Annotated in this window: 58 protein-coding genes (1 of these 58 cut by a window edge); 21 read left to right on the top strand and 37 right to left on the bottom strand. The window is 67.3% G+C overall.

Going from position 1 to position 54620, the window contains the following annotated elements; translation table 11 throughout:
• The 18 genes from ACLIJ1_RS12735 to flgB form a co-directional block, all read right to left on the bottom strand.
• Positions 1-614 carry the 5' portion of a LysE family translocator gene (locus tag ACLIJ1_RS12735; RefSeq protein WP_411365905.1) on the bottom strand. It extends 28 nt beyond the left edge of the window, so 614 of the gene's 642 nt are visible here — the first part of the coding sequence; its start codon is at positions 612-614; the stop codon falls past the left edge of the window.
• A complete protein-coding gene (locus tag ACLIJ1_RS12740; RefSeq protein WP_411365906.1) occupies positions 614-1099 on the bottom strand; it encodes a hypothetical protein in 486 nt (161 codons plus the stop codon). Before ACLIJ1_RS12740 ends, ACLIJ1_RS12735 begins: the two co-directional genes overlap by 1 nt.
• 164 nt (positions 1100-1263) lie before the next feature.
• Complete coding sequence (locus ACLIJ1_RS12745; protein ID WP_411365907.1) at positions 1264-1662, bottom strand: hypothetical protein; 399 nt, start codon at positions 1660-1662, stop codon at positions 1264-1266.
• Positions 1663-1664: 2 nt separating this feature from the next.
• Complete coding sequence (locus ACLIJ1_RS12750) at positions 1665-2219, bottom strand: isochorismatase family protein (protein WP_411365908.1); 555 nt, start codon at positions 2217-2219, stop codon at positions 1665-1667.
• A 28-nt stretch (positions 2220-2247) separates the two neighbouring features.
• Complete coding sequence (locus ACLIJ1_RS12755; RefSeq protein WP_411365909.1) at positions 2248-2541, bottom strand: hypothetical protein; 294 nt, start codon at positions 2539-2541, stop codon at positions 2248-2250.
• Between the two features lie 447 nt (positions 2542-2988).
• On the bottom strand, positions 2989-3732 hold the full coding sequence (queC, locus tag ACLIJ1_RS12760) for a 7-cyano-7-deazaguanine synthase QueC (RefSeq protein ID WP_411365910.1): 744 nt from the start codon (positions 3730-3732) through the stop codon (positions 2989-2991).
• 31 nt (positions 3733-3763) lie between these two features.
• The gene (locus ACLIJ1_RS12765; RefSeq protein WP_411365911.1) at positions 3764-5020 is read right to left on the bottom strand and encodes an HDOD domain-containing protein; all 1257 of its coding nucleotides are present in this window, start codon (positions 5018-5020) and stop codon (positions 3764-3766) included.
• A 19-nt stretch (positions 5021-5039) separates the two neighbouring features.
• A complete protein-coding gene (flgL, locus tag ACLIJ1_RS12770) occupies positions 5040-6272 on the bottom strand; it encodes a flagellar hook-associated protein FlgL (protein ID WP_411365912.1) in 1233 nt (410 codons plus the stop codon).
• 17 nt (positions 6273-6289) lie between these two features.
• Positions 6290-8203 carry a flagellar hook-associated protein FlgK gene (gene flgK / locus ACLIJ1_RS12775; RefSeq protein WP_411365913.1) on the bottom strand — a complete coding sequence of 638 codons (1914 nt, stop codon included), beginning with the start codon at positions 8201-8203 and terminating at the stop codon, positions 6290-6292.
• A gap of 16 nt (positions 8204-8219) precedes the next feature.
• Positions 8220-9206, bottom strand: a complete 987-nt coding sequence (flgJ, locus tag ACLIJ1_RS12780; protein WP_411365914.1) for a flagellar assembly peptidoglycan hydrolase FlgJ — start codon at positions 9204-9206, stop codon at positions 8220-8222.
• Positions 9207-9213: 7 nt separating this feature from the next.
• The gene (locus ACLIJ1_RS12785; RefSeq protein ID WP_411365915.1) at positions 9214-10413 is read right to left on the bottom strand and encodes a flagellar basal body P-ring protein FlgI; all 1200 of its coding nucleotides are present in this window, start codon (positions 10411-10413) and stop codon (positions 9214-9216) included.
• A 20-nt stretch (positions 10414-10433) separates the two neighbouring features.
• Positions 10434-11096, bottom strand: coding sequence for a flagellar basal body L-ring protein FlgH (locus ACLIJ1_RS12790; protein ID WP_411365916.1), 663 nt, complete (start codon positions 11094-11096; stop codon positions 10434-10436).
• 8 nt (positions 11097-11104) lie between these two features.
• Positions 11105-11887, bottom strand: a complete 783-nt coding sequence (gene flgG / locus ACLIJ1_RS12795; RefSeq protein ID WP_411365917.1) for a flagellar basal-body rod protein FlgG — start codon at positions 11885-11887, stop codon at positions 11105-11107.
• Between the two features lie 12 nt (positions 11888-11899).
• Complete coding sequence (flgF, locus tag ACLIJ1_RS12800) at positions 11900-12640, bottom strand: flagellar basal-body rod protein FlgF (protein ID WP_411365918.1); 741 nt, start codon at positions 12638-12640, stop codon at positions 11900-11902.
• 122 nt (positions 12641-12762) lie between these two features.
• Positions 12763-13977, bottom strand: coding sequence for a flagellar hook protein FlgE (flgE, locus tag ACLIJ1_RS12805; RefSeq protein ID WP_411365919.1), 1215 nt, complete (start codon positions 13975-13977; stop codon positions 12763-12765).
• A 52-nt stretch (positions 13978-14029) separates the two neighbouring features.
• On the bottom strand, positions 14030-14695 hold the full coding sequence (locus tag ACLIJ1_RS12810; protein ID WP_411365920.1) for a flagellar hook assembly protein FlgD: 666 nt from the start codon (positions 14693-14695) through the stop codon (positions 14030-14032).
• Between the two features lie 14 nt (positions 14696-14709).
• The gene (flgC, locus tag ACLIJ1_RS12815; protein ID WP_411365921.1) at positions 14710-15114 is read right to left on the bottom strand and encodes a flagellar basal body rod protein FlgC; all 405 of its coding nucleotides are present in this window, start codon (positions 15112-15114) and stop codon (positions 14710-14712) included.
• 10 nt (positions 15115-15124) lie between these two features.
• A complete protein-coding gene (gene flgB / locus ACLIJ1_RS12820) occupies positions 15125-15526 on the bottom strand; it encodes a flagellar basal body rod protein FlgB (protein ID WP_411365922.1) in 402 nt (133 codons plus the stop codon).
• Between the two features lie 162 nt (positions 15527-15688).
• On the opposite strand from flgB, the gene flgA reads away from it, so the two are divergent.
• The 4 genes from flgA (at position 15689) to ACLIJ1_RS12840 (ending at position 18576) form a co-directional block, all read left to right on the top strand.
• Positions 15689-16423 (top strand): flagellar basal body P-ring formation chaperone FlgA, encoded by a 735-nt coding sequence (gene flgA, locus ACLIJ1_RS12825; protein ID WP_411365923.1) that lies wholly within the window; start codon positions 15689-15691, stop codon positions 16421-16423.
• 124 nt (positions 16424-16547) lie between these two features.
• Positions 16548-16898: a flagellar biosynthesis anti-sigma factor FlgM gene (flgM, locus tag ACLIJ1_RS12830; RefSeq protein ID WP_411365924.1), complete on the top strand. Its 351-nt coding sequence runs from the start codon at positions 16548-16550 to the stop codon at positions 16896-16898.
• A gap of 17 nt (positions 16899-16915) precedes the next feature.
• A complete protein-coding gene (locus ACLIJ1_RS12835; protein ID WP_411365925.1) occupies positions 16916-17281 on the top strand; it encodes a hypothetical protein in 366 nt (121 codons plus the stop codon).
• 155 nt (positions 17282-17436) lie between these two features.
• Positions 17437-18576 carry an acyltransferase family protein gene (locus ACLIJ1_RS12840; RefSeq protein WP_411365926.1) on the top strand — a complete coding sequence of 380 codons (1140 nt, stop codon included), beginning with the start codon at positions 17437-17439 and terminating at the stop codon, positions 18574-18576.
• On the opposite strand, the gene ACLIJ1_RS12845 is transcribed toward ACLIJ1_RS12840, so the two are convergent.
• From ACLIJ1_RS12845 to flhD, 13 genes are all read right to left on the bottom strand, one after another.
• Positions 18537-22745 carry an FkbM family methyltransferase gene (locus ACLIJ1_RS12845; RefSeq protein WP_411365927.1) on the bottom strand — a complete coding sequence of 1403 codons (4209 nt, stop codon included), beginning with the start codon at positions 22743-22745 and terminating at the stop codon, positions 18537-18539. The genes ACLIJ1_RS12840 and ACLIJ1_RS12845 overlap by 40 nt on opposite strands.
• 36 nt (positions 22746-22781) lie before the next feature.
• Positions 22782-25217, bottom strand: coding sequence for an HAD family hydrolase (locus tag ACLIJ1_RS12850; RefSeq protein ID WP_411365928.1), 2436 nt, complete (start codon positions 25215-25217; stop codon positions 22782-22784).
• Positions 25218-25444: 227 nt separating this feature from the next.
• Positions 25445-26161: an RNA polymerase sigma factor FliA gene (locus ACLIJ1_RS12855; RefSeq protein WP_411365929.1), complete on the bottom strand. Its 717-nt coding sequence runs from the start codon at positions 26159-26161 to the stop codon at positions 25445-25447.
• Positions 26162-26166: 5 nt separating this feature from the next.
• Positions 26167-26967 (bottom strand): hypothetical protein, encoded by an 801-nt coding sequence (locus tag ACLIJ1_RS12860; RefSeq protein ID WP_411365930.1) that lies wholly within the window; start codon positions 26965-26967, stop codon positions 26167-26169.
• Positions 26960-28480 (bottom strand): flagellar biosynthesis protein FlhF, encoded by a 1521-nt coding sequence (gene flhF, locus ACLIJ1_RS12865; protein ID WP_411365931.1) that lies wholly within the window; start codon positions 28478-28480, stop codon positions 26960-26962. The genes ACLIJ1_RS12860 and flhF overlap by 8 nt, the downstream gene beginning before the upstream one ends.
• Positions 28477-30561, bottom strand: coding sequence for a flagellar biosynthesis protein FlhA (gene flhA / locus ACLIJ1_RS12870; protein ID WP_411365932.1), 2085 nt, complete (start codon positions 30559-30561; stop codon positions 28477-28479). Before flhA ends, flhF begins: the two co-directional genes overlap by 4 nt.
• Positions 30558-31718: a flagellar biosynthesis protein FlhB gene (gene flhB, locus ACLIJ1_RS12875; protein ID WP_411365933.1), complete on the bottom strand. Its 1161-nt coding sequence runs from the start codon at positions 31716-31718 to the stop codon at positions 30558-30560. The genes flhA and flhB overlap by 4 nt, the downstream gene beginning before the upstream one ends.
• A gap of 117 nt (positions 31719-31835) precedes the next feature.
• Positions 31836-32453 carry a protein phosphatase CheZ gene (locus ACLIJ1_RS12880; RefSeq protein ID WP_411365934.1) on the bottom strand — a complete coding sequence of 206 codons (618 nt, stop codon included), beginning with the start codon at positions 32451-32453 and terminating at the stop codon, positions 31836-31838.
• Between the two features lie 17 nt (positions 32454-32470).
• Complete coding sequence (gene cheY / locus ACLIJ1_RS12885; RefSeq protein ID WP_411365935.1) at positions 32471-32857, bottom strand: chemotaxis response regulator CheY; 387 nt, start codon at positions 32855-32857, stop codon at positions 32471-32473.
• 32 nt (positions 32858-32889) lie between these two features.
• On the bottom strand, positions 32890-34038 hold the full coding sequence (motB, locus tag ACLIJ1_RS12890) for a flagellar motor protein MotB (protein WP_411365936.1): 1149 nt from the start codon (positions 34036-34038) through the stop codon (positions 32890-32892).
• Between the two features lie 24 nt (positions 34039-34062).
• Entirely contained in the window at positions 34063-34923 is an 861-nt protein-coding gene (motA, locus tag ACLIJ1_RS12895; protein ID WP_411365937.1) for a flagellar motor stator protein MotA, read from the bottom strand.
• A gap of 158 nt (positions 34924-35081) precedes the next feature.
• Positions 35082-35621: a flagellar transcriptional regulator FlhC gene (flhC, locus tag ACLIJ1_RS12900; RefSeq protein ID WP_411365938.1), complete on the bottom strand. Its 540-nt coding sequence runs from the start codon at positions 35619-35621 to the stop codon at positions 35082-35084.
• Positions 35622-35741: 120 nt separating this feature from the next.
• On the bottom strand, positions 35742-36083 hold the full coding sequence (gene flhD, locus ACLIJ1_RS12905) for a flagellar transcriptional regulator FlhD (RefSeq protein ID WP_411365939.1): 342 nt from the start codon (positions 36081-36083) through the stop codon (positions 35742-35744).
• Between the two features lie 487 nt (positions 36084-36570).
• Here flhD and ACLIJ1_RS12910 point away from each other — a divergent pair, with 487 nt between their 5' ends.
• From ACLIJ1_RS12910 to ACLIJ1_RS12925, 4 genes are all read left to right on the top strand, one after another.
• On the top strand, positions 36571-37398 hold the full coding sequence (locus ACLIJ1_RS12910) for a flagellin (protein WP_411365940.1): 828 nt from the start codon (positions 36571-36573) through the stop codon (positions 37396-37398).
• A gap of 146 nt (positions 37399-37544) precedes the next feature.
• On the top strand, positions 37545-38960 hold the full coding sequence (gene fliD / locus ACLIJ1_RS12915; protein ID WP_411365941.1) for a flagellar filament capping protein FliD: 1416 nt from the start codon (positions 37545-37547) through the stop codon (positions 38958-38960).
• Between the two features lie 123 nt (positions 38961-39083).
• Positions 39084-39518 carry a flagellar export chaperone FliS gene (gene fliS, locus ACLIJ1_RS12920; RefSeq protein ID WP_411365942.1) on the top strand — a complete coding sequence of 145 codons (435 nt, stop codon included), beginning with the start codon at positions 39084-39086 and terminating at the stop codon, positions 39516-39518.
• A gap of 2 nt (positions 39519-39520) precedes the next feature.
• The gene (locus ACLIJ1_RS12925; protein ID WP_411365943.1) at positions 39521-39814 is read left to right on the top strand and encodes a flagellar protein FliT; all 294 of its coding nucleotides are present in this window, start codon (positions 39521-39523) and stop codon (positions 39812-39814) included.
• 112 nt (positions 39815-39926) lie between these two features.
• Here the strand turns inward: ACLIJ1_RS12925 and fliE are convergent, their stop codons facing one another.
• On the bottom strand, positions 39927-40253 hold the full coding sequence (gene fliE / locus ACLIJ1_RS12930) for a flagellar hook-basal body complex protein FliE (protein ID WP_411365944.1): 327 nt from the start codon (positions 40251-40253) through the stop codon (positions 39927-39929).
• Between the two features lie 184 nt (positions 40254-40437).
• Between fliE and fliF the strand changes: the two genes are divergently transcribed.
• The 13 genes from fliF to fliR all read left to right on the top strand — a co-directional run bounded on the left by fliF (position 40438) and on the right by fliR (position 51610).
• The gene (gene fliF, locus ACLIJ1_RS12935; RefSeq protein WP_411365945.1) at positions 40438-42120 is read left to right on the top strand and encodes a flagellar basal-body MS-ring/collar protein FliF; all 1683 of its coding nucleotides are present in this window, start codon (positions 40438-40440) and stop codon (positions 42118-42120) included.
• Positions 42121-42153: 33 nt separating this feature from the next.
• Positions 42154-43149 (top strand): flagellar motor switch protein FliG, encoded by a 996-nt coding sequence (gene fliG / locus ACLIJ1_RS12940; RefSeq protein ID WP_411365946.1) that lies wholly within the window; start codon positions 42154-42156, stop codon positions 43147-43149.
• Positions 43133-43855, top strand: a complete 723-nt coding sequence (locus tag ACLIJ1_RS12945; protein WP_411365947.1) for a FliH/SctL family protein — start codon at positions 43133-43135, stop codon at positions 43853-43855. Before fliG ends, ACLIJ1_RS12945 begins: the two co-directional genes overlap by 17 nt.
• A gap of 25 nt (positions 43856-43880) precedes the next feature.
• Positions 43881-45320: a flagellar protein export ATPase FliI gene (fliI, locus tag ACLIJ1_RS12950; RefSeq protein ID WP_411366401.1), complete on the top strand. Its 1440-nt coding sequence runs from the start codon at positions 43881-43883 to the stop codon at positions 45318-45320.
• Entirely contained in the window at positions 45317-45787 is a 471-nt protein-coding gene (gene fliJ / locus ACLIJ1_RS12955) for a flagellar export protein FliJ (RefSeq protein WP_411365948.1), read from the top strand. The genes fliI and fliJ overlap by 4 nt, the downstream gene beginning before the upstream one ends.
• On the top strand, positions 45784-47229 hold the full coding sequence (locus ACLIJ1_RS12960; RefSeq protein ID WP_411365949.1) for a flagellar hook-length control protein FliK: 1446 nt from the start codon (positions 45784-45786) through the stop codon (positions 47227-47229). Before fliJ ends, ACLIJ1_RS12960 begins: the two co-directional genes overlap by 4 nt.
• Positions 47230-47387: 158 nt before the next feature.
• Positions 47388-47990 carry a flagellar basal body-associated protein FliL gene (gene fliL, locus ACLIJ1_RS12965; RefSeq protein ID WP_411365950.1) on the top strand — a complete coding sequence of 201 codons (603 nt, stop codon included), beginning with the start codon at positions 47388-47390 and terminating at the stop codon, positions 47988-47990.
• Positions 47991-48011: 21 nt separating this feature from the next.
• Positions 48012-49016 carry a flagellar motor switch protein FliM gene (gene fliM, locus ACLIJ1_RS12970; RefSeq protein ID WP_411365951.1) on the top strand — a complete coding sequence of 335 codons (1005 nt, stop codon included), beginning with the start codon at positions 48012-48014 and terminating at the stop codon, positions 49014-49016.
• Positions 49006-49440 carry a flagellar motor switch protein FliN gene (gene fliN / locus ACLIJ1_RS12975; RefSeq protein ID WP_411365952.1) on the top strand — a complete coding sequence of 145 codons (435 nt, stop codon included), beginning with the start codon at positions 49006-49008 and terminating at the stop codon, positions 49438-49440. The genes fliM and fliN overlap by 11 nt, the downstream gene beginning before the upstream one ends.
• Before the next feature lie 10 nt (positions 49441-49450).
• Positions 49451-49804 carry a FliO/MopB family protein gene (locus tag ACLIJ1_RS12980; RefSeq protein ID WP_411365953.1) on the top strand — a complete coding sequence of 118 codons (354 nt, stop codon included), beginning with the start codon at positions 49451-49453 and terminating at the stop codon, positions 49802-49804.
• Positions 49791-50564, top strand: a complete 774-nt coding sequence (gene fliP, locus ACLIJ1_RS12985; protein ID WP_411365954.1) for a flagellar type III secretion system pore protein FliP — start codon at positions 49791-49793, stop codon at positions 50562-50564. Before ACLIJ1_RS12980 ends, fliP begins: the two co-directional genes overlap by 14 nt.
• A gap of 8 nt (positions 50565-50572) precedes the next feature.
• Complete coding sequence (fliQ, locus tag ACLIJ1_RS12990; protein WP_411365955.1) at positions 50573-50842, top strand: flagellar biosynthesis protein FliQ; 270 nt, start codon at positions 50573-50575, stop codon at positions 50840-50842.
• Positions 50843-51610: a flagellar biosynthetic protein FliR gene (gene fliR, locus ACLIJ1_RS12995; RefSeq protein ID WP_411365956.1), complete on the top strand. Its 768-nt coding sequence runs from the start codon at positions 50843-50845 to the stop codon at positions 51608-51610.
• A gap of 9 nt (positions 51611-51619) precedes the next feature.
• On the opposite strand, the gene ACLIJ1_RS13000 is transcribed toward fliR, so the two are convergent.
• The 5 genes from ACLIJ1_RS13000 to ACLIJ1_RS13020 all read right to left on the bottom strand — a co-directional run bounded on the left by ACLIJ1_RS13000 (position 51620) and on the right by ACLIJ1_RS13020 (position 54511).
• A complete protein-coding gene (locus ACLIJ1_RS13000; protein WP_411365957.1) occupies positions 51620-51826 on the bottom strand; it encodes a DUF4287 domain-containing protein in 207 nt (68 codons plus the stop codon).
• Between the two features lie 14 nt (positions 51827-51840).
• Positions 51841-52275, bottom strand: a complete 435-nt coding sequence (locus tag ACLIJ1_RS13005; protein WP_411365958.1) for a hypothetical protein — start codon at positions 52273-52275, stop codon at positions 51841-51843.
• A 61-nt stretch (positions 52276-52336) separates the two neighbouring features.
• A complete protein-coding gene (locus ACLIJ1_RS13010; RefSeq protein WP_411365959.1) occupies positions 52337-52714 on the bottom strand; it encodes a hypothetical protein in 378 nt (125 codons plus the stop codon).
• A 31-nt stretch (positions 52715-52745) separates the two neighbouring features.
• A complete protein-coding gene (locus tag ACLIJ1_RS13015) occupies positions 52746-53375 on the bottom strand; it encodes a response regulator (RefSeq protein ID WP_411365960.1) in 630 nt (209 codons plus the stop codon).
• Positions 53372-54511 (bottom strand): response regulator, encoded by a 1140-nt coding sequence (locus tag ACLIJ1_RS13020; protein ID WP_411365961.1) that lies wholly within the window; start codon positions 54509-54511, stop codon positions 53372-53374. The genes ACLIJ1_RS13015 and ACLIJ1_RS13020 overlap by 4 nt, the downstream gene beginning before the upstream one ends.
• Between the last annotated feature and the right edge of the window lie 109 nt (positions 54512-54620).

Raw genomic sequence — 54620 nt, forward strand, 5'->3', positions numbered from 1 at the left:
TCCTGCAACGTCGTGGCCAGCAGGCGCAGGCCGAAAGCGCCAACCAGCGCGCCTGCCCCACGGTTGAAGGCCCCGCGCCATCGCTGGTAGCCGGACTGGATGCGGCCATGCGAAAACGCCAGCGCGAGAAACACATGCCAGACCACCGCGTTGCACCAGACCAGCAGCACCGCGCCGGCCAGCACGCCCACACCCGGCGAGGGCGGCAGCGCGGTCGCGAACACACTGCCGAAGAACAGCGCGGTCTTGGGGTTGAACACATTCGTGATGAAGCCCATGCGGAACGCGGCGGCGCGGCTGGTCGTCACCGCCGTGACCTCCTGCGCCACCGCGGCCGGCGAGCGCCAGAGCTTCCAGGCCACGTAGCAGAGATAGATACCACCCGCGATCTGGAACGCCTGGCGCAAGGCCGGGTGGGCAGAGAACACCGCCCCCATGCCCAGGATCGCCAGCGAGGCCCAGAGAAAGGTGACGGTCGTGATGCCCGCGACGGCGGCGAGCGACACACTGCGCGCGCTGCCCGCGGCCAGCTGCGCGATCAGCACGAAATTGACACCGGGGGTGGCGAGCACGACCCAGTGCAGGACGGCGATGGTGAGGAAAGTGGAAAGCATCATTGGTCTCCCAGTCGCTTGGGCAGCTTTTCCTTCAATTGCGCCGCCAGCGACTTTGCCTCTGCCTCATCTAGCCCAGTTCCCAGGCGAATCGTGCGGGCACCATAGTCAAACGCCAGCCATCCGTCCTTGGAGGAAAACAAAGGAAACAGTGGCGTTGTCCAGGCCGGGGGGTTGGAAAACGCCGAGCCCTGCCTTGGGACCACGCGCAAATCCCTGACATCGGCCAACCGGTACGAACGCGTCCAGCCCATACCGGCGGCCTCGATGCGATATACAAGCGACGTCGGACCGATGTCCACGATCTCCTTGCCCGCCAGTTGCCAGAGAATCGTACTGGCCACAGATAGGCCACCAAGCGTCCACCCGATCAGCCACGCCACGATGAACAGCTGTACACCACCGGGTGAGCCGCTGAGCATCCTGATGGCAGCGGCTTCCCCAAGCGCCCACCCCACCGACCATGCCATGTAGAACAACAGCATGAGCCAGAGGCGCCGAGCTGGAATCACGGCCCGCAAACCATCGGGCCGCATTTCAATGTCGTAACGGGGTAGTTGCAGGGGTACGTGCATAGCGATGGGGAGTGACAGCGAAAGAACTGCCAGTATTCACGAAATTGGCAACGCCGAAGCGATGAGGAGAAGAATCATGAATCCCTCCTCCCGCCGATCCGTTCCGCTTCGGCCTGGGCCTCCTGCCGAAGCGCACCCCATGGACATGCCTTTGCAAACTCGCTCAGGACATGGCCCGCTTCCTCCACTTGCCCCGCAAGCATCCGATCGTCCGCCTGCACCGCAGCTGCCATCCATGCCCGCTCCCAGTCGCGCTCATTGGCTCGCAGGTCGAGCACCACCTCGGCGAACTGCTCCGGCGTCAGCCGGGGTGGCACGTCCTGGCCGCTAAGACACAGCGCCACGTGCGCGCGCAGCAGGGCCTCGGTGTCCGGCGAACACCGACGCGCGATCTCGTTGCGGTCGTGGATTGCCAGATCGTGGAACCACGCGATCGACGCCTGGCGCCGCGCCTTGTCGTCCACGCCGTCCATGCTCAAAACGCCAACTCTTCTGCCGTCACCACCCGGTTCTTTCTGCCCGGGTAGGCCACCCACTGCATCACCACGTTGAACTCCCGCACGATGTCCTTGGCCTCGACCGCCTCGCCATTGCCCATCGGCATGGTCTTGGCGATGTGGGCGTCGCCAATCAGGCTCAGGTCGTAGCCGCGCTCCAGCGCCCCGTAGGCGGTCGCGCGGATGCACCAGCTGGTCACCGCGCCACACAGCACGATGTGCGACACCCCGCGAACGGCCAACTCGGATTCCAGCGTTGTCTTCTCGAACGAAGAGTTGAAGTTCTTGTAGACACGCACGTCTTCGGGCTGCGGCACCAGCGCCGGCACCCATTGCCATTCGGCGCTGCCCTTGGGCAACTCCTCCTCGTCGTGCTGCACCCAGATCACCGGCACACCCGCGTCGCGCGCCTTGCGCACGGCGAGCGCGATGTGATCGATCTGCTGCGAAACGTCGCCGGCTTCGGCGACGACGCCCACCTGCACATCGACGACGAGCAGTGCTGATTGGGTACCTGGGCGGATGGTGGCCATGAGAGAACTCCAATTCAAAAAGTCAAGGTCATGGAGCGATGCGGCGGTAGCGCCCCGCCCCGGGTTCGCCCGCCTCGCGAAGGATCAGTCGCTTGCCATCGGCGGCCATCACCGTGAACGTGTAGCTCAGCGCTGGCTCCGAGGGAACCCGGACTTCCAGCCTGCACCCCTTCAAACTCCACTGACCGTCGGTGATCTCGGGTCGCTCATGCAGCCACGAATGGAACACCCGCCGGCCATCTTCCACCGCCAGCTCCATCTGCTCGAATGCACCGGCTCGGGAGACCCGCTCCCAGGAACCCGCCAGGGACTTCTCGGTCACGGCGCAACCGGCCCAGGACAGGGCGGGAGCCAGAGCACATACCGCTGCAGTGGCGAACTTAACTTGAGACATGTGGTGGTTCAAGGCGGCCTCAGGACTTGCTGACGCAACGAAACTCCAGCTTCGCGCTTCCCGCCCGCACGAACGGAATGGGATCGACGGACTCACTATGTATGGTTTCAACGCCCCGACTGGTGGTCGCGCAGTGCGCGTTGGCCTCAACATAAAGTTCAGCCAACACCCTCGCGCCCGAGGCACCCGGCGCCGCACGGTCTTTCGCAACCATGAACGTGTCTCTGTCCATCGGTATGACGCCAGTGCTGGAACAAGCGCCGCCCACCGAGGAAAAAGCCAGCAGCAACGTGCCCCCAAAAGCCCTCTTTGTAGCCATCGCACTCACTCGTTCGACTCCCCGAAAAAACAAGGCAGATTCGGTCGAATGTCCGATCACTCCGCCCGATACCGCTCCCACCCGCGCGCCCGCAACTCACACGCCGGGCAAGCCCCACACCCATAACCCCACTCTTGCCGGTGCTCCCTGTCGCCGAGGTAGCAGGTGTGGGTGTGCTCGACGATCAGGTCCACCAGGGCGTTGCCTCCGCCGACCAGGCGCGCGGACTCACCCAGCGCTTCTGCCATGCGCCAGGTCTCTGCCTTGTCGATCCACATCAGCGGGGTGTCGATCAGGAAGCGGTGGTCCATGCCGAGGCTGAGGGCGACCTGCAGCGCTTTCATGGTGTCGTCGCGGCAGTCGGGGTAGCCGCTGAAGTCGGTCTCGCAGACGCCAGTGACGATGACCTGGATGTCGCGCCGGTAGGCGAGCGCGGCGGCCAAGGTGAGGAACAGCAGGTTGCGGCCTGGCACGAAGGTGTTGGGCAGGCCGCTGGCTTCCATCTTGAAGGCCATGTCGCGGGTGAGCGAGGTTTCGCTGACCTTGCCGAGCACGGCGAGGTCCAGCAGGTGGTCTTCGCCCAGGCGTTCGTTCCACGCCGGGAACTGCTCACGCAGCTTCTGCAGCACCACTTGCCGCGCCTGCAGTTCGACGCTGTGGCGCTGGCCGTAATCGAAGCCCAGGGTCTCGACGCGCGGATAGCGCGCGAGCGCGTGAGCCAGGCAGGTGGTGGAGTCCTGTCCGCCGGAGAACAGGACGAGGGCGCTGGTGTGGTGGGCGGTGCGGGTCGGGGCGTTCATCCGCCCATGGTAGCGGCAGTGCGTGGGGGCACTACACCCCTCTCAGGGGTGCCTGCGGCTCCGGTGCCAGGCCGTGGTCGCGGCTGGTCGAGAGCATGCGCAGCAGGGCGCGGTTGGCTTGTTCCAGCGAGACCTCGTGCTTCTCGCAGACGCCGGCCAGCGCCTGGATGCTGTCGGGTTCGCCCTGCGCGCGCGCGATGTCGAGCAGCGGGTGGTACGGCCCCCCGTGGCTGACCAGGGCGTCGGCCACTCGGTCGTTCAGCGGCAGGCGGTCGATCAGATTGGCCAGTGGCTCGTGCATCAGGCGGTCGAGCTGGGCAAAGATGGCGGTGGTGTAGACCTCGGCGCGCAGTTCTTCTTCCGCGCCGGGGTCGAGCAGATGCTGTGCGAGACGCGCCCGCATGACCAGGCCGTAGCGCACGGGGTGCATCGCCAGGTCGGTGTCGGCGCCGGCCAGCTGGTCCACCAGCCAGTGATCCAGTGCCGAGAAGCCGAACATCATGATCGCGTGGCGCAGCGAGTCGATTTCGTGGCGGCCGCCGTAGGCTGCGGAGTTGACGCGGGAGAGCAGTCGGTAGACCAGCACCGGGTCCTGCCGCACGTAGCGCTCGATGCGTTCGATCGAGGCGTCCTTGTCGAGCGCCTGGCGCAGCAACCGGATCACGATCTCGTCGCAGGCGGGGGGGGTGTGGCGACTGGCATAGAGCACGTCGTCGTCGGGCCAGCCCAGGATGCCCCAGGCGCCCGCTTCGTCCAGGCAGTGGTCGGCCAGCCCCCGGTTGCAGACATTGCGGTAGATCTGCCCGGGACGGATCGGTGTCGGGTGCGGCGGCATGGGCTGGCCTTCGACCGGCCGGGACTGCAGCGCCTCGAGCGCGTCTTCGGCGCTCAGGTGCAGCAGGCTGCGCGCGTCCAGCGGTGCGACGAATTCGCGCCGCACCTCGGCCAGGTCGCCGCGCCGCAGCAGCTGGTGGCCGTGGCGGGTGGCCATCGAGAGCATGGCCATGCTCTCGGTGTGTTCGAACAGCACGGCCGGCACTTCGAGCCAGGTGTTGGGCACCGGCGCGCAGCGCAAGGCCTGCTGCAGCAGTTCGGGCGAATCGAGCGCCAGCACCAGCACCGGCGCATTGACCGGCCAGTCGTCGCCCAGCACCTGCATCAGGTGGGCGGCGTCGACCGAGGCGGGTTCGGTGGGCAGCACCGACAGCCGCACCGCCGCGAGCAGGCGCCGCCGGTTCCAGACCGGCTGGTAGGCCATGGCGACGCTGTCGAGGACGGTGTGGCTCATCGGGTTGTTTCGCTGGGTGTCAGCTCACGTACTGGAACAGTGAGAGCTTCTGGATCGAGGCGTAGGACTTCATCGCGGCCTCCAGGCCGACCTGCTGCGCCTGGAACTCGGAGATGCCCTTGACCATGTCGAGGTCTTCGAGTGAGGACTTCTCGGCGGTGTGGTCAACCTCGCGGTCGCCCAGCAGGTCTTCGATGGTGTCGGCGCGGTTGAGCCATTCACCGGCCTGGGCGCGTGCGAGCAGCACCCGGTCGTGGCCAGCGTCGAGCTCGGTCAGCGAGCGGCCGAGGTCCTGCGTGCGGCGCGCGCTGTCGCCGGTGTCGTTGGTGGGGGTGCGCAGCGCGTCGATGGCGTCCTGCATGACCTTGAACAGGTCGGTCGGTGAGTCGGCGGGCGCGATGGACATGGTGTCGCCGGCCTTGGGTGCGCCGGTGAGCTGGAACGACATGCCGTCGAACTCGACCTGCATGCCGGCGGTGTAGGTCACGCCGGTCTGCCCGGCGACCGGTGTCGCGGTGGTGAGGTCGGTCACGCTGTACTGGATCACGCCGGCAACGTCGGCAAAGTCGATCTGGTAATCGTGGCCGGTGAGGGTCGAGAGATTGGTCACCTTGCCGATGTCGCTGCGCGCACTGCCGGTGTTGGCGGCGCCCTGGTCGAGCACGAAGGTGCCGTTGCCCTGGGGCACGCGCATGAAGACGGTGTTGCCGTCCATGGACTGCGGCAGCCGCACGTCGGTCGCGGCCTGCTGGCCACGCTGGCCGTCGAAGCGCACCTGGCCGCTGCCGCTGCCATATTCCTGCACGAACGGCGTGCTGGAGCCGCCCAGGCCACCGAACAGGCTGCGGCCGGCGCTGTCCTGCCGGTTGGCCACGGAGAACAGCTGCTCGCGCAGCCCTTCCATCTGCGCGGCCAGCGCCTCGCGCTGGGTATCGCCGTAGGCCGCGTTTCCGCCCGCCACCATCAGGTCGCGCACGCGCTGGATCAGGTCGCCAGCTTCGCCGAGTGCGCCTTCGGCCTGCTGCATGGACGTGCGCGAGGCATCGATGGCGCGCTGGTCGGAGGTGATGCGCGAGAGCCGGGTCTGCACCGACTCGGCCAGGGCCGCAGCAACCGGGTCGTCGCTGGCGCGCACCACGCGCTTGCCCGACGAGATGCGCTCCTGCTGCTCGACCAGGTCGGACTGGCGCTTGGTGAGCTGGGAAATCGTGGTGTCGTAGGAGTGGGCGGTGGTGACGCGCATGGGGGTCATGGTGGTTCTCCTGGCGGTCAGCGCACGGTCTGCAGCAGGGTGTCGAACATGCCCTGTGCGATCTGCATGTACTTGGCGGCTGCCTGGTAGGCCTGCTGGAACTGCAGCAGGCGGGCAGCCTCCTCGTCGAGGTTGACGCCCGCGACCGCGGCGCGTGCGCTCTCGGCGCTGGAGGCGACGCTGCCCGAATAGTCGGCGGCGAACTTGGCGCCCTGCACCCGGGTGCCCATGTCCGTCAGCAGCGAGGCGTAGCCGTTGGACAGCGAGGCGCCTTCGAAGGTCGCCAGGTCGCGCAGTGCCAGGATGCCGACCGCGTTGCCGGCGTTCTGGCGCTGGTCGGCCGAGGGCGAGGGCGTGATGGCGAAGCTGTCGCCCGCGGCGGGCACGCCGCGCAGCGTCAGGCTCCAGCCGTTGAGAACGATGGGCTTGCCGGGCGTGTAGTTGTAGCTGGCCGGCGGGCCCACGTTGTCGGGCGGCGGATTGCCGGGGCCCAGGCCGGTGGCGGTGAAGCTGCCGTCGGCCAGGAAGGTCAGCGTGACCGGGTCGGTCAGGTTGGCCGAGGGCTCGACGGGATACATGCTCTGCACGCTGACGCCGCCGATGTTGCCGCTGGCCGGGCTGACCACCACCGGGCTGGCCACAGCCAACCGGTCGGCGGCGCTCACGCTCATCTGCATGTTGCGCGCCACGTCGCCAAACGGCTTGACCAGGAAAACGTCGCCCGCAGCGCCGGCCCCCGCATCCAGCTGGAAGCTCAGGCCGTCGAGGTCGGCGGGCAGGCCGGCGAACGAGGTGATTTCGCCATCGGACAGACGCACGATGTCGACGCCTGCGGCGGTGAAGTTCAGCTGGTAGTCCGAGGCCCGCAGGGCGCTCGGGTTGCTGACCTCGGCGTGCAGCGTGGCATTGCCGGTGTTGGTGCCGGCGGCCAGGCCTGCGGCGTCGGCGATCGGCACGAAGAAGTCGGTGCCGGTATCGCCGCGCAGGTCCACACCCAGCTGGTGCTGGGTGTTGAGCAGGGTGTTGGTCGCCAGGGCCATGCGGCCCATCACGTTCTGCACATCGTGCAGGTCCCCGTTGAGGAACTCGAGCACGCCACCCAGCTCGCCGCCGAGCGCACTGTCGGGCAGCTTCATCGTGGTGCTGACCGACTGGAACACGATGGTCGGGCGGGAAGAATCCGGGTCGCCCTGCTGCACCGCCAGCGACGAGGCCTTGCTGCCCATCACCAGCGGCTGGCTGCCGGCGACGAACACGCTGTAGCTGCCGTCGTCGGCCGCCAGCGTGGTCACCTGCACGTACTTGCTCAGCTCGCCGATCAGGCTGTCGCGCTGGTCGAGCAGGTCGTTGGGCACGCCCACGTCGCCCTGGCTCTCGATGATCTGCTGGTTGATCTTGGCGATGTCCTTGGCCAGGCGGTTGACGTTGGTGACCGTGTCGCCGATCTGCTGGCGCGCGCTGGCGGCGAGCATGTCGACCTGGCCGGCGGTGTCGCGCAGGCGCGAGGCGAATTCTTCCGACTGGCTGAGCACGGCCGAGCGCGCCGCGAGGTTGGTCGGCGACGTGGAAACGTCGGACCAGGCGTTGAGCATGTCGTTGAGCGCCACACCCAGGCCGTTCTCGCCGGTGGGGAACAGGTTCTCCAGCTGGTTCAGCCGCGCCAGCCGCTGGGAGTCGGCCGACGAGACGGCGCTGGCCAGCTGCGATTCGCGGGTCAGGTAGGCATCGTGCGAGCGCGTGACGTTGTCGATCTGCACGCCCATGCCGTAGAAATTGCCGCCCAGGGTCTGGTACCCGGCGGTGACCATGGCCACGTTCTGGCGCGAATAGCCGGCCGTGTTGGCGTTGGCAATGTTGTGGCCAATGACCTGCAGGGCCGACAGGTTGGCGTTGAGCGCCAGGTTGCCGATGTTGAGGGCCGAGGAAGACATGGTGTTTCCTCAGGCCTCAGCTTTGCGCGCGCTGCAGGTTCAGCGTGGTGTTGATGGCACGGCTGAGCTTGGACGCGTACTGCGGGTCGGTGGCGTAGCCCGCACGCTGCAGGCTGGACGCAAAGCCGTGCACCGAGCCGATCTGGTCCATCGCCTTGTCGTAGCGCGGGCTGCGCGTGATCAGGCGGGCGTAGTCGCGGAACGAGTCGGCGTAGGAGTCGTAGGCGCGAAAGCGCGCCGTGGTCTTGCGCGGCACGCCGTTGACGTATTCGGTGGTGCTGACCTCGGCGACCTTGCCCTTCCACGAGGGCGTGGCCTTGATGCCGAACAGGTTGTAGGACGGTGTGCCGTCGGCGTTTCGGATCTCGCTCTTGCCCCAGCCGGTTTCGTGACCGGCCTGGCCGATCATGTAGCTGGCCGGGATGCCGGACTCGCGCGCCACAGTGGCGGCGGCCTGGTTGTGCAGGTTGACAAAGGCCGCCTGGCGCTGGCCGGACGGCAGGCCGCGAATGCTGGCGTTGCCGCCGGCCGGGGCGCTGCCTTCGACCATGGCAGGTGCCGATCTTTCGACAGGCGCGTACTTCAGCAGGGCCTTCATGGCCGAGCGGTTGAGCGGCTTGAAGCTCTGGCCTTCGACCGCGCCACCGGCTTCGACGCCCGACGCGTCGGCGCCTTCGGCGCTGCCGCCCTTCATCTGGCGGCTGAGCTGGCGCTCGATCGAGGCGCTCAGGCCGCCGGGCAGGCCCGAGAGCTGCACCGCCATCTGCTGGTCGAGCAGGTCGGTGCCCAGGTCGCTGCCCTGCCCTTCGAGCAGGCCCGACTTCTGGGTCGCTTCGCGCATGCTCTTGATCAGCTCGCGCATGAACAGCGACTCGAACTGTTTGGCCGCTTCCTTGAGCGCACCCTTGCCACCGTCGCCTTCTTTGGCGGCGCTGTACTTCAGCGCATTGAGCGCGCCGGGATCGGCGGCCAGGCCCTGGGTGGTGGGTTGCAGCGTGGACATGACGGCCTCAGATCACTTCCAGTTCGGCGTTCATCGCGCCCGCGGCCTTGATCGCCTGCAGGATCGCCAGCAGGTCCTGCGGCGTCGCGCCCAGGCCGTTGAGCATGCGCACCAGGTCGGCCAGCTGCGGCGCGGCATCCATCTTGATGAGCGCACCGGCGTCCTGGGTGATCTTGATGTCGGTCTTTTCCGCGGTCACGGTCTGGCCCTGCGACAGCGGGTTGGGCTGGCTGACCACCGGGGTCGAGCTGATGCTGACCGAGAGGTTGCCATGCGCGACCGCGCAGGGGCCGAGCGTGACGGCCTGGTTCATGACGATGGAGCCGGTGCGGGTGTTGATCACCACGCGGGCGGTCGGGATGGTGGCCTCCAGCGGGATCTCTTCGATCTCGGCCAGGAAGTTCACGCGCTCGTCCGGGTTGGCCGGCGCGCGCAGCTTGACCACGCGGCCGTCGACCGCACTGGCGACACCCGTGCCCATGCGGTCGTTGATCGCCTGCGCCACGCGGCGGGCGGTCTGGAAGTCGGCCGAGTTCAGGCCCAGTTCGATGGTGTCGCCCATGGCGAACGCGGTCGGCACCGTGCGTTCGACCTGTGCGCCCGAAGGAATGCGGCCCGCGCTCAGGTGGTTGATCTGCACCTTGCTGCCGCCGCCGGAAGCGCCAGCACCGCCGACCAGCAGATTGCCTTGCGCCAGCGCGTAGATCTCGCCGTCGGCGCCCTTGAGCGGCGTGGTGATCAGCGTGCCGCCGCGCAGCGACTTGGCGTTGCCCATCGACGAAACGGTGACGTCGATCGTCTGGCCCGGCCGCGCAAATGGCGGCAGCTGCGCCGTCACCAGCACCGCCGCCACGTTCTTCATCTGCGTCTTGGCGTCCGCCGGCAGGGTCAGTCCCAGCTGCTGCAGATAGTTGGTCATGCCCTGCGAGGTGTAGGGCATCTGTGTGGTCTGGTCGCCCGTGCCGTCCAGGCCGACCACCAGGCCAAAGCCGGTCAGCTGGTTGGTGCGCACGCCCTGCACCGCCGCGATCTCCTTGATCCGCATGGCGTGGGCATCCATCGGCCAGCCCAGCCAGACCACGACGCCCACCGCCAGCGCGCTCCAGCCCAGCAGGCGGCGCAGCCACAGGCCGCGTGCGTTGCGGCGAGCGAACAGGGTCCGGCGGAAACCGGATTCGAGCGGGATGGGGCTGTGCAGCGGGTTCATGAGAAGGATGCTAGGCAGCCTCAGAACGGGAAAACATTCAAAAAGAACCGTCCCAACCAGCCAATTGAGAGCGCTTCATCCACTGCGCCTCGTCCTCGCGACTCGATCCGGGCGTTGGCGACCTGGGTCGAGGCGATCACATTGCCCGGCAGGATGTGGCGCGGATCGACCGTGCCGGAGAAGCGCAGCACGTCGACGTTGCTGTTGATCCCGATCTGTTTTTCGCCAGCGACCAGCAGGTGGCCGTTGGGCAGCACTTCCTGCACGGTGACGGTGATCGTGCCGGAGAAGTCGTTCTGGTTGGCGTTGTCGCCCGTGCCGGCGAACTTGTTGCTCGAATCGGCGCCGAGGTTGAAGTTGCGGTCGCGGCTGAGTTCCTTGGCCACAATGCCGGGGATCGCGGTGACCGAGCCGGAGACGTTGCCGGTGCGGTTGAGGTTGGCCGACGAGGACTGGCTGGCGGCGACCTTCTCGGTGATCGTGATGGTCAGGATGTCGCCGGGCATCCGGGCGCGCGGGTCTTCGAAGGCCGGCCGGTAGCGCGCGGCCATGAACAGGCTGCCGCCAGTCTGCGCCGGCGACGGCGCCTGCACATACTGGATCGGCCGCACCGGCACCACATCGACCGGCTTGGTCATGCAGCCGGTGAGCACGATGGAGACGAGCAGCAGGAGGTATTTCATGGGCGTGCTCACAGCTGGCCCAGGCGCTGCAGCATCTGGTCGGATGTCTGGATCGCCTTGGAATTCATTTCGTAGGCGCGTTGCGTCTGGATCATGGTCACCAGCTCCTGTACCACGTTGACGTTGGAGGTCTCGACATAGCCCTGCATCAGGGTGCCCATGCCGGCCGAGCCGGGCGCACCGGTGGTCGGGTTGCCCGAGGCCACGGTCTCGGTGTAGAGGTTCTGGCCGCGCGGCTCCAGGCCGGCCGGATTGATGAAGTTGGCCAGCTCGAGGTTGCCCAGCTGCTGCGGCGTCGCGTTGCCCGGCACGGTGGCGGTCACCACGCCGTCCTTGCCGATGGTCACGCTCTGCGCTTCGGCCGGCACGGTGATGTCGCCGGCGATGGCCAGGCCGCTGGAGGTCACCAGCTTGCCCTGCGCGTCGACCTGCAGGCTGCCGTCGCGGGTGTAGCCGGTGGTGCCGTCGGGCAGTGCGACCTGCAGGAAGCCCTGGCCGTTGATGGCGATGTCCAGCTGGTTGCCCGACTGCTGCAGGCTGCCCTGGCTGAACTGGCGCGAGGTGGCGACGGTGCGCACACCCAGGCCCAGCTGCAGACCGGTCGGCAGGTTGTTCTGCTCGGTATCGGCCGCGCCGACCTGGCGCAGGTTCTGGTACATCAGGTCCTCGAACACGGCGCTGGCGCGCTTGAAGCCGTTCGTGGACACGTTGGCCATGTTGTTCGAGATCACGTCCAGCTGGGTCTGCTGGGCCTGCATGCCGGTCTTGGAAATCCAGAGTGAGTTGATCATGGTGTGCTCCTATCAGCCGTTCATGTTGAGCAGCTGCGCTGCGGTCTTGTCGTTGGTTTCGCCGTTCTGGATCATGCGCATCTGCATCTCGTACTGGCGGGAGACCGCGATCATTCCGACCATGGCCTCGATGGGGTTGACGTTGCTGCCTTCGAGCGCGCCGCCCATCACGCGCGCATTGGGGTCGGCGTCCAGCGGCTCGCCCTGCACGGGGCGGAACAGGCCGTCCTCGCTGCGGTGGATCTTTTTCTCGTCGCTGGGCGTGACCAGCTTGAGCTTGGCCACGCGGGTGGGTGCCTGGTCACCGACACGGGCGGTCAGCGTGCCGTCGGCACCGAAGGACAGCTGCGCATTCGCCGGCACGCTGATCGGCGATCCGCCGTCGTCGAGCACCGGCAGGCCGTGGGCATTGACCAGGGCGCCGTCGGCGCTGACCTCGAAGGCGCCACCGCGGGTGTAGGCCTCGGTGCCGTCCAGGCCCTGCACCGCGAACCAGGTGTTGTCGCGCGCGGCGACGTCCAGGCTGCGGCCGGTCTGGTTCACCGGACCCTGGACCTCGGAATGCCCGGCCGTGGCTTCGAGCGCGAAGACCCGCGAGCTGGTGCCATCGCCGCGCACCGGCACGGCACGGAAGGTCGCCAGCTCGGCGCGGAACCCGGGCGTGGACGCATTGGCCAGGTTGTTCGCCAGCAGCTGCTGCCGGTAGGCAGTGGCGTTGGCGCCGGTCATGGCGGTGTAGATCATGCGGTCCATACAGAGCTTCCTTTGGCCTTTGTCCCCGGCTTTCGTCGCGAGGTGCCGCGGAACCGGCTTGGCCGGGCCGCTGGCGCCGCCCCCTTGAGGGGGTCACGCGAAGCGTGGCAGGGGTGTTTCGTTTAGCGCATGTTGAGCAGCGTGCTCAGGATCTGGTCCTGCGTCTTGATGGTCTGGGCGTTGGCCTGGTAGGCGCGCTGGGCGGTCATCATGTTGACCAGCTCGGCCGTGAGGTCGACGTTGGAGTCTTCCAGTGCCCCGGGGCGCAGGTAGCCCAGCTTGCCCTCGCCGGGCGCGCCGCGCACCGGTTCGCCCGAGGCGAAGGTCTGCGACCAGTTGCCGCCGCTCATGGGCGAGAGGCCCTGCACGTTGCGGAAGTTGACCAGGGCGATCTGGCCGGCGGCCTGCGACTGGCCGTTGGAGTACTTGGCGGTGATCACGCCAGCCTCGCTGATGCCCAGGCTGGTGAGTTCGCCGGGGCGGTAGCCGTCCTGCGTGAGGTTGTTGATCGCGAAGTCGGCGCCGAACTGCGTGGCGTTGTCGAAGTTCAGGTCGATCATGAAGGTCTGTGCCGGGTCGTTGGGCGAGGCCAGCTGCAGCTGCGGCACCACGGTCGCGGGATCGAGCGTGCCGTCGGCCAGGAAGCTGATCGCGAACGGCACGGAGGCGGCAGGGTCGGAACCGTTGACGCTGGTGTAGACGTCCCAGGTGTTGTTGGCGGTCTTCTGGAACACCAGGCCGACCGGGATCTCGATGCCCTGCGGGTCGTAGGCGTTGAACGAGGTCGCGTAGGTGCCCAGCGGCGTGGGCGGCACGGCGGCAGCGGCGATGGGGGCGCGGGCATCGACGTTGAATTCGACGCTGGCGGTGGTGGTCTGCTTGGCCGGGATCGGGCCGCCGGTGGGCAGGGTCAGGGGCACCGATTCGAAGCCCTGGCGCACGCCGGCCACATCGGTCGGATAACCCATCAGCTGTCCGCCCATGTTGGTCACGATCTCGCCGTCGCGGTTGAGCTTGAACATGCCGGCGCGCGAGTAGGACATCGAGCCGTCGGGCATGGTCAGTTCGAAGAAGCCGTTGCCGTTGATCGCGACGTCCAGGTCGTTGCCGGTGACCGTGATGTTGCCCTGCGTGAACAGCTGCGAGACGGTCGAAACCTGCACGCCGATGCCGGCGTTGATGCCGCCGGCCGAGTTGATCGAGCTGGCGTAGATCTCGCCGAACTCGGCGCGGGAGGCCTTCATGCCGACGGTGTTGGCGTTGGCGATGTTGTGGCCGATCACGTCCAGGTTGCGGCTGGAGGCGTTCAGGCCGGAGAGTCCTTGCTGGAATGCCATGGTGGTGTCCTTCGGGGGGTGGTGATCTGGAGAAAAGTCGGGATGGCGGTGCTCAGATGAAGCCGCGCACCTGGTCGTAGCTCAGGGTGCGGCCGTTCTGCAGCTGCAGGCTCATGGCGCCGTTGTTCAGGCCCACGGAGGCGATGCGCACCCGCTGGAGTTCGGTGTCGGTGACGGTGGTGCTGCCGCTGGTGGCGCGCACCGCGAATTTCGCGACCTGGCTCGGATCGATGGCACCGGCGTTCCACTCGAAGCCGTGCTGTCCCGCGCTCTGTGCGCCCAGGTCGATGGTGTCCAGCGTTTCGCCGCTCTTGCCGATGATGTCGACCTTGACGCTGCTGGCGGCGCCGTCGAGCGTGAAGGCGCCCTTGCCGGTGCCGCCGTCGAAGGCCAGCGCGTCGCCTTCGACCAGCGCGTCCTTGCCGATCAGCGTCGTGCCCTGCATCGCCTGCGAAGAGGCCATCTGGTCGGCCATGCCCTTGAGCGTCTCGTTGAGCTGCTGGATGCCGCTGACCGTGTTGATCTGCGCCATCTGCGTGGTCATCTGGGCGTTGTCCATCGGGTTGAGCGGATCCTGGCTGTTGATCTGCGCGACCAGCAGCTTGAGGAAGCGGTCCTGCATCGCCTGCGGGTCGCTGGTGTTGTTGCCCCCGGTGCCGGTGGTGCTGCCCACGGTGGTGCCTAGGTTGCTCAGGTCCAGTGAGGTCATCATGGTCATGGTTCAGGTTCCCTTCATTGGCCCATCTGCAGGGTCTTGAGCAACAGCGACTTGGCGGTGTTCATCACCTCGACGTTGTTCTGGTAGGAGCGCGAGGCGGCGATCATGTTGACCATCTCCTCGACCGGATTGACGTTGGAGTGCGTCACATAGCCCTCCTTGTCGGCGCTGGGGTGCTTGGGGTCGTAGACGCGCTTGCCGGGGGTCTCGTTCTCGGTGATGTCCTTCACCTTGACACCGGCCGTGGCGTCGTCGCCCATGGGCACGGTCTGGAACACCACCTGGCGCGCCTTGTAGCTCTTGCCGTCTGGGCCGGCGACCGCGTCGGCGTTGGCCAGGTTGCTGGCCACCACGTTCAGGCGCTGGGCCTGCGAGCTGATCGCACTGCCGGAGACGCCAAAGATCGAAAACATGGACATGAGGTTCTCCTTACTGGCCGGTGATCGCGGACAGCATGGTCTTCACGTTGGAATTGATGAAGCGCAGCGTCGACTCGTAGCGGATCGTGTTGTCCACGAAGTTGGCGCGTTCGCGGTCGAGGTCGACCGAGTTGCCGTCCTGCGACGGCTGTGTCTGCACCGAATAACCCATCTTCGGGTCGCCGGGCTGCGCGCCCGAGAGGCGCATGTGTCCTTCGGCGGTCTGCACCAGGCCCTGGCGGTTGCTGCCGCCGGTGGCGTCCTTGAGGGCGGCGGCGAAGTCGAAATCCCGGGCGACATAGCCCGGGGTGTCGGCGTTGGCGATGTTGCTGGCCAGCACCTGCTGGCGGTGCGAACGCAGCATCAGCGACTGGCCGTAGGCGTCGAGCCGGGCGGTCATCTGTTCGAGCATGGCGTTCTCCAGAAGGGTTGACAGGTCGGCCTGCGAGGGAGTAAGCGGCCGGGTTGCGGACAAGTGTGCGAAAACTTGAGGGTTGGCAGCGCCGAAAGAAAGCGCGTGTTTGGCCGTCATTTCGGTCCTTTGCGCTGGGAAGTTCGCTCATACATTGATCACATGGACAACTGTCTGACTTCCTTCTTCCGCCGGCTGGGCTGGCTGCTGGCCGGCCTGCTGGCGAGCGGCTTCGCGCACGCGCAGGCCAGCGGCGCCAACGCGCAGCTCGAACAGATGGCGCGCGACTGGGTGCAGCCTGCGCTGGCCGCGGCGGTCGGCGTCGACGGTGGCGGCCGGCTGCGGCCCGAGATCGTGATGGGTTCGCTGGACGACCGGCTGCAGCTGGCGCCCTGCGCCCGCATCGAACCCTACCTGCCACCGGGCACCCGCCTGTGGGGACGCAGCCGGGTCGGCCTGCGCTGCCTTGAAGGCCCGGTGCGCTGGAATGTGTTCATGCCGGTCACCGTCAAGGCCTGGGGCCCCGGCTGGGTGGTCAAGCGCCCGATCGCGGCCGGCACGGTGCTGGCTCAGGAAGACGCCGAAATGGCCGAAATGGACTGGGCGGAGCAGCCCTACGCGGTGCTGGCCAACCCGGAACGCTGGGTCGGACTGCAGGCGGCCTATGCGCTGCAACCCGGCCAGGCCCTGCGCCAGAACATGGTGCGCCCCACGCCGGCCTTCGGCCCGGGCGCCCAGGTCCGGGTCAGCAGCGTGGGATCCGGCTTCCAGGTGGTGGTCAGCGGCGAGGCCCTGACCGCTGGCGTGCAGGGCCAGAGTGTCCGGATCCGTCTGGGCAGCGGCCGGATCGTCACTGGCACGGTGCGCGACGGCCAGACGGTCGACGTGCGTTTGTGAAACCTTTTTTACCCAGATTCGGCGAGGATTTTGTGATGTACTCCACAAAAAAGGGCTCAAGTCCTCCCGTTTTTGAGCCGATAGTCATTCCACAACGCCCCGGATACGGGGTCTGGAGAGTGAAATGAAAGTCGAATCGTCTTCACCGGATTCCTATATTGGTTCCGTCGCGGGTGGCCCCCAGAAGGCCTCCGAACGCCCGAGCGCCGGCGCTGAAGCGGCTGCTGCCAGCGGCGCTGCCGCGGCGGCGTCTGCCCAGCCCCAGTCTGGCGTCACCGTCACCCTGTCCTCGTCGGCCACGCAGGCCCTCTCGGGCGCAGGCAACAACGATGTCTTCAACGCCGACAAGGTCGAGGCCATGAAGGCCGCGATTGCCGACGGCAGCTTCAAGGTCAACGCCGAAGCCATCGCCGACAAGATGCTGTCCAACGCGGCCGAAATGCTCGGCGCCAGCGCCGGCGGCTCCCGCACCTGATCTTCAAGGCAACCACCATGAACCTGCGCCCCAGCACCCATCCCTGGATCGTCGCCCTGCGCGTCGGCCTTGACGGTCTGGAGAAGGCGCTGCTGCAGGGTGATGCGCCGGGCGTTGAACGCGCCAGCGCCCATGTGCAGAGCGTCCTGCAACGGGCGCCGAAGACGGCCGACCTGGCCGTGCCGGGCAGCACGCTGCGCGAAGACATGATGGCCGCCGCCCAGCGTTTCGGGCAATTGCGCCAGGCCGTGCTGCGTGCACAGGCCCAGAGCCAGCGCGCCGTCCACAGCCTGCTGCCGCAACAGGCTCCGGGCACCTACGGTCGCCTGGGCGGCCAGCACGCCTCCACGGGTGGCGCAGGCCGGGCCTACCTCTCCGCCTGATCCCTCGCGGCCGCGCGGCCGCCAGAGTCTCCCCGCCACGCCGACATCTGTCGGCGTTTGTCTTGGCGCGTCCCTCGATCTCTGCGTAACATGCGGTTACGTTGGGAGTTCATCGCACGGCAGGCGCAAGACCTGCCCACCAGAGGGCATTGGTCATGCACCGCACCCCGTCACGCCGGGAGCTCGTGGGAGAAAACCGCCTGTTCGGCATCGAACTGGTGCGCATCGCCATGGCACTGGCCATCGTGGTCTGGCACTACCAGCATCTGGCCATGGTCGCTCACCCGGCCGTCGCCTTCGTCAAGGAACAGCAGCCGTTCTATGGCGGCCTGCGCTGGCTCTATGAATACGGCGCCTTCCGCGTGCCCACCTTCTGGAGCATCAGCGGCTTCATCTTCTACTGGCTCTACCGCGAGTCGATCCCGGCGCGCAGCGTGACCGGCCGCGACTTCCTGGTCCTGCGGATCTCGCGCCTGCTGCCCATGCACTGGCTCACCCTGCTGGCGGTGGCGCTGCTGCAGGCGCTCTACCACCAGACCAACGGCAGCTTCTTCGTCTACACCGTCAACGACCTGCGCCATTTCGTGCTCCAGATCTTCCTGGCCAGCGACTGGGGATTCCAGTCGGGCTACAGCTTCAACGGCCCGATCTGGGCGGTGTCGGTCGAGGTGCTGGTGCTGGCCCTGTTCTTCGTGTTGCTGCGCACGCTGGGCGGGTCGATGCGGGTGGCGCTGACCGTTCTGGCGATCGCGCTGGCGCTGCGGCTGTCGCTGCAGGTGCACTCCCCGGTGGTCGATTGCGCGATGTATTTCTTCGCCGGCGGCGTCGCGGCGCTCGCGCTGGCCCGGCACGAAGCGATGGTGCGCTGGCGCCGGCCGGTGGTTGGCGCGGTGCTGGTGCTGGGCGCGGCCGGTCTCTGGCTGCTGGACCAGCAGCAATGGCTGACCGATTTCGCGCTGCGGCCCTTCCTGCTGCTGGCTTACCTGCCGCTGCTGATCTTCCTGATCGCGCGCCCGGTGGCCGTGCCGGCGGTGATCACACGCCCGGTGCGCCAGCTCAGCAACGCGACCTACACGATCTACCTGCTGCACTTTCCGTGGCAGCTGCTGCTGGCCTGCCTGTTCTCGGCCACGGACACGCCAGTCCCGTTCTACAGCCCCTGGTTCTTCGGCGCCTTCATGCTGTCGACGGTGGTCTTCTCGGTCATCGTCAACCAGCGCTTCGAGCAGCCGGTGCAGGAATGGCTGCGCCGGGATCAGGGCAGACGCAGGCGGGTGGCGGTCACGTCCTTGTGATCCATGCCGTAGGCGTAGCCGTGGGCCTGCAGCCAGTCCAGCGCCTCGCGCACCTCGGATTCCTGCAGGTTGTAGTACTCGAAGTTGATCACCTTGGGCTGCAGTCGGTCGATCGGAAAGCTCTGCAGGATCGCCCAGTCGTGTCCCTCGGTATCGATCTGCAGCAGGTCGATCGCGGTGATGCGGTGCTCGGCCAGCACGCGCTCGAAGGTCGTGCAGGGCACCGCTTCGCGCACCGTGTTGGCCTCGACCAGCGCGCGCGTGGCGGCGTCGATCTTCTTGCCCCCCAGCGCATTGCGGTCGTTGTAGAACGATGAGATGCCCAGCGCCCAGTCGGGCAGCTGCCCCTGGTTCACCACCGATTGCGGGATGCGGTACATCTCGCGCGAACCCTCCTGCGTGTCGATGGCCGCCTGCACCAGGGTGAGCCCGTCGCAGCCAGCGTAGTTGCGCCGGAGATTCTCAAACATGTCGGGCAGCGGCTCGAACAGCACGCCCTGCCAGGCCTGGTTCCGGATGCGCTTGTGCAGCGGATCGAACTTCACGCCGTCCATGGCGCCAACCTGCAGGAAGAACACGCGTTCGCCGGCCTCGCTGCGCAGCGCGTGCAGGTAGTCCATCAGGCGGCCGAGGTCGGTGTTCACGCCGGGCCAGACATCGACCGGACGGCCGCCGGCCTGGGTTGTGTGGCGCACCGGCACGTCGTAGTCGTGGCACCAGGCCCGGTCTTCGCGCCGGCTGCGCACCAGCGCGTCGGGCACCACCGGCTTGGGCCGCTTGTTCACCACCGCGCGCGAGGCCTGGTAGTGCGTGACCACCGGCGCCGCACGCTGCGCTTCGGCGGCCGGGTTGTCGAAGATGTGGGTGTAGGGCTCGGGCAGCCAGCCGGTCACCAGGGTGCCGTCGCCGCTGCACTCGGCCCAGGCCTGATCCAGCAGCATCTGGTCCCAGATCAGCGGGCGCAGACGGGACAGCTCGATCCAGCGTTCGAGCAACCGGATCGACGCGTCGCTGCAGGAAAAGTAGGCGGTACCGCTGGCGAACTCCCAGCCGTCGTACTTGTGCACCGCGAAGTCGAAGGCCGGCGGCACCGAGGGACGGGCATTGAGCCGCGCATCGGCGTCGACCCACAGCACCGGGCGCTGCAGCTCCAGCAGGCACTGCAGGATGAAACCAGGCTTGAGGCTGCAGTTCGCCTCCCACGAGCCTGCGCTGTCGATGCCGACCACGCAATAGGGCACGTCGCCCAGCGCTTCGATCGATTCGATCAGGCCGCGCGCCTGCTCTTCGTAGGGCGTGTTCTTCGTGTAGAAGCTCACCACCACGGGGGCGTCGTGCGGCTGCAGCACCGGCAGCACCGAAGGCACACCGACCCAGAGGTGCTGCCCGTCGGCGTCGATGCTGCACAGCGCCTCGTAGCCCTGGCGCAGGTCGGCCTGGCTCCGGTCGTGCCGGGCGATCACGCACAGCGTGTCCGAGCGGTGCACCAGGGCGCCGGCCTGCGGCTGCAGCGTCAGCGGCTCGGCCAGACCCAGCTGCGCCAGGCAACTGGTCAACACCTCCATGGCGGCTTCGGTCGGCGGTGCCATGACCGGCGCCTCGTTCGCGGGCTGCCCCTGGTCTTCTCCGGTTGTGGTGGCCCAGAGTTGCAGGAACTGTTCGATGCGCGCCGGAAAGGCCGCATCCACCGGCCGCTGCAGGCGCGCCAGATGCGCGGCCCACTCGGCCGCGCCGCGGGCCACCGCTTCCGGCTCGGTGTCGATGAGCAGGCTCTCGAACTGGAAGGCCACCTCGGCGCGCAGCCGCTCGAAGCGCGCCGGCCAGGCACTGGCATCGAGCACCGTGTCGAGAAAGCCGTCGGCGTTGCCAGGTTCGCCCATGACCGGCGGCAGGCCGTCGCGGCAGAGCGCGCTGCGTCCCAGCAGCCCGAAGGGCTTGTCGAGAAAAACAGCGTCGAACTGCAGTGTGGCGAGCGTGAAGAAACAGACGTCGGCCGCGTCCAGCAGACTGCTGACGTCCTCGCGCACGCCGATCACGCGAGGGTCGCCTGGCAGGCGCAGGCAGCGCCCGGCGGCCGCATTGAAGGGATGTTCCTGCACCAGCAGCCAGTAGCCGCGTGCGGTCAGCGCCTGCGCGAGCGCGTCCAGACGCTGCTGCAGCAGCGGGCCAGAGAGGTCGTGCAGTTCGCGCACGGTCGCGTTCGCCATCGTGTTCATGCCGGGCTCGCCGTGCGTGAACAGCACGGCCACCTTGTCCCCGGACGCCATGCCCAGTTTCTCGCGCAAGGCCTCGCGCCCCATCCGTTCGGTGCCGGCATAGCGACCCAGGCTCGACGCCTGGGTGGCGCGCTGGCGCAGGGCATCCAGCACCAGTGGGTGCGGCCGGTAGCGTTCGCGCTGGCGGGCACTGGCCAGGCTGGTCGAGAGCTCGCCCAGCAGGTGGCTGCCGCCGAGGTCGAACATCAGCGTGTTGCGCACCCAGCCGCGCTCGCCGGACCAGTACGGCACCTCGGCCGCCCGCGCGCTGTCGCGCAGCACCCGGGTCAGCGGATTGAGCGCCTGCCAGCCCAGCACCGCCGCCGGGCGCAGGGTCTGGAGCAGGTCGCGCAGGAAGGCCTGGGCCAGCCGCAGGTTGTCGCGCGCCGTGTCGTGGTCGCAGCCGTACCAGCCGACCGCGTCGTGAATGTCCTGTTCACTGACCGCTTCACCCGCCGACGGCAGCGCCGCGAAATGCCGGACGAAGCCCGTCAGCTCGAACGGCATGTCGATCACGTGCAGCGACGGATCGCGCACGGGCGTGGTGCTCAGCAGCATGAGCGCGTGCCCGCGCTGCGCGAGCTCCTGGGACAGCGCTGACCAGAAGGCTTCGACCCTGGGGTCGACCTCGGCCGGCACGCAATGCATGGCCAGCACCAGGCCACCGGCCAGGTGCTCTGCGCCGGCGCTGGCCGACCAGGGCGGCTGCAGGGCGGCGTAGGCCGGCGCAGCGTAGTCGATGGAGAGTTCGAGGGCCGGCTTGCGGCCCGTCATCACCCACCACTCGCTGTCCGGCGGCAGGTCGGTGTCCACCGGCACTTCGCGCAGCGTGCGCGCCAGCGGCGCCCACTGGTTGCCCTGGATGCGGCGCTTGCAGCCGCTGGCGATCTGCTGGTGCAGCCGCTCGCGCACGAAGTGGCGGGCGAACTGCTGGCGCAGCGTGTCGAGGGTGTAGACGTGCAGGTGGTGCGGGTTCGGGTCCTCGCCAGTTTCGTCGGACCAGTCGTTGGGCACGCTGGCGATGATGCGGCCGCCGGGACGCAGCAGGCGCGAGAACTCGGCCAGCAGGCCCTGCGGGTCCTGCACATGCTCCAGCGTCTCGAACGACACCACCACGTCGAAGCTGTCATCGGGCCAGGCCGCGAGATGATCGGGCAACCAGCCCTGCACGTACTCCAGACGTGCCTCCGCTGCGGCATAGTTGGCGCGGCCATAGTCGATCGCGTAGTCGCTGCCGTCGACGCCGGTCACGCTGTGGCAGCGGGTCAGCTGCGACAGCACGTAGCTGCCGTAGCCCAGGCCGCAGGCGGCGTCGAGCACCCGGTCACCGGCGCGCACCAGATCGGCCGCCAGGTGGTAGCGGATCACGTGCGCGTCCGAGCGTTCGCCGGCCTCGCGCAGCATGTCCATGTGCAGGTCACGCTCCTCTTCCAGCGCCTGCAGGGGATAGGCGAGGCGCGCGGCTTCCGGCGGCTTTTCCAGCGGCAGCACCAGCGGCCCCGCGTCCTGCTGCAGCGCCTCGTAGTCGAGCATCAGGTAGTAGGAAGGGTGCTTGCGCAGACCGCTGGCAAACGCCAGGCGTTCGAGCGCCTTGCGCAGCACGGCGCCTTGCGCCGGCGATCCCAGCAGCACCAGCACCAGCCGCCCGGCGGGCGCCGCCATGAAGCGCGCCAGCGCCAGTCGCCAGCGGTCGCCGTCGAACGCCGCGCCGCGCACCACCCACACGCAGGTCGCCTCCGTGCCGGCCGCGAACTCGGGCAGTCCGGCGGTGTCGGGTTTGTGGTGGCTCCAGTGGCGGGGCAAGGTCGACAGCCCGGCGTCGTGCCGGTCGGTGGCACTGGCGTGCAGCGCGGCACCGCCCTCGATCGCTGTCACCACGTGCGCCAGCAGCGCTTCGGGTCTGCGGTGTTCCATGTCCATCTCGGTGTCCTTGTCTTGAATGGCGCTGGCTCAGGCCGCGAGCGGTTCGACGCGGCTGGCGGCGCCTTCGGCGGCCCGGTCGCTGGCGGTGGCTTCGACCCGGACCAGCGGTCGGTAGACCACCCGCACGAGGAAGCGGCCGTGGTCCTTGGGCGCACAGGCGGGGAGGAACAGCATGGCCCCAGGGCTGCACTGCAGCAGGCCACCCGGTTGCGCGCTGACGCCGTCGAACAAAACGTCCCTGCCGATCGCCAGCGGGAAGGTCTCGCACGATTCGGCCATCGAGACCTTGCACACCGACTCGATCTGCAGCCACTGGTAGCGGTGGCCCAGCAGCACACTCATGTCGAACGAAGAACTCATCGGCAGCGAGGCGCTGAAATAGCCGTCGTGCGTCGCATGGGCCTCGACCACGCCCAGCGAGTGGTCGGTGGCGTTGGCCACGAGCGCCGGCACCGTCTCGCGGCGCAGGCTGGCGTCGCTGGTGGAGAGCCCGTAGCCATAGCGCTGCAGCGACATCAGCGTGATCGCCAGCGAGATGTCCATGTGGCGCAGCTCCATCGGGTAGCTGATGCGCAGGCGGGTGAAGTCGCGGTTCATCAGCGCAAAGCCTTCGCGGCGGAACTCTTCCAGCCCGGTCTCCAGGTCGGCGGTGGCCAGCATCAGGTCGGTGCCCAGGTTGAAGTCGAACTCGAAGGCCGAGAGGCATTCGGTCTCCTGCGCATCGGGCAGGTAGATCAGGCGGCCGAGATCGGCCACCACCTGGCGCGCCAGCTCGAGTCGGTCGGCGGCGGGCTTGCAGCGCGGCGGCACCGCCGCCACGTCGTGCACGAAGCGCAGGCAGGCGTCCTGCATGCGGTCGACCGTGGCCGACTGCATGGCTTTGGCGCCCGAAGCGCCGTACACCGGCGCACCGTCGTCGGTGTAGTCCACCGTCGAGGGTTCGGCCATGGTGCACATCATCTCGAACAGGCCGATGTAGGCGGTCAGCGCAACCATCAGGCGCTCGTCGGCCCAGTCCGGACCGATCAGGCCCTCGCGGTCGACCTGCCCGGGCAGCGAACGGCTGGCGATCAGGTACAGACCGTGCAGGCGCACGCCGTATTCGTCCTGGAAGATCTCGCGCAGCCGGGTCTGCACCGTGCCGCTGTAGCCGAGGTCGACGAACACCAGGGTGTCGCCGCGCTGCACGCCGGTCGCGCGTTGCACGTGCGTCCACAGGCGGGCGCGAAACTGTGCCGACGCTTCGAAGATGGAGCGCAGCGTGTCTTCGCGCAGCACGCGGCGCGCGAAGGCGTCTTCCGGACGGCTGGCGTTGCGGCTCTCCGCGAGGATGGACTCGGCCAAGGCCGGCGGCAGCAGCAACTGACGTGTCAGCGCCGGCATGCTCTTTTCCGACAGCGACCCCGCCAGCAGGTTCACCACGTCGTCGCGCTCGCGCAGGGAAGCGGCGTTGGCGGTGAAGCGCGAGAGCCGCAGCAGCGGCCATGCATCACCGGTGAGCGCCTGCATGGCGCGGGCTGGCAGGTGGCCGTCGCGCAGCAGGAAGGCCGCCTTCACCGGCGCGCCGTCGGCCGCCAGGGCTGCAACCCGCTCGCGCACCCAGGTGGCGAATGCATGCATGACCGGCCCCAGCGTGCCGTAGCCGATGCGGTCGCGCACGTCGGCGGCCATGAAACCGTGGCGGGTGGCCAGCTGGGCGTGGAAGCTGCTGGGCATCGCGGCGCTGCGGTGGATCTCCGGCATCAGCTGCAGCGCCGCGCGTTCGCGCTGCTCCAGCTGGGCCACCACCGCCGGCACGTGGTGGCGCAGATGCACCCCGACCATGCCCTGCTGCTGCGGCGCCCACAGGTCGGCCTTCGGGTTGTCGCCCAGATGCCAGACCTGGGCGGGCTTGAGCTTTTCGCGCTGCAGCACCACGCCAAACATGCCGTTGACCTTGGAGCCTCCGCACTCGCTGGAGCAGTGCACCTGGGCAATGAGTCTGTGCTCGTCGCCCATCAGCGCGGCCAGCAGTTCTCGCAGCTGCACGTGGGAAAAATAGGTGTCGCTGACCACGATCACGCGCAGGCCGCGCGCTTGCGCCGCGCGGATCAGCGCCAGGGTCGGCTCGAAGACGAAGCCATGCGCCTTTTCCGCCTCCAGCTCCAGCGCCACCCAGGGCGCGCGCTCGGTCTCGCTCAGGGCGGGCAGCAGTTCGCGGTAGATCTCCTCGATGCTCACCTCGCGCGTGCGGGCCAGCAGGTGTTTGCGTCGGCGCGCGGCGTCCTCGGCCTTGGCGCGCAGCGGCGCGGTGATGCCGTGGGCCTGCCAGAGCGCCGAATCCTGCAGCGCGAAGAAGACGTCGGTGGGTTTGGCGACCTTGCGCCAGACGATGGTGTCGAAGCAGTCCAGCGACAGCACACGCACACCCTTGGGCACGGCGTCCAGCAGCGTGGGCAATCGGTCGGCGGTGATCTCGGTCATGGTGAACAGTCCGTCTCTGGGGCGATGTGGCCACTGTAGGCAGCCACGCCGCAGGCAAAGGGCCGATCACCGGGCCCCCGACCCGCCAGTTCACCGGATTGGAGCGTGGGGCAGCGACCCGCGCAGCGGCGGCGCATGGGGGCGACGAATTCAGCGCCGGGCCGCCCCAAGCTGAATTCGCACCCCCTCGGGGGGCAGCGACCCGCGCAGCGGCGGAGCGTGGGGGTTCAGTGCTCGCGCAGCTTGGAACGCAGGCGGGCGATCGACTGGCTGTGCAGCTGGCAGATGCGCGACTCGGTCACGCCCAGCACTGCCGCAATTTCCTTCAGGTTCATGTCGTGCTCGTAGTACATCGACATGATCTGCTGCTCGCGCTCGGGCAGGTTCTTGATCGCCTCGACCAGGGCCATGCGCATGCGCTGGTCCTGCAGCAGCGAGGACGGGTCGGCCTCGTTGTCGCCCATGTGGCGGTCCAGGAAACCTTCTTCATCGTCGTCGCGGCCGCTGATGTCTTCGAGGTAGACCAGCTGGGTGCCGCGCACCTTGGCCAGCATGTGCTGGTAGTCGGGCAGCGTCATGCCCAGCTCCTTGGCGATTTCCGATTCCATTGGCGCCCGGTGCAGCTTCTGCTGCAGGCGGTGCACTGCCTGTTCGATGTCTTTCTGGCTCTTGCGCGAGCCGCGGCTCATCCAGTCGCCTTCGCGCAACTCGTCGAGCATGGCGCCGCGGATACGCTGGCTGGCAAAGGTCTCGAACTGCACGCCCTGCGTGGGTTCGAATCGCGCGATGGCTTCGGTCAACCCGATCATGCCGACCTGGATCAGGTCGTCGACCTCGACACTGGGTGGCAGCTTGGCGATCATGTGATGGGCCAGGCGCCGCACCAGCGGGCTGTACTTGCGCAGCTGGTCGTCGCGGTTGAGGGTGCCTTTGGCGGTGTACATCGTCGTCAGCTCCAGAGTTGGGAACCAGCGCCCAGGAAGGGCGATCCCGGTCCGGCGTACCGCGCGTCGCGCAGTCCTTGGGAGGTGTCGGGCCGCTGCGGCCGGCCCAGGGCGCACTCCTGCACGCCGGTCGCCCACACGAGCGGATTCCAGCGTTCCACGTCAATGCCCAGGTGTTTGCGAGCGCAGTCGGTCACGCCGGCCAACACCGGGTGCACCGGCGGCTGCGCCCGTTCGTGGTCCAGCGGCGCAAGCACCGGGGTGGCACCCGCCATGTGCAGCAGCTTGATCGCGCCGTAGGCGTCGACGCTGGCCTGTGGCCAGGGCAGCACAGGCACCAGCACGCGGGCCGAAAGGTTGCTCACCAGCGGCGCCAGTGCGTGGGCCGGGCCGAACATCAGCAACAGGGCTTCGGGTGCGAAGGGCGAGAGCAGTCGCGAGAGCGCGACCGCGCCACCGGCGGCCAGCGCCGTCTGCTGCAGGGTCTTGAGGCCCAAGGCAGCGGGCATCACCAGCCATTCGTGGCCTTCGCCCGGTTGACCCAGGCCCGAGATCGAGCCATCGGTCAGTGCGTGCTGCAGGCCCAGGTGGCTGCCGTCGTTGTCGCGGCGTGCGCTGGCTTCGGTGGCGGTCGCATCGACGATCACTGGCAGGTAGCCCAGGCCCTTGAGCTGCATCGCCAGCAGGCACAGCAGTTCGTAGGCGCCGGCGGGCTGCGCCGGGCTGGCGATCGGCATCATGGCCGGACCGCGCCGCGGTGCGGAGGTGCGCAGGCCGGCGGCCTGGTCGGTGCCGATCTCAAACATGCGAGCCTCCCAAATGCACGCCTTGCGTCGCACCCTGCGAGAAGTAGAAGCCCATCTCGGTGGCCAGCGGGTCGTAGGCCGACTTGCCTTCGGTGCCCAGCGAGATGCGGACCATGGTCGCGGCGTCGGGGTTCTGCCAGTCTTCGGGCACGCGCTGGCCGTTGGCGACGCCGCGCAGCACCACCTGGTGGCGGATCAGGGCGTCGATCGCCGGGCCGAGCTTGACGGCTTCGTCGACCTTGGAGAGCACCACCCCGTGCAGCGTGCTGGCCTTGAACGAGGTCAGCACATCGTCCAGCGTGTCGCCGTGAGCGCCCGCGTTGAGCACCAGCACTTTCTTGACGGCGGGCATGTCCAGCACGTCGAGCATTTCCTGGATGCGCTGGTCGCGCTGACCCAGGCCGGCGGTGTCGATGATGACCATGCGCTTGCCCGAGAGCAGATTCAGCAGGTCCTTCAGCGCGGCGCGGTCGTGCGCCAGGTGGGCGACGACACCGAGCATGCGGCCGTAGGTGCGCAGCTGCTCGTAGCCCGAGACGCGGTAGGTGTCCAGCGTGATCAGGCCGACGCTGGCAGCGCCGTACTGGCGCACGCACTGGGCGGCGAGCTTGGCGGCGGTGGTGGTCTTGCCGACGCCGGTGGCACCGATCAGGGCAACCACGCCGCCCTCGTCGCACAGGCTGGCACCGTTGGGTGCGGTCTTGAGGTTGCGGGTCAGGGTGTCCATCACCCAGCGCACCGCCTGCGGGGCGCCCGAGTCGGCCGGAATGCGGTCGAGCACGGTGCGGGCGATCGCGGGCGAGTAGCCGGCGCGGATCAGCTTGAGCATCAGGTTGGACTGGATCGGGTTCTGCTTGGACGAACCCAGCCAGGCCAGGGTGTTGAAGCGCTCCTCGATCATTTCCTTGAGCGCGGAGAGTTCGACCGCCATGCGCTGGTCACCCATCTGGGGGGCGGCCATGCGCGGGGCCTTCGGGGCAGCGTCTTCCCAGGTCGGCGCGGGTGCCGGTGCACGGGTGCGGATCGGTGCCGGTTCGGGGTCGGCCATCTGCAGGCGCGGTGCAGGACGCGAGGGCGCCATCGTGGCCGGAGCGTGGGCTGGCATCGGGGTCGGCGCGGGGGCGCGCGGCGCGGCCATGCGTGGCGCCGGGGCAGGTGCTTCTTCTTCGGGCATGCCCATTTCGGCGCGGCGCTTGCGCAGCATGCGTTCGCGCACATATTCCTGGAACGACAGCGTGCTCATCGCCATCTGTTCGGTGTCGTTCTGCACCGAGTCGGCGAAGGCCGGTGCCTGGGCGGCGGCGCGGGTGCGGATCGGCTGCATGCGCTCGCTGCGTTCGGGCGCGGCGGGTGCGGGGCTGATCGACGCCAGGCTCTCTTCGGCCGCGGCCATCACCTCGAAGCCGTCGTCGGTGGCGCGGCTGGAGAGGATCACGGCGCTGTCGCCGAAAGCGTTGCGGGCCTTGGCCATGGCTTCGCGCGAGGTCGACGCGGTGAATCGCTGGATGTTCATGCTGCAAGCTCCCCAAGAATCGGGCCGATGCGGATCAGGTGGGTTTCAGGAATTTCGCTGTGGGCCAGGACCTGCAGGCGCGGCGCGGCGCGGCGCAGCAGGCGGGCCATGGCGTTGCGGATGGCGTCGGGCACCAGCAGACAGGCGGGCACACCCTTTTCTTCCTGGCGGTTGGCGATGTCGGCGGCCGACTTCGAGAGCGTCTCGGCCACGCCGGGGTCCAGCGCGCCGGCGCCGTTGCCGGTCAGGGCCTGCATCAGCAGACGCTCCAGGCCGGGTTCGATCGCGATGACTTCCAGTTCCTTGACGGAACCGCCGTAGATCTGCTGGACGATGGCCGGCGACAGGGCGGTGCGCACGCGGCGCGCCAGTTCGACCGGGTCGGTGCTGGCACCAGCGTGTTCGGCCAGCGATTCGATGATGGTCCGGATGTCGCGCACGTGCACCGACTCTTCCAGCAGCAGCTGCAGCACTTTCTGGAAGGTGGCAATGGAGACCATTTTCGGCACGACTTCTTCGATCAGTTTCGGGGCCAGGCGGGTCACGTGTTCGACCAGTTCCTGGGTCTCCGTCCGGCTCAGCAACTTGGCGGCCTGGACTTGCATCAAGTGTGAAAGATGGGTGGCCAGCACAGTCTCGGAATCAACCACCGTAAAACCCGCCATTTGCGCGTGTTCCCTTTGCTTCTCGTCGATCCAGTGCGCCGGCAGGCCAAACGCGGGGTCGGTGGTGGGGGTGCCGATCAGCGGTGTGCCGATGCCGCCCGGGTCGATCGCCAGGAACATGCCGGGGAACACCTCGCCCTCGCCCACCACCACGCCACGCAGGGTGATGCGGTAGCCGCTGGGGCGCAGCTCCAGGTTGTCGCGCACGTGCACCGCCGGCGGCAGGAAACCGACTTCCTGCGCGAACTTCTTGCGCACGCCCTTGATGCGGGTGAGCAGGTCGCCCTGGCGGTTCTTGTCGACCATGGCGATCAGGCGATAGCCCAGCTCCAGGCCCAGCAGGTCGACCGGCTGCAGGTCGTCCCAGGTGGCTTCGCCGTCGCTGGTCGGCGCGGGCGGCTGCTCGACCACCGGCGGCCGCCGCTCTTCCTGCAACCGCCACCAGGCCAGGCCACCCATCAACAGCGCAAAGGTCAGGAACACCACGTGCGGCATGCCGGGCACGATGCCCAGCAGGAACAGCACCGCGGCGGTGATGCCGGTCACGCGGGAAGACATGAACATCTGGCCGATCAGCTGGTTGCCGAGGTCCACATCCTTGCCCACGCGCGAGACCACCATGGCGGCGGCGACCGAGATCAGCAGGCCGGGGATCTGCGCCACCAGCGCGTCACCGACGGCCAGCAGGATGTAACTGTCGGCAGCCTCGCCGGCGGACAGCCCGTGCTGCACCACACCGATGATCAGTCCGCCGACGATGTTGATGAACAGGATCAGGATGCCGGCGATCGCGTCGCCGCGCACGAACTTGGAGGCACCGTCCATCGAGCCGAAAAACTCGGCTTCTTCGCCCACTTCCGCGCGGCGGCGGCGGGCTTCCTTCTCGTCGATCAGGCCGGCGCCCAGGTCGGCGTCGATCGCCATCTGCTTGCCGGGCATGGCGTCCAGGGTGAAGCGGGCCGACACCTCGGCGATGCGCTCCGAGCCCTTGGTGATCACCACGAAGTTGATCACCACCAGGATCGCGAACACGATGAAACCGACCGCGAAGTTGCCGCCGATCAGGAAGTGGCCGAAGGCCTCGATCACCGCACCGGCCGCGCCCGGACCGGTGTGGCCGTGCATCAGCACCACCCGCGTGGAGGCCACGTTCAGCGACAGCCGCAGCAGCGTCGTCAGCAGCAGCACTGTCGGAAAGACCGAGAAGTCCAGCGGACGGCGCATGTAGGCCGCCACCATCATCACCACCAGCGCGGTCGCGATGTTGAGCGTGAAGAAGGTGTCGAGTACCCAGGGCGCCAGCGGCAGCACCATCATCGACAGCACGGTGATGACCAGCAGCGGTGCGGCCAGCCCGTGGGCGACGGCGGCGTGGCGTCCGAACCACTGCTGCAGGAATTTCAGTTGGGCGTTCATTCAGCGGCTCCCGGGGTGGCGGGTTTCTTCCAGTGCGGATCGAGTTCCTTGGGCACTTCCGGCTGCGGCGGATCGCCGGGCATGGCGCCGCGACCCGCGAGGGCGGCGCGCAGCTGGTAGACGTAGGCCAGCACCTGGGCGACCGCCGTGTAGAGCGCCGACGGAATCTCCTGGTCCAGCTCGGAGTGGGCGTACAGCGCGCGCGCCAGCATGGGCGACTGCAGCACCGGGATCTTGTGTTCCTTGGCCACATCGCGGATGCGCAGCGCGAGCAGGTCGGCGCCCTTGGCGATCACGCGCGGCGCGGTCATGGTGGCGTCGTCGTACTGGATCGCCACGGCGTAGTGGGTCGGGTTCATCACCACCAGGTCGGCCTTGGGCACGGCACCGATGCTCAGGCGGTTGGCCAGCTCGCGCTGGCGGCGCCGGCGCTGTCCCTTGACGTGCGGGTCGCCTTCGTTTTCCTTGTGTTCGCGCTTCACTTCCTCGAGCGACATGCGCAGCCGCTTGGCATGCAGGAATTTCTGCATCGGGAAGTCGATCGCCGCAAACACCAGCACCACCACCAGCAGGATGCCGACGCCGGCGCGCATCCACAGCCCCAGCTGGCCCAGACCGCTTTCCAGCGGCTGCATCATCAGGCTGGCGAAGGCACTGACGTGCGACGAAAGGAACTGCCAGCCCACCGCGCCGACCACGATGGTCATGACCATCAGCTTGGCGGTCTCGAAGACCTGCTGCATCGAAAACAGGCGCCCGATGCCGTCGAAGGGATTCACGCGCGAGAGGTCGGGCATCAGGCTGTGGGTGGTCAGGGTCCAGGCGCCGGACGCAAAGGCCGACCCCAGCACCAGCACCAGCATCACCGCGCCCAGCGGCAGGAACAGCCACAGGCCGAGCGTGAGACAGGCCTGCAGGTATTCGAGCAGCAACTCCGGCTTGAGCAGGGAGGCGTGATCAAACCGCAACTGGGTCTGCAACCCGTCCCGCAGGCGGCCGAACCCCGCCGGCAGCAGGAACATGACCAGCACGGCGCCGCCACCGAGCACCACCAGGTTGGTCAGTTCCTTGGAACGCGGAATCTGACCTTCCTGGCGTGCCTTCTTCAGGCGGTGCGCGGTCGCCGGTAAATTCTTGTCCGAGCTGGAGGAAGACATCGATCTGACTCAACGGGGGGGTTGGTCAGATTGTGGAAGTCGGGTCGAAAGACGAAAGCACGAAAAGGCGGTGAAGCACCGCCCTATTCCCCCAGCGAAAACCGGTGGAGTGCGGGCCTAGAAGCCCAGGGAAGCCAGCAGGTCGTCGACGTCCTTCTGGTCGGCCACCACATCGGTGCGGCCTTCGGTGCTGACCACGGGACCTTCGAGGGCATTGATGTCGTAGGCCTTGTCCTGTCCGGGGGTGCCGGAAGGCGCCGACTGCAGCAGCAGGCCCAGCAGCTGTTCCTCGATGGTGCCGGCCAGCTGCACCACGCGGGCGATCACCTGGCCGGTGAGGTCGTGGAAGTCCTGGGCCATCATGATCTCGGTCAGGCGCGCGTCGCTCTTTTCGCTCAGGGCGACCACGTCCTTCGACCAGTTCAGCAGCTCGGGCATGGCCCGGGACAGCCCCGGCACGGCGGCGATGGTGGCCGACAGCTGGCGACCACGCTCGGCAATGATCTCCTGCTCGGACTTGGCGCCCTCGACATGGTTGAGCACCTTTTCCGCCGCTTCACCGGTCAGGCGGGCGATGTATGAGAGACGGCTCTGCGCGTCGGGCAACTGGTCGACCGTGCCCTTGAGCTTGTCGGCAAAGCCGAGCTCCTTGAGGGCATCGTGCAACTGGCGCGTGATCACACCCAGTTGCTGGAACATTTCCGGATTGCCCGGGCTGTTGGTGCTCGGTGACATGGCGGCTCCCGATTGGCTCAGAGGCCGAGTTTCTTGAAGATGTTGGCGAGCTTGTCTTCCAGCGTGGCCTTGGTGAACGGCTTGACGATGTAGCCCGCCGCGCCGCCCTGCGCCGCCATCACGATGTCTTCCTTGCGCGCCTCGGCTGTCACCATCAGGACCGGCAGGTGCTTGAGCGCCTCGTCCTTCTTGATCTCGGCCAGCAGCTGGAAGCCGTTCATGTTGGGCATGTTGATGTCGCTGACAACGAAGTTGAAGTTGCCGTTGCGCAACTTGTTCAGCGCGACCGCCCCATCCTCCGCCTCGTCGGCGTCGGTGTGTCCGATCTCCTTGAGCAGGTTGCGCACGATGCGGCGCATGGTGGAGAAGTCGTCAACGATCAGGAATTTCATCGGGGTGGACATGGTGAGGTCTCCGGTCAGGAAACAATGGCGATTCAGCGGGGCTTGATGGGCCCGGCCTCTTCCCTGGGTTTCGGCACTTCTGCCAGTTTCTGAAGGTCGGGCAGCCCAAGGGGCATGCGCCGGGCGGGGGCGGGAACGGTTTCGGCGACCGGTGCGGCCTGCGCGGCAGGTGCAGCAGGCGGCGCCTGGTTCACCGGCGGGGGCGCCGGGGAGACGGGAGCGGGGGCGGGCATGGCTGCAGCGGCCGGTTCGACCGGTGCTGCCGCCGCCACCGGTGCGGGCGCAGGCGCGGCATGGGGCACGGTGGCACCGTCGCCCTTGGGCGCCATGCGCTCCTCGGCCTCGCGCGTCATGACCAGAATGCTGATGCGCCGGTTGATCGCCGCGGCGGGCTGGGTCGGCTCCAGCAGCCGGCTGGAGGCCAGCCCCTCGATGCGCGCGATCTTGTCGTCCGGCAGTCCGCCAGACACCAGCTCGCGCCGCGACGCGTTCGCCCGGTCGGCCGAGAGCTCCCAGTTGCTGTAGCCGCGGTCGCCGCTGCCATAGGGCGTGGCGTCGGTGTGGCCGGACAGCGTGAGCCGGTTCTCGATGTCGCCGAGCGCCGAACCGATCTCGCGCAGGATGTCGCGCATGTAGGGTTTGACGATGGCGCTGCCCGAATCGAACATGGGCCGCGCCTGGTCGTCGACGATCTGGATCTGCAGGCCGTCGGGCGTCTGCTCCATGCGGATCTGCGCCCCGAACTCCGCCAGCGCCTGGTTGCTGGAAATCATCTCGTTGATCTTGGACTGCAGCGCGTCGATGCGCATCTTGTCCTGGCGCGCCAGCTCGGCCCGCGCCATCTGGGCGCCGACCTCCTTCACGGCCCGCTCGGCGTCGCCGCCGTCGACCTGGCCGGCGGCCTTGGACAGGTCACGTCCGCCACCGGGCAGGATGCTGTCGCTGTTGCCCGAGCCGTCGCCGCCCATCAGGGCGACCTTGAACGGTGTGTTGAAGAATTGCGAGATGCCCTGCAGGTCGCCCTTGGCGGTCGAACCCAGCAGCCACATCAGCAGGAAGAAGGCCATCATGGCCGTCACGAAGTCGGCGTAGGCAATCTTCCACGCGCCACCGTGCGCCGCATGCCCGCCCTTCTTGACGCGCTTGACGATGATCGGCTGTAGTTTTTTCCCGTCGGCCATGAAGCAGCTCCCGCGCTCCGCGCGTTACTTCTTGCCCTTGACGTGGCCTTCGAGCTCCGAGAAGCTGGGGCGCACGTCGGAGAACAGCACCTTGCGACCGAACTCGATCGCGGTCGACGGGGCGTAGCCCTGCATCGAGGCCAGCAGCGTGGTCTTGATGCACTGGAATTCCTTGGAGGCTTCTTCGACCTTCTGCTCCAGCAGGCCGCCCAGCGGCTCCACCACGCCATAGGCCATCAGAATCCCCAGGAAGGTACCGACCAGGGCCGAGCCGATCATGCCGCCGAGCACCGCCGGCGGCTGGCCCACCGAGCCCATGGTGTTCACCACACCGAGCACGGCGGCCACGATCCCGAAGGCTGGCAGGCCACCGGCCAGACGACCGATCGCCGCGACCGGCGCGTGGGCCTCCTGGTGATGGGTCTCGATTTCGGCGTCCATCAGCGATTCGATCTCGTGCGCGTTGAGGTTGCCCGAGACCATCATGCGCAGGTAGTCGGTGATGAACTCGGTCACGTGGTGGTCGGTGCCCACGGTCGGGTACTTCTTGAACAGCGGCGACTGGTCGGGGTTCTCGACATCCTGCTCGATCGCCATCAGGCCTTCCTTGCGGGCCTTCTGCAGGATGTCGAACTGCAGCGCCAGCAGTTCCATGTAACGGGCCTTGGTGTACTTGCTGCCCTTGAAGCACTGGCCCAGACCGGCGGCCGAGGCCTTGACCACCTTCATCTGGTTGTTCATCACGAAGGCACCGAGCGCCGCCCCGAGGATGGTGGTGATTTCAAACGGCAAGGCGTGCAACACCACGCCGATGTTGCCGCCGTGGGCGATGAAGACACCGAAGATGCAGGCCATCGAGACCAGAAAACCGATGATCACGAACATGGTGGAACCCTGTACAAAGAGAGGAGCCGCCGCACACTGTGGCGCCGACCCGTGAATGCCTTTTCTATCGGTCCAACTCTAGGGGTGATTGAGGAGGCCCATGAACGCAAAAAGGACCCTCGCAAGGGTCCTTTTCGGCGTTTGGGGAAACGGCGGGTTCAGTGCAGGCGCAGTCCACCCGAGGCACTGCCCTTGCCGGCGCGGGCCGGTGGCTCGCACAGGCCGCAGACGAAACTCTTGGCGTTTTCGTACGGCTCAGTCACGAAGTGGCCGCCGCAGCAGGAGCACTTGGTCAGCGTCAGCATGCCGTTGTCCACGAACTTCACCAGGCGCCAGGCGCGGGTGACGGAGAGCAGGGGTTCGATCGCGCTGGCCTGCATCTGCTCGCTGTAGAGGCGGAAGGCCTTGATCACGGTATCGATCTCTTCCAGGTCGCTGGTCTTGGAGAGGTACTCGTGGATGTTCAGGAACAGCGAGGCGTGGATGTTGGGCTGCCAGGTCAGGAACCAGTCGGTCGAGAAGGGCAGCTGACCCTTGGACGGCGACTTGCCGGCCACTTCCTTGTACAGACGCAGCAGCCGCTCGTACGACAGGCTGGTCTCGTACTCCAGCACCTGCAGACGGGCGCCCAGCTGGATCAGGGCCACGGCGCGTTCAATGTCGCGGGACTCGTTGAGGATGCTTTTTGCGGTGGCCATGAGGTGCTCCAGAGAAGAACGAGAGAAGGGTTTTCAACCGAGGGCGCCGGGGAACCGGCTCCGCCGGGCCTCCAGCGCCGCCCCCGGGGGGTGACGCCGCAGGCGGCGCGGGGGGGCCAATCAATGCGTGGTATTGGCCATCGACTCGGCGAAGCGGCCGGCCATCAGGATGCTGGCGTGCAGCTGGGTCGTGGTGGCGTTGTCGACCTTCTTGACGTTGTGGCTGGTCAGCAGGTTCCACACCAGGTCGTCGTCCACACGGAAGCGGCACAGCAGCATGTTGCTCGAAGCGATCTTCAGCAACTGCGCGGTCGACAGCATGCCCAGCAGGTCAGCGGCCTCTTCGGTCAGACCCAGGCGGTACAGCGCTTCGGCGCGGTCCTTGCGGATCAGGTTCTGCGCCAGCATCAGATAGGTCAGATTGGCTTCGCGGATTTCGGCCAAGAGTTGTTCGCTGTCCATGTCGTTTCTCCTTCGGTGTCCTGTCGGCGGTGCGGGCGGGGTGCTTACATCTGCTGACTTGATGTGTGTAATTGTGTCGACCGTAAAAAAATCTTGAATCGGGAAATGGCTGTTCGGTCTGTCGGCGCCCGCCCGACACCGTGTCGGATTTCTTCCTACATCTTTGGTGTTCATTTGCATCCGGCCTGTGCGCACGTGATGCACCGCTGCCGCACGTCCTAAGGCAGGAACAGCGGCGCACATGCCTTGCTTATTTCAGCGATCCGGTGTAGGCCGGGGCTAAAGAATATGTCGGGGCCACCGAAAAGCTTCTCAACGAACTTCTAAAAGGTTCGTCGTCCGGCAAGCAACGCGGCGAGACGGCAATCGGTCCCCAAGGGCCATCCGGCTTGCTGCAATGGGCACCGGTCATGGCGGCCCTCCGCAAGGGGGGCGTTGAGATCGGCAGAGATGCCGGATTACCTTTGTCCAACTTTAGGAGTTAAACATGAGCAGCACCATCAACACCAACGTGCAATCGCTGAATGCACAACGCAACCTGAACGCTTCGAGCGCATCCCTGTCGACCTCGATGCAGCGCCTGTCTTCCGGCCTGCGCGTCAACAGCGCCAAAGACGACTCGGCCGGCCTGGCCATCGCCGAACGCATGAACGCCCAGGTCAAGGGCATGAACGTGGCCATCCGCAACGCCAACGACGCCATCTCCCTGTCGCAGACCGCTGAAGGCGCTCTGGGCAAGGTCGGTGACTCGCTGCAGCGCATGCGCGAACTGGCTACCCAGTCGGCCAACGCCACCAACTCCACCAGCGACCAGGCCAACCTGGACGCCGAGTACCAGGAGCTGGCCAAGGAAGTGACCCGCGTGCTGACCGGCACCAAGTTCAACGGCACCGACCTGCTCTCCACCGCCGCCACCCTGAACTTCCAGGTCGGCGCCAACAACGTTGCAACCGACCAGATCGACATCGCCACCGGTGACCTGACCGCCGGCGCTGGCATCACCGCTGTGGTCGGTGGCGACATCACCTCGGCCGCCAATGCCAAGGCCGCCATGGACGACCTGGACGACGCGATCGACGAGATCACCACCGCCCGCGCCGGCTTTGGTGCCGGGCAGAACCGCTTCGAGTCGGTGATCTCCAACCTGCAGATCGCTTCGGAGAACACGGCGGCATCCCGCGGTCGCATCATGGACGCTGACTTCGCCACGGAAACGGCCAACCTCTCGCGAGGCCAGATCCTGCAGCAGGCCGGCACCGCGATGATTGCCCAGGCCAACCAGCTGCCCCAGGGCGTGCTGTCCCTGCTGCGTTGATCGGTCGACCGGCAGCGTCACACCCCCGGGTGTGACGGGCCGCAGCGGTGGCAGCGTCCTGCTGCCCCGCTGCGCTCCCGTTTCCAGCGGGATGCACAGACCGCATGCCTTTGCGTGCGGTGCGTCCATCCTGAACGAGGTCCACCATGGCCACCATCTCTTCTCCAGGCATCGGCAGCGGACTCGACGTCCAGAGCATCGTCACCCAGCTGGTGGCGCTGGAGAAAGCGCCGCTGACCCAGCTCAAGACGCAGGCCACTTCGCTGCAGACCCGGATGTCGACCTACGGCACCATCAAGTCGCAGGTCTCTGCGCTCGGCGACGCCGCCAGCAAGCTCTCGACCAGCAAAGGCTGGAATGCGGTCACCGCCACTTCGTCCAACAGCGCCGCCGTCGGTGTGACCGCTTCGTCCGGAGCGCCGGCCAGTTCCTTTTCCATTTCCGTCCAGCAACTGGCCAAGGCCCAGTCGACCGCTTCGTCGGCCGTCGCGGCAGACACCGCCATGGGCACCGGCAGCATGACCATCGAGCTGGGCAGCTGGAGCGGCAACGCCTTCACGGCCGGCAGCGGCACACCCGTGACGGTCACCATCGGCTCGGGCGAAGACACCCTGGCCAAGATCGCCGCCAAGATCAACGACGCCAATGCGGGCGTGAGCGCCACGGTGCTCAAGGACGCCTCGGGCGAACGCCTGCTCATGCGCTCCAAGGACACAGGCGCCACCACCGGGTTTCGCGTCTCCGTCACCGACGACGACACCAACAACACCGATGCCTCGGGCCTTTCGCGCCTGGCCTATGCGGCCGGCAACGCCAACGGCATGTCGCAGACACAGGCGGGGCAGAATGCCCTGGCCACCGTCAACGGCGTGTCGATCAGCTCGACCAGCAACAAGCTCTCGAACACCCTGCCCGGCCTGACACTGCAACTCTCGCAGGTCACCACCGCACCGGTCGAGGTCGACGTAAGCACCGACCTGGAGGCCATCCGCACCAACGTGCAGGCCTTCATCGACAACTACAACACCCTCAACAGCACCATCGCGAACGCCACGCGCTACGACGCGAGCACCAAGGTCGCGGGCGCCCTGCAAGGCGACTCGACCGCGACCGGCCTGCAGAACGCGCTGCGCAGCATGATGCGTTCGGTCACGTCCAGCACGCCGTTCTCGCGCCTGTCCGACATCGGCATCGAGATGCAGACCGGCGGCAAGCTCACGCTCGACAGCGAAAAGTTCGACGCGGCGCTGGACAACCTCGATGGCCTGAAATCGCTCTTCACCGCCAGCACTGGCTCGGCCACCACCGAAGGCTTCGGCCTCAAGGTCAAGACCTTTGCCGAAGGCCTGGTCGACTCCGATGGCCTGCTGAGCAACAAGACCAACTCGATCCAGAGTTCGATCAAACGCAACACCGCCGAGCAGGACCGGGTCAACGACCGCGCCTCGCGGGCCGAGGTCCGCTACCTGGCCCAGTACAACGCCATGGACGCAGCGGTGGCCAAGCTCAACGGCCTGAATTCGTTCGTCAGCCAGCAGATCACGATGTGGAACAAGGCCTGACGAACTGTCGCCTGCAAGTGCTTGATAACCCCGAGTTTTTCCCACCAGATGTCGATCGCAAAAACTACAGTCCCCGCAGCAGGTGCCGATACAGATAAGCATCAGCCACAAGGAATCGACACCATGTTCACTTCTGCCAGCACACGCGCTGCATCGGTCTACAAAAGGGTTGCCGCAGAGACCAGCGTCCAGGGCGCAGACCCGCACCAGCTGGTCGACCTGCTGTTCGACGCACTGCTGCAATCGCTGGCATCGGCCCGCGGCGCCATCTCCCGTGGCGACATCCCGGCCAAGGGCCTGGCCATCAGCAAGGCCGTGCGCATCATCGAAGAAGGCCTCAAGGCGGGCCTGAACGTGCGCGGCGGAGGCGACCTGGCGCTGAACCTGCAGGCGCTCTACGAGTACAGCATCCGCCGCCTGACGCTGGCCAACCTGCGCAACGACGCCGCCCCGCTGGAAGAAGTCACCCGCCTCATCGAGCCGGTGGCCCAGTCGTGGAAACTCATCCGGGGCCCGGGCCCCGCCTACCTGCAGCCCGTCTCGGGCCGGGGAGTCTGATCATGGAGCACAGCTTGCTGGACTACTACAAAGCCATCGAGAACGCCAGTCAGCGCATGCTCGAAGCCGCGCGCAGCGAGAACTGGGACCAGATCATGCATCTCGAAGGTACCTGCGCCGTGCTGATCGCCCAGCTGCGCCACAAGTCGCGCAACCTGCAGCTCGCCCCCGAAGAGCGCAAGGAAAAGGCCCGCATCATGCAGCGCATCCTGCGCACCGACGCCGAGATCCGCTGCCTGGCCGAGCCCTGGCTGAACGATCTCGAACAACTGATGGACACCAAGCAGGTCCATTGAGGGCACCCCTCCGGAGCGCAGTGCCTGTGTCGAGGATGCGGCGGAACCGGCTCCGCCGGGCCGCTCGCATCGCCCCCCGGGGGGTGACGCCGCAGGCGGCGCGGGGGGAGTGTCAAACACTCATATTCATGATGTCTGTGTAGGCCTGGACCATCCGGTTGCGGACGTTCAAGGTGGCCTGGAAGCCGATCTGGGCCTTCTGCATGGCCAGCATGGTTTCTTCCAGGCTGACGTTCGGATTGCCCTTCTGCACTTCCATCTGCAGGCTGCTGGCTTCGTTCTGCGCCTTGCTCACCGACTGCAGTGCGGTCTTGAAGTTGTCGGCAAACCCGCTGCCGACCCCGCCTACCCCGGCGGACGAGCCTGCGCCGCGTGCCGACGCGCTGCGGCCGACGCCGGTGGCGGCCTGGCTGTTCAGGGCATTGATTCGAAGGTCCATGGCGGTGTCCTTTCAGGCGGGCGGAAACGGAATCCAATCGTAGGGATTGGCCGGTTTTTCCGGGTCGGGAACAGGGGGGGAAAGTCCGCCCTTTTCATGGCTATGCGCGGGAGAGCGGAACCGGATACTCGGTCGCAACAGGGGTGATTTCCCCTCTTGAGACCCACTTCCAAGCCCTTCCGCCATGAGCAACGCCGTCGCCGAACTGGACCTGCCGCCCGACCAACGCAGCGCACTCAGCGCCGGTCTGTCGAAACTGGACAAGTCGCAAAAGATCAAGCTCGGCCTGGGTGCCTTCGGCCTGCTGGCGATCGCCATCGCCCTCTTCTTCATGGGTCAGCAGCCCGACTGGAAGATCCTCTACAACAACCTCAACGACAAGGACGGCGGGGCCATCATCGCGCAGCTGACGACGATGAACGTGCCCTACAAGTACACCGAGGGTGGCGGCGCCATCATGGTGCCGTCGGACAAGGTGCACGACACCCGCCTGCGCCTGGCCTCGCAGGGTCTGCCCAAGGGTTCGGTCAACGGTTTCGAGCTGATGGAAACCAACCGCTTCGGCATGACGCAGTTCCAGGAGCGCCTGACCTTCCAGCGCGGCCTGGAAGGCGAACTCACCCGCTCGATCCAGTCGCTCTCGTCGGTGCAGGCCGCGCGCGTGCACCTGGCGCTGCCCAACCAGAACGGCTTCTTTCGCGAGCAGCAGAAGCCCAGCGCCTCGGTGCTGCTGACCCTGCACCCCGGCCGCACGCTGGACAAGGCGCAGATCGCGGGCATCGTGCACCTGGTCGCCGCCAGCGTGCCCGAGATGAACCCCAAGGCGGTCAGCGTCGTCGACGACGCCGGCACCCTGCTCTCGGCCAGCCCCGACCAGTCGGCCCAGGGCGCCGACCTGCAGAAGCTGCAGTACACGCAGCAGATCGAGCAGCTCTACACGCGCCGCATCCTGGACATGATCGAGCCGCTGGTCGGCGTCGGCAACGTCAAGGCCCAGGTCAGCGCCGACGTCGACTTCTCGCTGGCGGAAGCGACCTATGAGCAGCACAAGCCCAATCAGGGCGCCGACACCGCCGTCGTGCGCAGCCAGCAGACCGTCGAGGACGGCACCCCGCCGCAGGCCAAGCCGGCCGGCGTGCCCGGCGCCACGACCAACCAGCCGCCAGCCACCGGCACCGCCCCGGTCAACGGCGCCGCCGCCCCGCTGGGTGTCGCCAGCAACGGCGACAAGGCCGGCACCATGCGCAAGGAATCGGTCACCAACTACGAGATCGACAAGACGGTGCGCACCGTGCGCGAGTCCAGCGGCACCGTCAAGCGCCTGAGCGCCGCCGTGGTGGTCAACCACCGCAGCAGCACCGATGCCAAGACCGGCAAGGCCACCACCACGGCGATCCCGCCCGAGCAGATCGAGCAGATGACCGCGCTGGTGCGCGAGACCATCGGCTTCAACAAGGACCGCGGCGATTCGGTCAACGTGGTCAACGCCGTCTTCAACATCGCCAAGCCGGTCGAAGAGCCGCCGGTGGCCTGGTGGAAGCAGCCGGAGAACATGGAGCTGGCACGCAGCCTGGCCTGGCCGCTCGGCGGACTGGGCGTGGCACTGCTGATCCTGATGGGTCTGGTGCGCCCGGGCATGAAGGCCCTGAAGACGCCGGCCAAGACCCCGTTGACCCCGGTCGTGCCGCAGCTCGACGCCCTGGTCAACGAGACGCCCGAGCGCCCGGGCCTGCCGGTGCCCGCCATCAACAACGAACCGACTCCCGAGCAGGTGCGGCTGGCCGACGCCAAGCGCCTGGCGCTGGAGAACCCGATCGCCGTGGCCAACATCGTCAAGGGTTGGGTCAACGGCGAGCAGCCGGCCTGACCGTCCACCCATTCACGCGACAGAGAAATCCAAATGGAAGACCAGGGTATCCAGGACGCCGCCATCTTCCTCATGTCCATCGGTGAGGAAGAAGCCGCCGAAGTGTTCAAGCACCTCTCGCCCAAGGAAGTGCAGAAGCTCGGTGAAACCATCGCCGCCATGCGCACGGTCTCGCGCGACCGTGTCGAGCAGGTGATGGGCAAGTTCACCGACGAAGCCGCCTCGCAGAGCCTGCTGGTCTCGGACACCAACAACTACGTCAAGTCGGTGCTCAAGCGCGCCCTGGGCGACGACAAGGCCTCGCTGCTGATCGACCGCATCATGCAGGGCAGCGACGTCTCGGGCATCGAAAGCCTGAAGTGGATGGACCCGCAGTCGATCGCCGAACTGCTGCGCAACGAGCACCCGCAGATCATGGCCGCCATCCTGGTCCACCTGGACAGCGACCTGATCGCGGGGGTGCTCAAGCACCTGACCGAGCGCATGCGCAACGAGGTGATGCTGCGCATCGCCACCCTCGAAGGCATCCAGCCGACCGCCCTGAACGACCTCAACGAGGTGCTCTACAAGGTGCTGGCCGGCGGCGACAAGGTGCGCAAGACCTCGCTGGGCGGGGTGCAGACCGCGGCCGACATCCTCAACATGCTGGGCACGGCCATCGAAGGCACCGTCATCGAATCGATCCGCGAACAGGACGCCGATCTCGCCCAGAAGATCACCGACAAGATGTTCACCTTCGAAGACCTGCAGAAGCTGGACAACAAGTCGGTGCAGATGGTGCTCAAGGAAGTGTCGACCGACATGCTGGTCATCGCGCTCAAGGGCTCCAGCAGCGAGCTCAAGGAACTCATCCTGGGCAACATGTCCAGCCGCGCGGCCGAAGGCTTGCGCGACGACCTCGAATCGCGCGGCCCGGTGCGGCTGTCCGAGGTCGAGGGCCAGCAGAAGGAAATCCTCAAGATCGTGCGCCGCCTGTCCGACGAAGGCACGATCGTGATCGGCGGAGGTGGCGATGACGGCTTCGTCTAAGGCGACGCCCAAGACCAGCCCGCACTCGCGCTTCATCCCGCGCGAGGAGATCGACGCCGTTTCGGCCTGGCGCTTTGCCGCCGTGGACGGCAGCGACGAGCTGCCCCCACCCGTGGAGTCCGAGCCGGAGCCGGAACCGAACCTGCTGCTGGAGCAGGCGGTCGCCGAGGCCCGTCAGCAGGCCTTTGCCGACGGCTTCGCCCACGGCCACGACGCCGGCGGCAAGGAAGTGCGCGATGCGCTCGAGGCCGCGATGCGCCGCAGCACCGAAGAGACCGGCGCTCGCCTGGGCCAGCTGCTGCACAGCATGACCGACCAGCTGATCGGCTGCGAACAGAAGATTGCGCGCCAGATCCTCGACCTGGCCTGCGACATCGCGCGCCAGGTGGTGCGCCAGGAGCTGCAATCCAACACCGGCCACCTGCGCGCGGTGATCGGCGAGTCGCTGGAGCTGATCGTCGAAGACGGCCTGCCGGCCACGGTGCGCATGCACCCGGACGACCTGTCGCTGATGAAAGACGCCCTGATGGAAACGCTGGGCGAGAACGCTCCCGAGTTCGTGGCCGACGTCACGATCACCCCCGGCGGATGCCTGGTGCAGACCCCGAGCGCCATCGTCGACGCCACGGTCGAGAAGCGCTGGTCGCGCGCGGTCGGCAACCTCGGACTGGATGAACCCTGGGACGCGGAGGAAGACGATGAGTGAGCCGGACAACACTTGGGACCGGTTCATGGCCGACCTGCGCACCAGCGCCAACGTGCAGACCCCGCTGGAGGTGCGCGGCACGCTCACGCGGCTGGCCGGCCTGGTGCTCGAAGCGGTGGGCCTGCGCGTGCCGGTGGGCTCCCAATGCCTGATCGCCAACGGCAAGCGCGAACCGGTGCTGGCCGAGGTGGTCGGGTTCTCCAGCGACCGCGCCTTCCTGATGCCGGCCGGCGACACCCGCGGCCTGGCCAGCGGCGCCAGCGTCACGCCGCTGGCGCCGTTCCGACCGGTGCCACGCCTAGGCCAGGTCAACAAGGCCCCGTCTGCCGGCGACCGCGGCCTGCTGCGCCTGCCGCTGGGCCGCGGCCTGCTCGGCCGGGTGGTCGACTCGCACGGCCGCCCGATGGACCACATGGGCCCGATCACGCACGTCGACATCGAACCGATGGACCAGACGCCGCTGAACGCCATGGACCGCGACCCGGTGCGCGAACCGCTGGACACCGGCGTGCGCGCGATCAACGCCCTGCTCACGGTCGGCCGCGGCCAGCGGATCGGCCTGTTCGCCGGCTCCGGCGTCGGCAAGTCGGTGCTGCTGGGCATGATGGCCCGCTACACCAAGGCCGACGTGATCGTGGTCGGTCTGATCGGTGAACGTGGCCGCGAAGTCAAGGAATTCATCGAAGACATCCTGGGCGACGACGGGCGCAAGCGCTCGGTCGTGGTCGCCGCACCGGCCGACGCACCGCCGCTGGTGCGCATGCAGGGCGCGGCCTACGCCACGGCGATCGCCGAACGCTTCCGCGACGACGGTCTGCACGTGCTGCTGCTGATGGATTCGCTCACCCGCTACGCCATGGCCCAGCGCGAGATCGCCTTGGCCATCGGCGAGCCGCCGGCCACCAAAGGCTATCCGCCTTCGTGCTTCGCCAAGCTGCCGCAGCTGGTCGAACGCAGCGGCAACGGCCTCAACGGCAAGGGTTCGATCACCGCCTTCTACACCGTGCTGACCGAAGGCGACGACCAGCAGGACCCGATCGCCGACGCGGCCCGCGCCATCCTGGACGGCCACATCGTGCTCTCTCGCGCCCTGGCCGAATCGGGCCACTACCCGGCCATCGATGTCGAGGCCTCGGCCTCGCGCGTGATGCACAACGTCGCCAGCGCCCACCACCTGGAGCTGGCGCGCAAGTTCCGCAACAACTACTCGCGCTACATGAAGAGCCGCGACCTGATCCAGCTGGGCGCCTACGCGGCCGGCAGCGATCCCGAGACCGACCGTGCCATCGTGCTCTACCCGGGCCTGCAGCGTTTCCTGATCCAGGACATGCGCGAGGCCGCGACCATGGGCAACAGCCTGCAGCAGCTGGCCGTGGCGCTGCAGGAAGACAAGCCCAACCCGCGCGACGGCGCCGGCCTGCGTGGCCGCACCCACCACAACCCGTATGAAGGAGCCAAGGCATGAACAAGCTGCAGACACTGAACAAGGTGGTGGACCTGGCGGCCCGGCGACGCGACGACGCCCTGCAGGCGCTCGGCCAGGCCCAGCGGGAACTGCAGGCGGCGCAGGACCAGATGAACCAGCTGCGCAACTATGCCGACGAGGCCCTGTCGCGCTGGGCCACGCGCAGCACCTCGGGCGGTGTCGACGCTGCCCTGTTGCACCACCACCGCCAGTTCATGGAGAAGATCACCCACGCGATCGAGTTCCAGAAGTCGGTGCAGCGCAGCCGCGAAGAGATGGTCGAGAAGGTGCAGGCCCAGGTCTATGCGGCCGAACGCGACGTCGCCGGCCTGCGCAAATACGCCGAGCGCCAGCAGGCGGCCATCGACCACCGGGTGATGCGCCAGGAACAGAAGACCACCGACGAGATGGCGCTCACCATCCACCTGCGCCAGAGCCGCGCCCAGGCCCAGGGGCTGCGTTCATGAGCACGGCCCCCGCCTCCTCACACGCGTCCACGGCTGGTGCCGGCCACGCCGCCGGTGCACGCGCCGCGCATGCAGCCGCGCGCAAGCCCGGCGCCCACGGCACCGGCACCGACCACTTCTCGATGCTGCTGTCGCTGCTCAGCGCCAGCGATCCCTCCGGACTGCCGGCCATCATGGGCAGCGCCGACGGCAGCACCGCGCTGTCCGCCACCGACGCCCTGGCCACCGACCCGAACGCTGCCACGGCCGCCGACGGCAGCCACCTCGCCGCGGTGATGCAATGGATGGGATTGCCCCAGGGGCAGGCTGCCAAGCGCACAGCCGTCACCGATGCCGATACCGACACCGGACTCGCCGCCGCGGGAGGCCGCAGCGGCAAGGACTCCGACGCCGCCGGCATCCTGACGGGGCAGACCGGCAACGTCAGCACCCGCGCGACCGGCCAGGGCGACGCCTTGCCGGCGGGCATGCAACTTCTCGATCAGGCCGAGTCACCCGACAGCGCCACGCTCGCAGCCCTGGCCTCGACCGAAGGCGTGGCGGCCGAAACCGCGTCACCGGACCAGCTCGTCAACGCCAGCCTGGCCAACGCGACCAGCGCCACCTCAGCCCGGGCCAACCCGGGCGCCGGGCGGCTCAGCGCCCATGCCCCGGCCGGCGCGCATGCGCAGGCCAGCCCCGCCCCGTCGACCCAGGCCCTGCAACAGGCGCCGGCGTCGGTGCAGATCGATCGCCTGCAGTCCCGCGGGGACAACACCGCCACGGCCATCGCCAGCACCCGTTCGACCGTGACCCTGGACGAGCGCTTCAGCGCCACCACCCCCACGGGCGATGCCCTCGGCGCGGGCGCCGCCAGCAGCGCCGCCGCCACGGCACCGGCCTCGACCGGCGCGGGGTCTTCCGGCGGTGACCTTTCCGGCCAGACCGGTCACGGCGGCCAGGACACCAGCGCCGCCGCATCGTCCTCGGGCAACGACAGCAACCAAAGCGGCGACAGCAACCCCGACGACGGCGCCCTGTGGGCCGCCGAAGAGCGGGCGCAGAACGAAGAACGCCTGGACAGTTTCACTGCCCCCACCCTGCACGAGGCCAAGCTGCGCGTGGGCGACGATGGCAGCGATGCGATCGACATCCGGCTCTCGCTCTCCGGGCAGGAGCTCGACCTGGGCTTCCGCACCGACAGCGCCGAGGCGCGCGCCGCGCTGGCCGACCATGCCGAGGGCTCGCTGGGCGAGTTGCTGCAGCGCAGCGGGATCCAGCTCGGCGACGTCAGCGTCGGGGCCCAGAACGGCCAGGGCGCGGGCCGCGACGCCCGCCACAGCGCCGGCCGCACCACCTCCGCAGGCCGCATTGAGCGGTCCGGATCGGCGCCAGCCGACACGCCGCTCACTCCGCTGCGCCCCCGCACCGACGGCAACCGGCCGCTCGACACCTTCGCCTGAGAACCGCAAACCGGGGCCGCAGCGGCCCCGAATAGGCGGTTTTCCGGGCGCTATTCGGGGCTACGCCCAAGAGGCCGGACTCCAATAATTCCTCCACAGCCCACCGTTTCCAGCGGTGCGCACCGCCCCCCGTCGGGGCGACTTTCCGGAGGAAATCCATGTCTGCTGCCGCCGCCACCGCCGATGCCGAAGCACCGGCCAAGCCCAAGAGCAAGAAGCTGCTGTTCATCATCATCGGTGTGGTGGTGCTCGCCCTCATCGGTGGCGGCGCTGCGTTCTTCCTGATGAAGAAGAGCCACGCCGACGAAGAAGGTGCCGATGGCGCCGATGCCACGGCACACAAGGCACCGGCCCACGAGGCCAAGCCCAAGCGCGACCCCAAGGTTCCACCCACCTTCCTGCCGCTGGACGCCATGGTGGTCAACCTGGCCGATCCGGGGGGCAACCGCTTCGCACAGATGGGCATCACCCTGCAACTGGCCGACGCCCACACCGGCGACGAGATGAAGGTCTACATGCCCAGCATCCGCAACGGCATCCTGATCCTGATCTCGCAGCGCACCGCCGACGAGCTGCTCAAGGCCGAGGGCAAGGAGGCGCTCACCTACGACATCATTGCCGAGATCTCCCACGTCATGGGCTACGAATACGAGCACCCGAACGCCGAACCCGAGACCGACGCCAAGGGCAAAAAGAAGAAAAAGCGCGAAGTCAACAACCCCATCGAGGGTGTGCTTTTCTCCAGCTTCATCGTGCAATAACACCGACGCCGGTCCAACGCCATGTCCGAATCGTTTCTGTCCCAGGAAGAAGTCGACGCGCTGCTCGAAGGCGTGACCGGCGAGAGCCAGAAGGTCGAGAAAGAAGCGCCACCCACCGAAGGGGTGCGCGGCTACAACCTCTCAAACCAGGAACGCATCGTTCGCGGGCGCATGCCCACGATGGAGATCGTCAACGAACGCTTCTCCCGCAACCTGCGCATGGGCCTGTTCAACTTCATCCGCAAGAGCCCCGAGATCACGGTCGGCCCGGTCAAGGCGCAGAAGTACAGCGCCTTCCTGCGCGAGCTCGTGGTGCCGACCAACTTCAACATCATGTCGGTGCGCCCGCTGCGCGGCAACGGCCTGGTGGTGTGCGAGCCGACCCTGCTGTTCGGCGTGATCGACAGCCTGTTCGGCGGCAACGGCAAGTTCAAGACCCGCATCGAAGGTCGCGACTTTTCCCCGACCGAGCAGCGCGTGATCGCACGGCTGATCGAGGTCGTCGCCGACGAATACAAGAAGGCCTGGCAGGGCGTGTATCCGCTGGAACTCGTCTACCAGCGCTCGGAGATGCAGCCGCAGTTCGCGACCATCGCCACCGCCAGCGAGATCGTCGTCACCACCAGCTTCTCGCTGGAAATCGGTGACCTGACCGGTTCGCTGCACGTCTGCATTCCCTACGCCACGCTCGAACCGATCCGCGACGTCCTGTACTCGACCGTGCAGGGCGACGCGATGGAACTGGACCGCCGCTGGGTGCGCCTGCTCTCGCACGAAATCCAGGCCGCCGAGCTGCAACTCGTGGCCGAACTGGCCCGCACCGACGCCACCATCGAACAGCTGCTGGCCATGCAGGTCGGCGACTTCCTGGAACTGGAACGCGTGCCGTCCATCCAGGCCAAGGTCGAAGGCGTGCCGCTGTTCGAGTGCCAGTACGGCACCCACAAAGGCAAGTACGCGCTGCGGATCGACCGCAAGCTGCGCGGTTCCGAAATGACCTGGCTGGGAGACAACCATGTCCACTGACACACCCGACACCATGAACGAAGACAGCATTGCCGACGACTGGGCGCAGGCCCTGGAAGAACAGGCGTCCTCCGGCGCGACGGTCGAGCCCGCGCCCGCGTTCGACGCTCCCAACGCACCGTCGGCCAACACGATGCCACCCGGTGGCAGCAACGCGACGCAGGACATCCAGATGGTGCTGGACATCCCGGTCCAGCTGTCGGTGGAGCTCGGCCGCGTGAAGGTGCCGATCAAGTACATCCTGCAACTCGCGCAGGGCTCGGTGGTCGAGCTCGACGCACTGGCCGGCGAGCCGATGGACGTGCTGGTCAACGGCTACCTGATCGCGCAGGGCGAGGTCGTCGTGGTCAACGACAAGTTCGGCATCCGCCTGACCGACATCGTCACGCCGTCCGAGCGCATGCGCCGGGTGAGCAAGAGCTGAGGACCGGTGGATGATCCAGAACGCCGCTCCCGCCGTGGTGCTGCTCATCGTCATGGTGGGCATCGCCTGGCTGCTGCAACGCTACCGCCGCCACCTGCCCGGTGCTGCGCACCGCGCCGGTCCGGCGCTGCAGGTACTCGGCGGCGTGGCGCTCGGCCCGCAACAGCGTGTGGTGACCGTGCAGGTCGGCCAGGGTGAGCAGGCGGTCTGTCTGGTGCTCGGCGTGTCTCCGGGCAGCGTCACCGCGCTGCATCAGATGCCCCTGCCGACCGCCGCCAGCGAACCGGTCGACGCCGCGCCGCCCGCCACCGGCTTTGCCGCACGGCTGGCGCAGATCCGGAAGGGCGGTCATGCGACGTCCTGACCCGCGCGCACTGCTGCGCGCCGCTGCTCCAGCGCTGGTCGGCGCCCTGCTGTTCGCTGCGCCCGCCTGGGCCCAGCAAGCGAACAACGGCGCCCTGCCCATCGTGGTCGGGCAAGGAGCCAGCGGCAGCACCTACTCGGTGCCGATCCAGACCCTGCTGTTCTTCACCGCGCTGAGCTTCCTGCCGGCGGTGCTGCTGCTGATGACGGGCTTCACCCGCATCGTGATCGTGCTCTCGCTGCTGCGCCAGGCCCTGGGCACCCAGTCCGCGCCGCCCAACCAGGTGATCATCGGCCTGTCGCTGTTCCTCACCCTGTTCGTGATGGGACCGACGCTGGACAAGGTCTACACCGAGGCCTACGAGCCCTACACCACCAACAAGATTCCGTTCGACCAGGCGCTGGAACGTGCGCAGGGTCCGATGCGCGAATTCATGCTCAAGCAGACGCGCCAGAGCGACTTCGAGCTGTTCGCCCGCCTGGCCAAGCTGCCCGCCGAGGTCAAGGCCGAAACCGCGCCGTTCCGCGTCATCGTGCCGGCCTTCGTCACCAGCGAGCTCAAGACTGCCTTCCAGATCGGCTTCATGATCTTCATCCCCTTCCTGGTGATCGACATGGTGGTCGCCAGCGTGCTGATGTCGCTCGGGATGATGATGCTTTCGCCGGTGCTGGTCGCGCTGCCGTTCAAGCTGATGCTGTTCGTGCTGGCCGATGGCTGGAACCTCTTGCTGGGCTCGCTCGCCGCATCGTTCGCCACCTAAGGAAACCCATGGATCCCCAAGCCGCCCTCACGATGGGGCAGAACGCCCTCTACATGGTCCTGATGCTGGCTGCGCCGGTGCTCGGCGCCGTGCTGGTGGTCGGTCTGCTGGTCAGCCTGTTCCAGGCCATCACCCAGATCCACGAAGCCACGCTGTCCTTCGTGCCCAAGCTGATCACCGCGATTGCCGTGTTCGCGGTCGCCGGACCCTGGATGCTCACGACGCTGGTCGAGTTCATCCGCAGCACGATCATGGCGATCCCGAACCACGCGATCTAGATGTTCACGTTCAGTGAAGCGGACATCATGGCGCTGGTGGCGCCGGTGTTCTGGCCCTTCCTGCGCATCCTCGCGGTCTTCTCCAGCGCGCCGATCTTCTCGGCCCGCTCGGTCCCCATGCGCAGCCGCGTCGCTCTCGCGATGCTGGTCGCCATCTGCGCGCAGGCCGCCCTGCCCGACCAGCCGGTGATCGGGCTGGCCGACGCCAAGGCCATGGGCGTGGTGCTGCAACAGGTCGTGATCGGCGTGGCCATCGGGCTGGCCGTGCGCATCGTGTTCGCGTCGGTCGAACTCGCCGGCGAAATCATCGGCCTGCAGATGGGCCTGAACTACGCCGGTTTCTTCGACCCCACCACCAACCAGAGCACCAGCGCGGTGGGCCGCTTCTACGGCAACTCGACCATGCTGCTGTTCGTGATCCTCAACGGTCACCTGATGGTGCTGCAGGCCGTGGTCGCCAGCTTTGAGACCTTCCCGATCGGCACCGACGCCTTCGAGGTGGTGGCGCGCATGCGGCTGCACGAGCTGGGATCGGTCGTGTTCCGCTACGGCCTGTGGATCGCGCTGCCGATGGTGGCCATGCTGCTGTTCGTCAACGTGCTGCTGGGCGTCATCTCGCGCGTCGCGCCCCAGATGAACGCCTTTGCCATCGGCTTCCCCATCACCCTCACCGTCGGCCTGCTCGGCATCGCCGTCACGCTGCCGATGATGGAAGGCCCGGTGGTCGCGCTGATGAAGCTGGCGACCGGGATGTTCATCGGCGGGTGAGCCGGTCGCTCAACGCGACAGCACGTAGGCCACGATCGCGTTCGCATGGCCGTGGCCCATGCCGTGCTCGCTTTTGAGCCAGGCGACCATCTCCATGTGCTTCATGCCCTGGAGACCCCCCACGAGCTCCAGCCAGTGGGCGATTGGCCGGCCGTACTTCTTTTCGATCGAAGGGAAGTACGAGGCAGGGCCTTTGGGTTTGTCTTCGGTTGCCATATTGATCGCTCCTGTTACTCCCAACGGACATCCCTCAGCTTCCACTCGGAGCCGTGGAGCACCCACTGCAAATGCACCGAGTATGGCGATGCCCGTTCGGGAATCAGTCCCTGTGCCCCGGTGAACACGACCTGCGCCTCGGTGACGCCGAAGCCCGACCCCGGTGGGTCGATGCGACTGCTGCGCGTGACCGCGATGACCTTGACGTTGGCATAACGCAGGAACATCAAGGTCATCGTCTTGCGTGCCCACTCTGCGTCGTGTTCATCCTGCGCACGGAAGTCCTGATCCAGCATGGCCAACACTGCCTTGGTCTCTTTCGCTTCGAGGTGGTCCTGCAGTTGCTGGACCGAGGCTTCTAGCGCTTTCTGGGGGTCGGGTGTACCGCAGGCGGTGAGCAGGCCGACGGCGGTCGCCAGCAGGGTGAGAGAGGCGGTGCGGCGGTGCATGGTGATGCTTCGATTGGGAAGGGGTCAGGGAGCTGTCCGAGCCCGCCCCTGTAGAGCCATGTCAATTACCGCTCGCATTCACCTTCGCTGCAAGATAGAAGGCTCGGCACATCCTGACAAATCCGAACGAGAACACCAGTGCAAACACCGAGTAAAAGATGGCCGAAACCAGCTGAGCGACCGGTCCGAACGTCCACTCAAGACTCCCGCCCGAATACAGCTCCAAACCCCACCAAAGCGGTAACAGCAAGACGCTCGTCAGTACGCTGAACCTTCCTGGCAACCGGGTCTTCACCGCCACCATCGAAGCTGCGCCCACCAAACACACAAACGCCAGTGCCGCCAGAGAAACACTGACACCCGAGATGACGGCCAGCAGTTCCACCTCGTCCTGGGTTGGAGACCTCACCATCTGGTACCCCTGAACGTCGCTGGTCATATGACACCTATCAACCTTCCTTCAGTCGCACTCACACCAGACTGTTCCGGATCGCGTAAACCGTCAGTTCGGCATTGTTCGCCAGGTGCAGCTTCTCCAGCACGCGGGCGCGGTAGACGCTCACGGTCTTGGGGCTGAGCATGAGTTCGTCGGCGATCTCCGAGAGCTTCTTGCCCGAGGCGATCTTCTGCAGGGTCTGCAGTTCGCGCTCGGACAGGCTGGCGTGCAGCTCTTCGCTTTCGGGTGCGTTCAGGTTGTCGACCAGCATCTGCGCAACGTCGGGCGTGACGTACTTGCGGCCCTGGTGGACGGTGCGGATGGCGGCGATCATCTCGGCCGGTTCGCCGGCCTTGTTGAGGTAGCCCCGCGCGCCAGCGCGCAGGCAGCGGATCGCGTACTGGTCTTCGGGGTACATCGAGACCACCAGGGTCTTGACCGCCGAGCCCTCTTCGCGCAGTGCCGCCAGCACCTCCAGCCCGCCGCGGCCGGGCATGTTGAGGTCGAGCACCAGCACGTCGCACTCCGTCTTGCGCATCTGTTCGCGCAGCTCCGGGTAGCTGCCGGCCTCGCCGACGACCTGGATGTCGACCGCCTCCGAGATCGTGTCGCGGATGCCGCGCCGCACGACAGCGTGGTCGTCGCACAGGATGACTTTGATCATTGTTCTTCTTCCCTGGTCTTGTTGGATTCTTCGCCGTCGGCGCCGACGGCCGCCGCTTCGTCCAGCGGCACCGACAGGATCACCGAGGTGCCGCGGGACGATGAACTGATGTCGAGCCAGCCACCGACCTTGGCGGCGCGCTCCTTGAGCCCCAGCAGGCCGAAGGACTTGGCCTTGCGCAGCGCGTCGGTGCCCATGCCCTGGCCGTTGTCGCTGACTTCGAGGGTGAGAACGCCTTCGCGGTCGCTCAGGTCGATGTCGACCTGGGTCGCACGGGTCGCGTGTTTGGAAACGTTGGTCATCGCTTCCTGTGCGGTGCGGTAGGCGACCAGTTGTACCTCGCGCGGCACGTCGATCTGTTCCGCCGAGCGCCGCACGCTGACACGCACGCCGGAGCGTTTCTCGAAGCCGGACGCCAGCCACTGCACCGCCGCGACCAGCCCCTGATCGAGGATGGGCGGGCGCAGGTTCATCATGATGCGCTGGCTCGCGCCCAGCGCGTGCTGCAGCATCTCCAGCGCGGTGTCCATGTGCTGGCGCACGTCGTTGTCCAGCGCGGGGCGGCGGGCGATCCAGGAGAGGTCGAGCTTGACGGCTGCCAGCGCGCCGCCGATGTCGTCGTGGATCTCGCGCGCGATGTCGGCACGCTCCTGCTCGATGCTGGTCTGCAAGTGTTCGGCCAGCTCGGCCAGGCGCCGCTGGGACTCGGCCAGCTCGGCGTCGGCCCGGCTCCTGGCGCGACGGGTTTCACTGACCTCGATCGCGCGCTGGATCACGTGCGCCGCGCGGTTCATGCTGTCCTTGAGCAGGTAGTCACTGACGCCGCGGTGCATCGCCTCGACGGCCGCGGCCTCGCCGATGGCGCCCGAGAGGATCACGAAAGGCAGGTCGTGCCCACGCGCACGCATCCGGTCCCAGGCATCGAGCCCCGAGAACCCCGGCAGGTGGTAGTCGGCCAGCACGATGTCGTACTTGCCGCTGGCGATTTCGCGTTCGAAGTCGTCCAGGGTGTCGACCAGAAAGATCTCGTTGGGCAGGCCGCTGCGCTGCAGGGCGAACTTGACAAGGGCGTGATCCACGCGCGAATCCTCCAGGTGGAGGATGCGAACCGGACGGTGTTCGGGGGTATCGGTCATGCCGCTCGCAGGGATGGGGGCCGTCTCTGGCCGGATTCCACAGGGATCGAATTGGCGCTGAATTCGGGCCGTTATCTGCCGATACAGCTGCTCTCGGACCGAGAAAATT

Source organism: Hydrogenophaga sp. RWCD_12, assembly GCF_046604225.1.
Taxonomy (GTDB): domain Bacteria; phylum Pseudomonadota; class Gammaproteobacteria; order Burkholderiales; family Burkholderiaceae_C; genus Hydrogenophaga.

Excerpts from the sequence above, each read along its gene's own strand:
- flgF (WP_411365918.1), bottom strand. The coding sequence starts at position 12,640 with ATGGACCGCATGATCTACACCGCCATGACCGGCGCCAACGCCACTGCC.
- ACLIJ1_RS13000 (WP_411365957.1), bottom strand. The coding sequence starts at position 51,826 with ATGGCAACCGAAGACAAACCCAAAGGCCCTGCCTCGTACTTCCCTTCG.
- ACLIJ1_RS12845 (WP_411365927.1), bottom strand. The coding sequence starts at position 22,745 with ATGGAACACCGCAGACCCGAAGCGCTGCTGGCGCACGTGGTGACAGCG.
- fliF (WP_411365945.1), top strand. The coding sequence starts at position 40,438 with ATGAGCAACGCCGTCGCCGAACTGGACCTGCCGCCCGACCAACGCAGC.
- flgK (WP_411365913.1), bottom strand. The coding sequence starts at position 8,203 with ATGTCTTCCTCGGCCCTCAACATCGGCAACCTGGCGCTCAACGCCAAC.
- ACLIJ1_RS12765 (WP_411365911.1), bottom strand. The coding sequence starts at position 5,020 with ATGAGCCACACCGTCCTCGACAGCGTCGCCATGGCCTACCAGCCGGTC.
- flgC (WP_411365921.1), bottom strand. The coding sequence starts at position 15,114 with ATGTCCATGTTTTCGATCTTTGGCGTCTCCGGCAGTGCGATCAGCTCG.
- ACLIJ1_RS12855 (WP_411365929.1), bottom strand. The coding sequence starts at position 26,161 with ATGTACACCGCCAAAGGCACCCTCAACCGCGACGACCAGCTGCGCAAG.
- fliL (WP_411365950.1), top strand. The coding sequence starts at position 47,388 with ATGTCTGCTGCCGCCGCCACCGCCGATGCCGAAGCACCGGCCAAGCCC.
- flhB (WP_411365933.1), bottom strand. The coding sequence starts at position 31,718 with ATGTCTTCCTCCAGCTCGGACAAGAATTTACCGGCGACCGCGCACCGC.
- flgM (WP_411365924.1), top strand. The coding sequence starts at position 16,548 with ATGAAAGTCGAATCGTCTTCACCGGATTCCTATATTGGTTCCGTCGCG.
- flhC (WP_411365938.1), bottom strand. The coding sequence starts at position 35,621 with ATGGCCACCGCAAAAAGCATCCTCAACGAGTCCCGCGACATTGAACGC.
- fliN (WP_411365952.1), top strand. The coding sequence starts at position 49,006 with ATGTCCACTGACACACCCGACACCATGAACGAAGACAGCATTGCCGAC.
- ACLIJ1_RS12740 (WP_411365906.1), bottom strand. The coding sequence starts at position 1,099 with ATGCTGTTGTTCTACATGGCATGGTCGGTGGGGTGGGCGCTTGGGGAA.
- fliJ (WP_411365948.1), top strand. The coding sequence starts at position 45,317 with ATGAACAAGCTGCAGACACTGAACAAGGTGGTGGACCTGGCGGCCCGG.
- ACLIJ1_RS13010 (WP_411365959.1), bottom strand. The coding sequence starts at position 52,714 with ATGACCAGCGACGTTCAGGGGTACCAGATGGTGAGGTCTCCAACCCAG.
- fliD (WP_411365941.1), top strand. The coding sequence starts at position 37,545 with ATGGCCACCATCTCTTCTCCAGGCATCGGCAGCGGACTCGACGTCCAG.
- ACLIJ1_RS12880 (WP_411365934.1), bottom strand. The coding sequence starts at position 32,453 with ATGTCACCGAGCACCAACAGCCCGGGCAATCCGGAAATGTTCCAGCAA.
- fliQ (WP_411365955.1), top strand. The coding sequence starts at position 50,573 with ATGGATCCCCAAGCCGCCCTCACGATGGGGCAGAACGCCCTCTACATG.
- ACLIJ1_RS12925 (WP_411365943.1), top strand. The coding sequence starts at position 39,521 with ATGGAGCACAGCTTGCTGGACTACTACAAAGCCATCGAGAACGCCAGT.
- ACLIJ1_RS12850 (WP_411365928.1), bottom strand. The coding sequence starts at position 25,217 with ATGACCGAGATCACCGCCGACCGATTGCCCACGCTGCTGGACGCCGTG.
- fliG (WP_411365946.1), top strand. The coding sequence starts at position 42,154 with ATGGAAGACCAGGGTATCCAGGACGCCGCCATCTTCCTCATGTCCATC.
- fliM (WP_411365951.1), top strand. The coding sequence starts at position 48,012 with ATGTCCGAATCGTTTCTGTCCCAGGAAGAAGTCGACGCGCTGCTCGAA.
- cheY (WP_411365935.1), bottom strand. The coding sequence starts at position 32,857 with ATGTCCACCCCGATGAAATTCCTGATCGTTGACGACTTCTCCACCATG.
- flgB (WP_411365922.1), bottom strand. The coding sequence starts at position 15,526 with ATGCTCGAACAGATGACCGCCCGGCTCGACGCCTACGGCCAGTCGCTG.
- ACLIJ1_RS12750 (WP_411365908.1), bottom strand. The coding sequence starts at position 2,219 with ATGGCCACCATCCGCCCAGGTACCCAATCAGCACTGCTCGTCGTCGAT.
- queC (WP_411365910.1), bottom strand. The coding sequence starts at position 3,732 with ATGAACGCCCCGACCCGCACCGCCCACCACACCAGCGCCCTCGTCCTG.
- flgA (WP_411365923.1), top strand. The coding sequence starts at position 15,689 with ATGGACAACTGTCTGACTTCCTTCTTCCGCCGGCTGGGCTGGCTGCTG.
- fliP (WP_411365954.1), top strand. The coding sequence starts at position 49,791 with ATGCGACGTCCTGACCCGCGCGCACTGCTGCGCGCCGCTGCTCCAGCG.
- motB (WP_411365936.1), bottom strand. The coding sequence starts at position 34,038 with ATGGCCGACGGGAAAAAACTACAGCCGATCATCGTCAAGCGCGTCAAG.
- ACLIJ1_RS12980 (WP_411365953.1), top strand. The coding sequence starts at position 49,451 with ATGATCCAGAACGCCGCTCCCGCCGTGGTGCTGCTCATCGTCATGGTG.
- flhD (WP_411365939.1), bottom strand. The coding sequence starts at position 36,083 with ATGGACAGCGAACAACTCTTGGCCGAAATCCGCGAAGCCAATCTGACC.
- ACLIJ1_RS13005 (WP_411365958.1), bottom strand. The coding sequence starts at position 52,275 with ATGCACCGCCGCACCGCCTCTCTCACCCTGCTGGCGACCGCCGTCGGC.
- flgE (WP_411365919.1), bottom strand. The coding sequence starts at position 13,977 with ATGGCATTCCAGCAAGGACTCTCCGGCCTGAACGCCTCCAGCCGCAAC.
- ACLIJ1_RS13020 (WP_411365961.1), bottom strand. The coding sequence starts at position 54,511 with ATGACCGATACCCCCGAACACCGTCCGGTTCGCATCCTCCACCTGGAG.
- ACLIJ1_RS12790 (WP_411365916.1), bottom strand. The coding sequence starts at position 11,096 with ATGAAATACCTCCTGCTGCTCGTCTCCATCGTGCTCACCGGCTGCATG.
- ACLIJ1_RS12745 (WP_411365907.1), bottom strand. The coding sequence starts at position 1,662 with ATGGACGGCGTGGACGACAAGGCGCGGCGCCAGGCGTCGATCGCGTGG.
- ACLIJ1_RS12860 (WP_411365930.1), bottom strand. The coding sequence starts at position 26,967 with ATGTTTGAGATCGGCACCGACCAGGCCGCCGGCCTGCGCACCTCCGCA.
- flhF (WP_411365931.1), bottom strand. The coding sequence starts at position 28,480 with ATGAACATCCAGCGATTCACCGCGTCGACCTCGCGCGAAGCCATGGCC.
- flgL (WP_411365912.1), bottom strand. The coding sequence starts at position 6,272 with ATGACCCCCATGCGCGTCACCACCGCCCACTCCTACGACACCACGATT.
- fliR (WP_411365956.1), top strand. The coding sequence starts at position 50,843 with ATGTTCACGTTCAGTGAAGCGGACATCATGGCGCTGGTGGCGCCGGTG.
- fliI (WP_411366401.1), top strand. The coding sequence starts at position 43,881 with ATGGCCGACCTGCGCACCAGCGCCAACGTGCAGACCCCGCTGGAGGTG.
- flgJ (WP_411365914.1), bottom strand. The coding sequence starts at position 9,206 with ATGTCCACGCTGCAACCCACCACCCAGGGCCTGGCCGCCGATCCCGGC.
- ACLIJ1_RS12810 (WP_411365920.1), bottom strand. The coding sequence starts at position 14,695 with ATGACCATGATGACCTCACTGGACCTGAGCAACCTAGGCACCACCGTG.
- fliE (WP_411365944.1), bottom strand. The coding sequence starts at position 40,253 with ATGGACCTTCGAATCAATGCCCTGAACAGCCAGGCCGCCACCGGCGTC.
- ACLIJ1_RS12840 (WP_411365926.1), top strand. The coding sequence starts at position 17,437 with ATGCACCGCACCCCGTCACGCCGGGAGCTCGTGGGAGAAAACCGCCTG.
- flgG (WP_411365917.1), bottom strand. The coding sequence starts at position 11,887 with ATGATCAACTCACTCTGGATTTCCAAGACCGGCATGCAGGCCCAGCAG.
- ACLIJ1_RS12835 (WP_411365925.1), top strand. The coding sequence starts at position 16,916 with ATGAACCTGCGCCCCAGCACCCATCCCTGGATCGTCGCCCTGCGCGTC.
- ACLIJ1_RS12785 (WP_411365915.1), bottom strand. The coding sequence starts at position 10,413 with ATGAACCCGCTGCACAGCCCCATCCCGCTCGAATCCGGTTTCCGCCGG.
- ACLIJ1_RS13015 (WP_411365960.1), bottom strand. The coding sequence starts at position 53,375 with ATGATCAAAGTCATCCTGTGCGACGACCACGCTGTCGTGCGGCGCGGC.
- flhA (WP_411365932.1), bottom strand. The coding sequence starts at position 30,561 with ATGAACGCCCAACTGAAATTCCTGCAGCAGTGGTTCGGACGCCACGCC.
- ACLIJ1_RS12945 (WP_411365947.1), top strand. The coding sequence starts at position 43,133 with ATGACGGCTTCGTCTAAGGCGACGCCCAAGACCAGCCCGCACTCGCGC.
- ACLIJ1_RS12910 (WP_411365940.1), top strand. The coding sequence starts at position 36,571 with ATGAGCAGCACCATCAACACCAACGTGCAATCGCTGAATGCACAACGC.
- motA (WP_411365937.1), bottom strand. The coding sequence starts at position 34,923 with ATGTTCGTGATCATCGGTTTTCTGGTCTCGATGGCCTGCATCTTCGGT.
- ACLIJ1_RS12960 (WP_411365949.1), top strand. The coding sequence starts at position 45,784 with ATGAGCACGGCCCCCGCCTCCTCACACGCGTCCACGGCTGGTGCCGGC.
- fliS (WP_411365942.1), top strand. The coding sequence starts at position 39,084 with ATGTTCACTTCTGCCAGCACACGCGCTGCATCGGTCTACAAAAGGGTT.